Consider the following 56,292-nt stretch of genomic DNA (forward strand, 5'->3'; position numbering starts at 1 on the left):
TTCACCCTCCGCCGCCTTCTCCCCCGCACCGCCATGGAACGCATCATCGCCCGCGCCCACGGACTCTCACGCTGACAGGTTGCGGGCCGAGTAGCCCGCAACTCACCGCCGTTACAGCTACGTCATGTCGCGGTCGCCCACTGCCCGTGTCGTGCAGCCGGTAGCACCGATCACGAAGACACAGGGCTTGCCGATCTTGTCCATCTCGTGCAGATGGGTCGACATCAACGTCACCAAATCCGGCACCGACGAGCTAGGCACCTCCGCCTCTTGGGAACGCCGCGATAATTCGACTTACTCATTACCCAAGACGCCAGAGGTCATTTTGGTACCGCACAAGCGGGGTGATGCGATATCCGTGGTGGCGCTCACAGTTGGACGCCGAGCCACGAGGCAAACCCGGTGAGGTTGTTGGTCTGTCTGCGCTGCGCTGCCGCGATGCCATACACCGTTTCACGGACCGACGGGTGCAATCGGGTCTGTTGCGGAGCGACGCGGCGGGCACGGTTCAGGGCGTCGAGCGCCTGGTCCGGCTTGCCGATCATCAGCCACGCGCGGCTCACGTCCTGCCAGTGGTGCCCCGCTCGAGGCGGTGCAATTTTACCAGGAAGCAGAAGAGCTGAGCCTTCGTGCGCTGCTTTGCCGGGGTCACCCGCTTCGAGCGCGACGGCAACGGAGTGGATACCGACGTTCGCAGGGCCGAACAGGGTGCCGTACAGATCGGATTCACCGCGCATTGCCGGAGCAAGACGCCGCGCATGATCGATGTGCTCTGCGGCGATATCGGAACGGGCACTCCGCGCGGCCACGATCGCGCCGCACAGGTGCCCATAGCCGCGCACCGCATTGGATGCTTCGTCGTCACCTTCGATCTCGTCGAGCGCACTCTCTACCAACCGAAGGCCGGTGTCGTTGGAGTCGTGGTACATGAGAATTCGCGCGCGTTCGATTTTGGCTTGAGCCGCGTAGCGAGGATCGTCCGCCGATGCCGCAGCCCATTCGAGCCGATCGAGTGCGGTCGGTGCCAGATGTATGAATCCGAATCGCCTGCATAGCCGTTCAGTAGTCACGTAGGCGGCACACAACAGCGAGAACACCGCTCCACGCTCTCCGTGGGCAGCGTTATGCAGTGCTCCATACAGTCGTCGCAGCAAGTCCGGCATACGTGCAAGCGCGACCCGACCCTTGTCGTTCCGATACGCGAGGTCCACCGCGGCCATCTCTGCGGCGAGTGCCGCGAGCGAGGGCGGCTCGACAGGGCGCACGTACGCACCCTCGGCGAGCACGGCGCGTAATTCGGCCAGCCCCTCCAGCGGCCCGTCCTTCTCGATGAGGTCGCGGTACGGGATGCCGGTCAGCCGTTCGGGTTCCACGCGCAGTACCCGCGCGGCGGCGGCCAGAAGCGCCGGGCTTGCTGGTTCGCGTCCCTGCTCGACCGCCTTGACCATGGCCAGGCTGTAGTTGGCGCGGTCGGCCAGTTGGCGCTGGCTCAGGCCCGCGAGTTTCCGCTCGGCCGCGATCGCCTGTCCGGCATGTGTCGAAAGGCTCATACCTCCAGGGTAAAAGGCTATTCCAGACCTAGCCCTTGGAAGCATGAACATTTAAGAGGCTTTTCGTCAACACCCGGTATCGGGGTGATGGCGATCGACCCCTCGATACCGGGTGTAACCAAACGGAATCAGGAGGGGCTAGTGACGGACCAACAGGGGCCAAGGCAGGCTGTAGCTCTGCTCCACAGTGACCACGATCCAACCGAGTTCGAAGCGCTGGTGCAGCGGCACAGGCTGAGAATCGTCTACACCGTGCACACAGACGCGCAAGCCGCGTTGGCGGCGCTGATCGCAGTCCAGTACGCGCTGGAGCACATGGCCGACGCGGTGGTTGTCCCTCACCTCGGCGTACTGAGACCCGATACGCCTTGGTGGGCCGTCACCGAGATGGCCGACCTGATCACCGGCACGCGGGAATACCCGCTGGGTTCGGCGCTGCGCACAGTAGTGGGGTGGGCACCCTGATCGCGCTGGGTTTCATCGTCGCTATCGGTCTGCCGCTGGTCGTACTGGCACTCGTCATACTGTGGCCCGAGCACATTCCCCAGGACCGCACGGTGGACGCAATACGCCAGCGCATCGAAGGGGAGAACCACTCGCAGAACGAGCTCTGATCCGCCTGCGTGTCGAACGGGCTAGTGGCAACGTGCGTCCGGCCCGCCACACGACGCCGGGCAGGAGGCGCGGCTCGGGCACTAAGAGTCTGCGAATCAGTGGAACCGGTCGGCGTTGCGATGCGTCATATCCAGTGTCACCACATTTCTCCGCAGTGCACAGCGCGCAGCGGACGCCGAAAGTGGCGACGTCTCAACATATTTCTCGGGGTGGAAAACTATGAAGATTCATAAGTCTATTGTGGCGACACTCACCGTAGGCGCGTTTGCGGTGGCGGGAATGATCACGAACCCGGCCGCAGCGGCCGCTGGGTCGGGGGCGTGTGCCGGGAACTTCCATGTGATCAGGGCCGTGAACGGGTACATCGAATGGGGAGTGACGTCCCAGTGCACCGGCGATGACTGGCACCCTCACAAGGTCACCGTCCAGCTCGAGACGCAGGTCGGCGACTCGTGGGTGCAGGTGTTACGCAGGAGCAACCCCGCATTCGATGAAGGGAAGCAGGTGGTTGTCCTGCAGTATCACAACGATCGGTGCCGGACGAACACCACCAACAGATACCGGGCGAAGGGCTGGATCAGCGCCGGTAAGCACGCAACTTCCGGGACCTCAGAGGTGGCCTCGCTGCCCTGCGGCGATGTTGAGGGTGGGTGATAACGCGGCTAGTGCGACGCGACCGGGTGATCGCCGTTCGGTCAGCCGGTCGCCGCAATTGCCGGGGAAGCCGACGCACAGCAGAAGCAGCCTGCGCGGCACTGTTACGTTGATCTAGGGGCGATCGCAGGGCCCGAACAGATCGTTCCGCCTCCGCCAACGCGATCCAGAGGAGCACAGCCGACGATGTCACCGAGCGAGCGCACTACCGATCGTGTACTGGCCGTGTGGGCGCCCCCGGAATTCGTGTCCGACGGCAGCAACGGAATTCTGAGTTGGGTCGGACCAGCGTTGCGTACGCCCACCGGGTTGCGGCTGTCCCTCGCGGCGGAAGTGGTCGGCGATGCCGCGCCGTCGTTGCGGAGTTACCAGGTCGGGGTGTCGGCACTGGCCAACGGTGTGGCCACCGACGTGGGCTGGGGAAGCAGCTCGTCCGACACCCACGCCGGCACGACCTTCACATTGCCCGACCTCGGCCCGGATACGACACCGGTCGATATCGAGCTGACCATCGACGACGTCACCACCGACGGTCCCTGGGTAAGGCGACTGTCTCGGCCGAACGACATCGTCTACTCAGCGCCGCTGGGCGATCCACGGGGCCGATTGGCCATGCTGACGAATCCAGCTTTCGTAACCGACGAGGATGGTCCGATCGAGGCCTGGATCGGACCGATCACGCTCGATCCCAACGGCATCGAGTTCCTCTACACCGCAACCGCGCTCGACGAACGCGCACCATCCATCTGGGACTACGAGGTCGATGCCGTCCTGCGCGCCAACTTCGGAACCTCGGAGGTGGTGGCCGGCGAATCGACCTCGGCGACACGAACGATCAGAACCTTCCAGGCCCCGATCCCGGACGACATCGCAGACACGCCCTGGGACTTCGAGCTGACCCTTACCGACCACACGGCAGGACTCACCTGGTCGACCGAATTCTCGTGGAATGGACCGATGTCCTAGCGCTCGCACTGCCAGCTCCCTGGTACAGGTCGGCACAGTAGCTCGACCCGAGGACTGCAGACGGAGGGCGTCTGCATGGGTGCGAAGGGCAGCGAGGAAAGCGATCGACCTTCGGCTCAGTAAGTGCCCCCAGTCGGACTCGAACCGACACTTGGCGGATTTTAAGTCCGCTGCCTCTGCCAATTGGGCTATAGGGGCGTCCGGGACAGCGTACCGAGTCGTACGGCTGTACCGGAATTCCGACAATTTGTCGGGGTGGCGGGGCGTCGGCCGTGGCCGGGTGCCGGACGGCGCGGTCGGGTGACCGGTGCCGGTGGCGGTTGTTCGCAGCCCGGGTTGGCAGGCGTCCCAGAGAACTAGATCGGTGGCGGCGGGCTGGTGTTAGCGTCCGCGCGTCATCTCGGCGTGTCGGATGTTCGCGCCGGAGTGTCAGCGCCGGGGTGGCAGCGGGATCCTGGCGAGGTCGGTGGCTATGTGGATCTCGCCGGAGAAGTACTTCGCCGCTTCGGCCAAGTGCTCGTCGAGGTCGCGGTAGCGCTGGGAGAAGTGGGTGAGCACCAGGGTGCGAACGCCCGCGTCGGCGGCCACCCTGGCGGCTTGGCCCGCCGTGAGATGGCCGTATTCGAGGGCCAGGTGTTCGTCGGCGTCCAGGAACGTGGCTTCGATGACGAGCATGTCGACGTCGGCGGCCAGCTCCCCGATTCCGGGGCACAGCCGGGTGTCCATCACGAAGGCGAAGCTCTGACCGGAGCGCGGTTCGCTGATCTCCGCCAAAGTGATCGTGCGCCCCTCGAATTCGACACTGCCGCGCTGTTGCAGTTCGGAGATGATCGGGCCGCGCAATCCCAGGGCGCGCAAGCGGTCCGGCAGAATCCGCCGGCCGGGCGGCTCGCTGAGCCGATAGCCGAAGGTGTCCACCGGATGGGAGAGCCGCACCGCCGTCACCGTGAACGCCGCCTCGGGCAGGTCGACGGGACCTGGGGCGAGGATCGGGCGAGGCCGCAGCTCGGCGCGGTGATAGTACGACGTCGCGTTGACCAGGCGCTCGTAGTACGCCGCGCCGGACGCCGGGAAGCAGACGTCGACCGGATGCGGCACCCGGTCGAGGTTGATCCGCTGCACCACTCCGGCCAGCCCGAGACTGTGGTCGCCGTGGAAATGGGTGATCGCGATCCGGGTGAGCCCGGTGACGCTCACACCGGCATAGGTCATCTGCCGTTGCGTGCCCTCACCGGGATCGAACAGGATCGCCTCGTCGTCCCACCGGAGCAGGTACCCGTTGTGGTTTCGCTGTTTCGTCGGCACCTGACTAGCGGTCCCGAGAACAACCAACTCACGCTGCGACACGGCGTCAGGCTATCCGCCGCCACCCCACACCCGAACTCCGGCCGCGTCCTAGGTGACGGATGCCTTCCGGAGCACGGAGTTGTGCCGGGAGTAGGCGAAGTAGACGACGAACCCGATCACCATCCACACCAGGAACCGCAGCCAGGTCTCCACCGAGAGATTCAGCATCAGCCACACGCACGCCAGCACCGCCAGGACGGGGATCAGCGGCACCAGCGGAACCCGGAATCCACGCGGCAGGTCCGGACGCGTGCGCCGCAGGATGAGCACGCCGACCGACACCAGCACGAACGCGAACAGCGTCCCGATGTTGACCATCTCCTCCAGCGTGCCGAAATCCACGAACCCGGCCAGCAGCGCGCACGCCACGCCGACGATGACGGTGACCCGCACCGGCGTGCCGTTCTTACCGGTGTGCGAGAGCTTGCGCGGCATCAGCCCGTCGCGCGACATCGCGAACAGCACCCGGGTCTGCCCGAGATACATCACCATGACCACCGTGGTGAGCCCGGCGAGGGCGCCGATCGAGATGATGTTCTTCGCCCAGGTCACCCCGTGGATGCCGAACGCCGTGGCCAGTGTCGCGTCGCCATGGGACAACTCGGTGTAGGGCACCATGCCGGTGAGCACGAGCGATACCGCGACGTACAGGATCGTCACGATGAGCAGCGAGCCCAGGATGCCGCGGGGCACCGCCTTCTGCGGGTTGCGGGTCTCCTCCGCCGTCGTGGCGACGACGTCGAAGCCGATGAACGCGAAGAACACCAGGCTGGCCGCGGCGAGCAGGCCGTACCAGCCGAAGTTGCTGTGCCCGGCGCCGGTAAGGAAGGAGAACAGCGACTGCCGCAGCCCCTCGCCCCGCTCACCGGGCTGCGACGGCGGGATGTAGGGCGAGAGGTTCGAGGACTTGAAGTACGTGAGGCCGACGACCAGCACCAGCGCGATCACGCCCAGCTTGATGGCGACGGCGACCGCCGACACCCGCGAGGACACCTTGGTCCCGGTCGCGAGCAGCACGCCGAGCACCGTGATGAGCAGCACCGCGCCCCAGTCGAAGTTCACCGGGCCGAAGTGCGCGATCGGAGACGTGGTGCCGAGCACCTCGCCGAGGTATTGCGACCAACCCTTGGCCACCACCGCCACGGCGAGCGCGAACTCCAGGATCAGGTCCCAGCCGATGATCCAGGCGACGAGCTCGCCGAAGGTGGCGTAGGAGTAGGTGTAGGCACTGCCCGCCACCGGCACCGTGGAGGCGAACTCGGCGTAGCAGAGCGCGGTCAGTCCGCAGGCGATCGCGGCGAACACGAAGGCCAGCGAGACGGACGGACCCGCGACGGTGCCCGCGGTGCGCGCGGTGAGGGTGAAGATGCCCGCGCCGACCACGACGGCCACGCCGAAGACGGTGAGGTCCCAGGCGGTCAAATCCTTGCGTAGCTTCGAGTCGGGTTCGTCGGTGTCGCGGATCGACTGTTCGACGGACTTGGTGCGGAACAGACCGCCCCACCGAGACGAGACATCACCCGCCGAATCGGCTTGTGGCCCGGGTTTCGTCACGCGTTCTCCTTAATTCGTGCCAATTGCTTGTGTTCTGTACCCAGACGGCGAGTCAATGCACGCCTGCCATGAATTTGCTGATCCATGGTGCGATGGCGGCGACGATCAGCCCCGCACACACCATGACCGTCCCGGTGATACCGAAATAGGCGAACTCGTGACCTGGGTCATAGAACCGAGCCAAACTACCCGACACCGACGTGCCGAGACCAACCGAGAAAAAAATACAATGCCATTGTCCGAGCCCGGAAAGCCTCCGGGGCGAGTCGAGTGCACGGCCAGCGCGATGTGCCCGGCCATGACCACGAAGCCGCCGTAGAAGAGGGTGCGTGCCATCCCGGGCAAACGGTCGGCGATCCAGCCGCCCAGGACGGTGGACAGATAGACCAGGCCGCCGTAGGCGCCGACGATGCCCACGGCCGTGTCCTTGGCCGGGCCCAGACCGCCGTCGGTCGCCGAGTAGTACAGGTAGTACCCGAGGATGGTGACCATCCCGTAGAACGAGAAGCGCTCCCAGAGTTCGACGCCGAACAAGTTGGCCAGCCCGATCGGGTGGCCGAACCAAGTTCGTGTCCCCACTGGTTCCCGCGATGTTTTCGCTTCGACCATGCTCCGAAGATCGCATCTCGAAGCGCTCCGGGGAGGATTCGTTTGTTCTGTTCAGGCGGGCCGCGGAACCTGGACGCGGCCGGTGGTTTGCCCCCGCACCTATCGGGCACCCCGCAATCGACAGGCAAACCGGCCCGCACCCAGAAAGCGTTGAGCTGATGGTCCACGTGGAAATCACCGTGCCGACTACACCGGAGCAGGTTTTCTCCGTCCTGGCCGACGGATGGCTGTTCGCCGCCTGGGTCGTCGGCGCCACGCACATTCGCGACGTCGACGACGAATGGCCCGGCGTCGGCGCGGCGCTGCACTACAGCGCGGGCGTATGGCCGTTCACCGTGAGCGATACCACGGAGGTCGTGTCGGTGGATCCGCCGCACATGCTCGAGCTAGAGGCCAAGCTCTCGCCGTTCGGCGCCGCGTGGATCCGGCTGGAACTCGTCGAGACCGCGACCGACGAGACCCAGATCCGGATGTACGAGCACGCCGAACGCGGGTTGGGCCGGCTCATGCCCAACGCGCTGCAAGAACTCCTGCTGGTGCCGCGGAACATGGAATCGCTCTCCCGGCTCGCCGATATCGCCATCGGCAAGGCGCGCCGTGCGGGTCACGCCGGAATCGGAGTCCGCGCCGGAACCGAGACGCACGCCGAGGTGAAGCTGAACGGACACCTCCCACAGACCTGACCGCGGCCACGCGACCGAGCCGGATCAGGCGATCGACAGTGCGATGCCGTCGAGGATGTCGTGCTCACTGACGATCAGCTCGGAAATACCCGCGCGCCGGGACAACTCCTCCGCCAGTACTTCGGTGATGACCGCGCCGCCGCCGATCACGTCGACCCGGCCGGGGTGCATCGGCCCCAGCGCTGCGCGCTCATCGTGGTCCATGGCGATCAGCCGGTCGCAGACCTGATGCACCTGCTCCGAGGTCAAACGAGTGAGATGCACCCGCTCCGAGTCGTATTCGGGGAGATCGAGCGCGACCGCGGCGAGCGTGGTCATCGTGCCCGCCACGCCGACCCATGTGTGCGCCCCTTCCACCGGGACGTGCGTGAACGCTTCGGTCAACCGCTCGGTGGCGAAGGCGCGGGCGGCGGCGATCTCCTCGGCGGTCGGCGGGTTGCCCGCCAGACACCGTTCGGTGATCCGGACGCAGCCGATGTCGGCGGAGAACGCGGCGCGCACCCCCGCGCTGTCCCCGAACACCAGCTCGGTGGAACCGCCGCCCAGGTCGACGACGACGAACGGACCCGCCGCGCTGGACAATTCGCCGATGGCGCCGGCGAACGACAGGCGCGCCTCCTCGTCGCCGGTGATCACCTCGGCTTCCGCGCCCGCGACCACCGCGCCGAGTTCGGCACGCGCCATGGCGAAGAAATCCTCCCGGTTGGCGGCGTCCCGGGTGGCGGACGTCGCCACCATCCGCACCCGGCCGACGCCCGCCTCGCGCATCAGCGCGACGTAGTCGGCCAGGGCGGCGCGGGTGCGTTCGATCGCCTCCGGCGCCAGCGAGCCGGTCGCGTCGACGCCTTGACCGAGGCGGACGATGCGCATCTCGCGGTGCACGTCGGCCAAGCGCCCGTCGTCGAGCACGTCGGCGATCAGCAGTCGGATGGAGTTCGTGCCGCAATCCACGGCGGCTACCCGGTCACTCATCACTGTGCTCCAGTCTCTCGCGCGCTACTCGGCCGGGACGCGGGCCAGTCGGCCGGAATCGCGGTGCCGCGCAGGCCGTGTTCGGCGGCCAGCGCCACCGACTCGTCGCCGAGCGGATTCACGCCCGGCCCCTTGGCCAATGCGTGGGCGATCAGCACGTGCAGGCACTTGACCCGCTCGGGCATCCCGCCGCCGGTGAAATCCGTGCCGAGCGATTCGATTTCGTCGCGTTCGGCCAGATAGCTCTCGTGCGCGGCGCGGTAGGCGGCGGCCAGCTCCTCGTCCGCGGCGAGCCGCTCGGTCATCTCCCGCATCACGCCGGCCGATTCCTGCCTGCTCGCCTCCGCGGTGAGCCGGGGATCGGTGAGGTAGTAGAGGGTCGGGAAGGGGGTGCCGTCCGGCAACCGGGGCGCGGTCTTCACAACGGCCGGGATCCCGTCCGGGGTGCGGTAGGCGATGGCGAGCACGCCGCGCGGCGCACGGCCCAGCTGCTCGGCGATGATCGCGAGATCCTGGTCGGTGGGTGCGGTCACCTATGTCCTTCCGGTGCTCGAGGTGGTGGCGCGGCAGCCTAGGGCGTCGGCTGCGGCTCGGAGATGCTGCGCCACAAATCGGTGTACCAAGGCTGGGGGTCCCTGGCTCTGGTGGGCGCGGGCGGCGGCGCGGGCGCCTCGATGCCGGGCACCTGCACGATATACGGCGTCTCGCCGGGCATCACCAGACGCAGGCGGTCCCGCGCCTCGCTGCGGATGTAGGCCGGATCCTGTTGCTGCGCACGACGATCCCGCAACCGGGCCAGATCCGTCTCGAGTTCCTCGCGCTGCTGCGCCAGCTGCGCTGCCTCCGCGCGCTGGGTGAAATACGTGCGCATCGGCACGGCGAGGGTGAGCGCGAGCCCGCACACCACCATCGCGAGGATCACCGCCTTGCCGGTGGAGAGGCCCAGGAACGTGTGGTCGTGCCTGTCGCCGACCGAACCCGTCTTGCGCGGTTTCGGCTTCTCCGCGGGCTCCGATCGCCTGCGACCGCGCTTGGCGGCGGAGTCGGCCGGGCGCGATCCGGCGGCACGCGACGTGCGGCGGTCCCCGCGTCCGGCCGGACTGGTCCCACGCGCACGTCGCTCCGTCATCTCACGCCTCGGTCTCTACTTCGCGGTACTCCCGGGGTTCGTGCCCCAGCTCAGCCTTCGAACGCGAAGCGGGGGAACGCGACGTCACCCGCGTAGCGCGCCGAATCACCGAGCGCGTCCTCGATGCGCAGCAGCTGGTTGTACTTGGCGACCCGCTCACTGCGCGCCGGGGCGCCGGTTTTGATCTGGCCGCTGCCCACCGCGACGGCGAGGTCGGCGATGGTGGTGTCCTCGGTCTCGCCGGAACGGTGCGACATCATCGTCTTGTAGCCGTTGCGATGCGCCAGCTCCACCGCGTCCAGGGTCTCGGTGAGGGTGCCGATCTGGTTCACCTTGACCAGCAGCGCGTTGGCGGCGCCCTTGGCGATGCCCTCCTCCAGGCGCTCCGGGTTGGTGACGAACAGGTCGTCGCCGACGAGCTGGATCTTCTCGCCGATCTGGTCGGTCAGGGTCACCCAGCCGTTCCAGTCGTCCTCCGACAGCGGGTCCTCGATGGACACCAGCGGGTAGGCGGCGATCAACTCGGCGTAGAACTGCGCCATCTCCTCGGCCGAACGCACCACACCTTCGAACTTGTAGCCGCTGCCGGAAGTGAAGAACTCGGTGGCGGCCACGTCCAGCGCCAGCGCCACGTCGCTGCCCAGCTTCAGGCCGGTCTTGGCGATGGCCTCGCTGATCAGGTCGAGCGCCGCCTTGGTGCCCGCCACGTCGGGCGCGAAACCGCCTTCGTCACCGAGGCCGGTGGACAGGCCCTTGGCCTTCAGCACCGACTTCAGCGCGTGGTAGACCTCCGCGCCCCAGCGCAGCGACTCCTTGAAGGTGGGCGCGCCGATCGGGGCGACCATGAATTCCTGCACGTCGACGCCCGTGTCGGCGTGCGCGCCGCCGTTGAGGATGTTCATCATCGGGACGGGCAGCACGTGCGCGTTCGGGCCGCCGAGGTAGCGGAACAGTTCGAGGCCGGAGGACTCGGCGGCGGCGCGGGCCACCGCCAGCGAGACACCGAGCAGGGCGTTGGCGCCGAGCCGGGACTTGTCCTGGGTGCCGTCGAGGTCGAGCAGCACCTGGTCGACGGTGCGCTGCTCCACGGCGTCCAGGCCGATGACGGCGGGCGCGATCTCGTCGAGCACGCCCTCGACCGCCTTGCGCACGCCCTTGCCGCCGTAGCGCTCGCCGCCGTCGCGCAGTTCGACGGCCTCGTGCTCGCCGGTGGACGCGCCGGAGGGCACAGCCGCCCGGGTCAGGGTGCCGTCGTCGAGAGCGATCTCGACCTCGACGGTGGGGTTACCGCGCGAATCGAGGATCTCGCGAGCTCCGACCTGTTCGATGATGGCCACGAAAAAGACACTCCTTCGGCTGCTGACACGGTATGTCTCACGGGATGGGCCGTGCGCTGCGAGCCTATCGTCCCGGCGGCGAGGCGGGTAACCGGCACTCCGGCGACCGGGAGATCACACCCGGCGGCCGATGCTGTAGCTCGCGGCCCGGTCGCGCACGGTCAACAGGTAGCTGTGCGACTGGTTGTAGGTGAGCAACGCCCGCTGCCAGCCGTGCTCGGAGGTGAGGTCGCCGCCGCTGGCGCACAGATACCTGGCTGCGGTGAGCGCGGCGTCATCGATGTTCTGCGGATCCGCGACGCCGTCTCCGTTGGCGTCGACGCCCCAGCGCTTCCAGGTCTCCGGGATGAACTGCAGCGGGCCGACGGCGCGATCGTGCTCCGGATCGCCGTCGAGCACGCCGCCGTCGGTGTCCCGCACCAACGCGACGCCCGGCGAGCCGTCCAGCGGGACTCCGATGATCGGCGGGCGGACCGAGCCGTCCGCGCCGAGCTGCGCCCCGCGATGGGTGCCGTGCTTGCTCTCCACGCTCGCGATGCCCGCGAGCGTCGTCCACGCGATGCCGCAGTCGGGACGGGCCCTGGTCATCACGGCCGCCGCGTAGCCGTACGCCTCCAGCGCGATCGGCGGTATGCCGAGCCCATCGGCCTGCTCATCGGCCCAGCCGCGCAACTGGACGGCGGTGCGACCGGGAGCGTCCAGGTCGATCACGGGCAGCGGGGCGCCCGGGCCGGGCGGGATGCCCTCCGGGATCGGGGTGCGGTCGGTCCCGCAACCGGCGAGCCCGAGGAGCACCACGATGGCGGCCGAGACGCCGGTCTTTCGCAACACCCTTCCATCATCCAGATGACGGCGCGGGCCCGCGGCAAGCCGGTGACGGAGCGCACTGCGTGTCGAAAGCGCGTATGACCCGCACGGACGCCGTGTCAGACCAGCAGTTCGCTGGTCGCGCTGTGCGTCGGCGCGGTGAGCACCGTTCCGGTGTCCCCGGATTCGACGACGCATCCCTGGTCGAGGACGATCAGCCGGGGACAGTATCCGGCGACCAAGGCCATGTCGTGTGTGATGACCAGCAAGGCGGTGTCACGTTCGGACCGGATCCGATCCAGCAGCGCCATGATCGCCGCCGCGGTGGTGTGGTCCAGCGCCGAAGTGATCTCGTCGCACAGGAGCACGGCCGGTTCGGCGGCGAGGGCGCGGGCCAGCGCCACCCGTTGCCGCTGGCCGCCGGACAGTTCGTGCGGATAGCGGGCGGCCAGGTCGGCGGACAGCTCGACCGCGGCGAGCAGTTCGGCGATTCGGGGAGAAAGATCCCGGCGTGCGACCCGCCCGATCCGCCGCAAAGGGCGGCCGAGCGTTTGCGCCACGGTGCGGCGCGGGTTGAGCGCGGACCGGGGGTTTTGAGTGACCAATTGAATGCCGCCCGCGCCGGGGTGAATTCGCCGGTTCGCCCCAACGGTGATCGGGTCGCCACGCAGTTCGAGCGATCCGGTCGCCGAATGGTGCAGCCCCGCGAGCACGCGAGCCAAGGTGGTCTTGCCCGCGCCCGACGCGCCCACCACCGCGAGCGCCGAGCCCGCCTCCAGCGCGAGGTCGATGTCGGCGAGCACTCGGTGTCCGTCGATCGAGGCGCTGATGTTCTCGGCGCGCAGCACGACGTCGGGCGGTCGGTTGTCCGTCGAGACGGCCGAAGGCTTGTGACAGTTGCGCGCTCGCTCTCCGGTCGAGGCGACGTCCGGCGGAGGGAGAGCACTTCGCCGTTCACCGGCACACACCTGTGTACCGCCCGACGGAGACGCAGGCGGGGACGCCGGACGGACCGCGCCGAGTTCGATGATGTCGTCGGCGATCGAGTGCACAAGAGCGGTGTCATGGCCGGACAGCAAGATCGCCGCCGAACGCTCGCGGGCGAGTGCCGCCAGCTGCCCGGCGATATCGGTGCGCAGTGCGCCGTGCAGCCCGGCCAGCGGCTCGTCCAGCACAAGCACGCCGGTCCGGCGGATCAGCGCCCTGGCGAGGGCGACGCGACGCTGCTGACCGCCGGACAATTCACCGGGGCGGCGTCGAAGGTAGTCCGGCGACAGACCGACCAGCGCGAGCGTGTCGATCAGGGTGGACTCGGGCGCGCGGGGCGCGACCTCGCGTAACAGGGCGCGCACGCGCAGCAGCGGGTTCAGCGCCGACCCGGGATCCTGCCCGACGTAAGCGATATGCTGGCGTCGGAAGCGTTGCAGCGCAACGCGATCGAGCGCCAGCACATTCTGTCCGGCAACCGATGCCGAGCCCGTCGTGCGCGCCGCCGCGGACGGGAGTTGCCCGAGCAGTGCGCGCATCACCGTGGTCTTGCCCGACCCGGACGGGCCGGTGAGCGCCGTGACCGTGCCCGCCGGTATCCGGAAAGTCGCGGGTCCGGCCAATTCTCGACCGTCCGGACCCAGCACGGTCAGGCCGTCGACCGCGACGAGATCGGCCCGCACCTGCCCGGCGCCATTCGCCTCGGCCGTCCGACGCGCGCTCGTCGTGACGTTCACGTTCATTCCCGCTCCCCTCGCCCGAACGCCGACACCGCCAGGTTCACGCTCACCGCGACGATCGCGATCGCGAGGCTCGGAGCGAGCACGGCCCAGGGGTTGAGCAGCATGCCGGAGGCGTTCTCGCGCACCATGACCGCCCAGTTGCTCGCACCGAGCGTCGTGGGCAACTGGAGGAAGGACGCCGTGCTCACCAGATAGACCGCCGCCACGAAACGCAGCCCGAGCTGAGTCGTCGACACCGCGCGCAGGTTCGGGATCACTTCCCGGAATATCAGGTGCCCGAGCGACTCACCGGCGGCTCGCGCGCTCTCGACATATCCGGACGCCGCGACCCCAGCGGCTGCGGCCGTGAAGATCCGCGCGCAATAGGGAACGCCGAACAGCAGCGCCAGGACGATCAGTCCCAGGGTTCCCGCGTCGGGCCACGAGGTCAGCACGAGCAGAATCCCCAGCACCGCGGGTAGCAGGATGAACAAGTCGGTGCCGAGTTCGATCCACTGGCCGATCCGCGGGCGCAGCGCCGCGACCGCGCCGAGGACACACGACAGTCCGGTCACCGACACCGCGATCACCGCGGCCACCAGCAGCAATCCCCAACCGCCATAGAGCAACTGGCTGAGCACGTCGCGGCCGAGCCGGTCGGTGCCCAACGGCGCGCCGGCAGCGGGATCGCCGAACGGGATGCCGATCGCTTCCTCCGCCGGGTGCGGCGCCAGCGTCGGTCCCAGCGCCGCCGCCAGCGTGACCAGCAGAGCGGGCGCGACGGCCAGCCGCCCGAGCCGCCGCCGCGCCGGGCTCGCGATCTTCGCGGGAGCCGTCATCGCCGCCCCCGCAACGACCAGGCGCGGATGCCGTCGGCGGCGGCGAGCACGACCATGATGAGCACCCCGGACAACGCGACCACCGCGGCCACCACCGAAGTGTCCCGATCGGCCACCGAACCGGCCAGGACCGCCCCTAGACCGGGATAGTTGAACACGGTCTCCACCACCAGAGCACCGCCGAGCAGCATCCCGACCGTGGTGGCGAAGCTGGCGACGATCGTCGGCGACGCGAACGGCAGCACGTGCCGCGCCAGCACCGCACGGCCCGAAATACCGTCCAGCACAGCGCTTTCCACGTGCGGAGCCAGCGCGGCGTCGGACAAGGCGGCGCGCACCACCCTGGTGTTCCATCCGATCTGGGGCAACGCGAGCGCGAGCACCGGCAACACCAGCATCTCCGGTCCGGCCGGCATCCCCGACCGGCCGGTGATGGTCACGGCGGGCAGCCAGCCCAGCGCCAGCGCGAACACCAGGATCAGCACCGTGGCGATCACGAATTCGGGAACGGCCACCGCGGTGGTCGTCGTCGGCTGCAAGACACGCGCGGCCACGCTGCCCGGACGCGTCGCCCACCACGCGCCGAGCGCGAGCGACGCGAGCACGGTCACCGCGAGGGCGATACCGCCGAGCAGCAGCGTCGGCGGGAACTTGTCGACGAGCAGGTCGTCGACCGGCCGTCCGCGCGCGGTACGTCCGAAATCGCCGGTCACGACGCCCGCGATCCAGTTCCAGAACCGCACCGCCAGGGGACGGTCCAGCCCGAGTTCGTGTTCTTTGGCGGCGATCTGCTCGGGCGTGGCCTCCCGGCCGAGGACGGCGCGGGCGGCGTCGCCCGGCAGCAGGTCCACGGCGACGAAGACGCAGGCCAGCAGCGTCACCAGCAGGATGACGCGCCGGAGCAGCAGTCGCGCGAACAGCATCACCCGGCCAGCCAGGCCTTCTCCAGCTGGACCCTGGCGAACCCGCCGAGCGTGGGCAGGTCGCGCACCCGGGAGGCGGCGATGTCGATGCCGTCGGCCATGCCCCAGACCAGGTAGCCGCCGCGCTCGTACTGGATGCGCTGCAACTCCTGATTCGCCTGCCGGTACTCCGCGTCGGTGCGCGCGGCGAGCGCTTTCGCGGTCGCGGCGTCGAATTCGGCGTCCTTGAAACCGGTTTCGTTGCGGTTCGATCCGCTCGAAAGCAATTTGCTCGCGAAGAAGAGGGTGGAGTCGTTGGTACCCCAGGAGATCGTGTACAGCGGCGCCTTCAACCAGGTCTGGTCGTAGAAGGCGTTCGGCTCCTGGGTGACCACGTCCAGCCGGACGCCGATCTCGGCGAGCTGGGTGGCGATCACCTTCGCCGATTCCACCTCACCGGGCGCCTCGGCCTTGGTGACGAAGGGGTAGCCGCGCCCGGTGTCGAATTTCGCCTCGCGCAACAGCGCTTTCGCGCGATCGAGGTCGCGGGTGCGCTGGGCGAGGGAGGTGTCGTAGAGCGGATCGGCCGTGCCGAGAATGTCGTTGGCCACCGTTCCGTATCCGGAATGCACCTGGTTGACCAAGGCTTTGCGGTCGACGCCGAGCCGTAGGGCGGTGCGCACCCGTGCGTCGGCGAACGGGCCGTCGGAGCTGCGCATGGCGACACCGACCACCGTGTCGTTCGGTCGGCGCACGACGGCCAGATCGCCGCGTCCCTCGGCGGTGCGGCCCGCGATGGCGCCGACGTTGGAGGCCAGGTCGATCTGCCCGCCGAGCACCGCGTTGCCCAGCGCGGTCACGCTTTCGAACATGGTTACCTCGATGGCGTCCAGCGGCGGCGGCCCGCCGTGCCACCGCTCGTTGCGCACCAGCCGGGCGTTGCCGCCCTGATAGGACTCCAACCGGAACGGTCCGCTGCCCACGGCCTTGGTGAAATCGGTGGTGTCCTTCTTGACCGTGAACGTCATCAGCCGCACCAGCAGCGGCAGTTGGGTATTCGGTTCGGGCACGGCCAGCACCACCCGGTTCGGCCCGTCGGCGGAGATGTCCTCCACGGCCACCGGCATCTTCGACGCGCCACCGACCGTGCGCAGCCTGCGCAGCGACCACACGACATCTTCGGACGTCACCGGTGTCCCGTCGTGGAAGGTCGCGTTCTCGGCCAGGGTGAAGCTCCAGCGCCGCCGGTCGGCGTCCGGCTCCCACCGATTCGCCAGACGGGGAACGACGTTCGGGTTGCCGCCCGGCACAGTGAGGGCGTCGTAGACCAGGGAGGTGACGAGGAAGTCGCTGTCGTTGCTGAGGTTGGCGTGCGGATCGCGTTCGATGCGCGCCGCGGTGCCGAGCGCGCCGACTCGCAGCGTGCCGCCAGGCCGAGCGGGCCCGGACACGTCGGCGTCATCGGAACAAGCGGCCACCAGCAGCACAGCCCCCACGCCGAGACTCGACCGCAGCAGGTCCCTTCGATTCAAAACCATTGTGCTGCCCCTCTTCCTGAACCGAACCCACGGCGGTACCGCACACAGTGCCTCGATCAGGACAGGCTAGCCTAATGCACGGCGCGACTCGCCGATACCGGCATCAAAACGGCAGTGCAAGGGCGCATCTCCCGCAAACCCCCGACCGAGCCCCGACACGTCCACAGGGCCGACTTCACCCGAGCCGAAGTTATGCGATTCGGCTATTTTTTGCCGACTCGCTTAGGTAAGCCTTGCTTCACTTCCTACAAAGGGCTACCTTCCCATACTAATCGTGAACCCTGCTTTTCCCACTGCTGCGAAGAAGGGATACCCGGTGAAAAGCGTTCTCTCCGAACGTAAGCCGCTTCACCCCCTAGACCTCGAACGACGCGAGCTTTCCCCGGAAGCGGGCCGCGCGGTGCGCGCTCTCGCCAGAGAGATATCGGTCACGCTCGATCTCGCACTCGCCGATCCGGCGGCCGCGGCGCGCACCCTCTCGGACCCCGCGCTCATCGAACGGATCGATGCGGGCGCCGCACGGCTCCCCGCCGAAGTGCGCCACGCCATGCGCCCGCCCGCCACCCCGGCGGGTGCCACGGTCGTCGGTCGTCTTCCGCTGGTGGACAACGAATTCGGACCGACTCCGCCGAGCTGGCGGGAGGCGGCGCGCTGGAGCGGAGATCCGGAGCGGCGCGCGCGTTCGTTCGAACTCGACTTGGTGATGCTGCTGCTGGCGCGGAGCGCGGGCGAGCCGTTCGGCTGGCAGGGCCAGCAGGACGGCCGATTGGTCAACAATATCGTTCCCGCGGCCGGTCACGAACACGAACAGTCCGGCGCCAGCAGCAAAGCGCTGCTCAGCCCGCACACCGAGGACGCCTTCCATCCGGAGCGCGCCCACCTGCTGATGCTCGGTTGCCTACGTAACCCGGATCTGGTCGGCACCACCGTGTCGTCGGTGCGCCGGATCGAACTGTCCACCGCGCAACGCGAACTGCTCAGCACGCCCGCACTGCCGATCCTGCCGGACGTCTCCTACGGCGACGGTCACGAAACCTACCCGGCCGCACCGATTCCGACGCTGTGGAGCGTCGCGGGCGCCGACCGGCAGACGCTGCGCTACGACCCGGCGTACACGCCGCTCGACGACGCCGACCCGGAATTCCGCGCGGCCTATGAACAACTCGCCGCCGAGCTCGAACGCGTCCGCGTCACCGCGTCGCTCGCCCCCGGCGAGCTGTTGCTCGTGGACAACGACGTCGCCGTGCACGGCCGAGTGCCGTTCACCGCGCGGTACGACGGCACCGACCGGTGGCTCAAGCGAGTGAACATCCGGCTTCCGGAACGGCGGCGGCGGGCCGAGGAAGCCGACGAGAATGGCTACGGGCAACAAACCGTAGCCCCGTTCCGGACGGCGGCCACCCCGCCGGTTCAGAGCGGCACTCATGAGCGGGATGCAGTACGACATGATCGAGGACCCCTTGAGCACGCGTGACCGAAGCACACCCCTGCGGGTGTTGAGCCGAAGCGACCTCGCCGACGTGCCGATCACACCGGCCGCGGTGGTACGCGCCGTGGAGGAGGCGTATCTCGCCCTGGCGGCGGGTGATTCGGACAATCCGCGCAAGCTCAGCGTCGCCAACCCCGACGGCTGGTCGGTCGCCTACGCCATGCTCGGCCGGGACGGCCGCAGGCGCGTGGTGGCGATGAAGACCTCCTACAAGTTCGACCCCGGCCACGATCGCAGCACGAAGCGGTACTACACGACCATCACGCTCTACGACGACAGCACCGGCGCGCCGATCGCGATGATGGACTGCGCGCGGGTCGGCGCGTTGCGCACGCCCGCGGTGTCGGCTCTGCTGGTGCGCGAGACGATCCGGCGGGGCGCGGAGAGCGTGCTGCTGATCGGCACCGGAACCCAGGGCCGCAACGCCCTTCCGCATCTGCTCGCCGCGAACCCGCAGCTGCGCAAGCTGATGGTCTACGGCACGCACCCCGAGGGCCTGGCAGCCGTGCATCGCGTGCTCGCCGAGCACCATCCGCACGCGCTGCTCGAGACCGTCACCGATCCCCGCGCCGCGGCGGCCACGGCCGATGTCGTGCTGGCCACGGCGGGCCCGGCCACCGAAGTGGCGCTCGAATCCGACGATCTGGCGCCCGGTTCGGTGGCGGTGCTGGTCGGTTACGGGCTCGCGCCGTCCGCGCTGACCGATGCCGACCGCGTGATCGCGACCAGCGCCGAGCAGATGGCGCTGACCGGCACCGACATGGCCGGACCCGACGGCACGCTGCGCACGGTGGACGCCGAGCTGCCGCAGATCCTCGATCGCCGTGCGGTCGCGCGCCGCTCCGACGACGAGCGCCTCTTCGTCTACAACAGCGGGCTGGTGCTGACCGACATCGCGGTGGCCCACGCGCTGGCGGAGCGGGCGATCGCGGAAGGCCGTGGCACGGAGGTACCGCTGTGGGACTAGCGCACGGAGGTGCACGGTGGGACTAGAACACGCGAGTGTCACCGTGGAGCCCGCGGACGAGGCGGCCACGCGCGATTCGATCAGCGCGTCACCGATGCCCGCGCATCTCGATCCGTGGGAGCGCCGCCTGTTCGCCGATCCGGATCTGCTCGGTGACCTCGCTTTCACGATGGGCGGGCCGTTCCACGTGATGTACCCGGCGCGGGTCGGCCACAACATCCGGGCGTTCCGCGCCGCTTTCGAGAGCGCCGGCGTGCAAGGTGCCATTTACTTCGGCAAGAAGGCGAACAAGGCCGCGTGCGTCGCGCGGGCCTGCGCGGAACACGGTGCGGGCGTCGACGTCGCCAGCGTCGGCGAGCTGACCGCCGCGCTGGCACAAGGCGTGCGCGGTGCCGAGCTCATGGTGACCGGACCGGCGAAAGCGGACGCCCTGCTGTGGCTGGCCGCCCGGCACGGTGCCCTGATCGCCGTGGACGATCTCGGCGAGCTCGAACGGCTCGCCGCGCTGGCGCCCGCCGACGGGCCCGCGCGAGTGCTGATCCGCGTGCTGCCCGCGGCCTCGGCCAGCCGGTTCGGCATGACCTCCGGCGAAATCGAGGAAGCCCTCGCGTTGTGCGGCGTACGCGATTCGATTCGCTTGGAGGGCTTCAGTTTCCATCTGTCGGGCTACGACGCGGTGGCGCGCGCGGAACTGGCGGGCGAGCTGATCGCCCGCTGTCTGCACGCGCGCACGCTGGGGCATCCGGCCACCACCGTGTCGATCGGCGGCGGGTTCGGCGTCGACTACGTTCCGGCGGACGCGGCGATGGAGTTCACGGCGCGGGCGGGCAGGCAGTGGTTCCACTCCGGCAAGGCCTTCGATTCGTACTATCCGTACCACTTTCCGGTGCCCGGCGCGGCCATGCTCGCGCAGATCCTCGACCACGCGGATCTCGCCGGACGACTGCGCGACAACGCCGTACGGCTGGCCGTCGAACCGGGGCGCGCGCTGCTCGCGCACGCGGGCTGCACCGTCTTTCGCGTCCAAGGCAGCAAGACCAGGCACGCGCACGGCCAGCCCTACCGGTTGCTCACCGTGGACGGCACCAGCCTCAGTCTCTCGGAGCAATGGTTCGACAGCGAGTACCTGCCCGATCCGGTGCTGTGGCCCGCACGACCCGGCACCGCGACGCCGACCAGCGTCGGGGCCGCCACCTGTCTGGATTCCGACATGCTGAGCTGGCGGCGGGTGCCGCTGCCCCGCTCCGCCGAGGTCGGCGATCTGCTGATCTACCCGAATACCGCCGGTTATCAGATGGATTCGAACGAGTCCGCGTTTCACGAATTGCCCATCCCACCGAAAGTCGTACTGCACGACGCACCCGGCGATCGCTTCCGCTGGACCCGCGACGGCAGCTGACCCGACTTCCCGACCAGAACCAGGAGACCTCGATGCCGCTCGTCACGCGCGTGACGGATCTGATCGGCCGCACGCCGCTGTTCGAGCTCGCGGCCACCGCGTCCGGCACCCGCCTGCTGCTCAAACTGGAGCAGTTCAACCCGACCGGTGCGGCCAAGATCAGGATGGCGCGCGAAATGGTGCTCGACGCCGAGCGTCGCGGTTTGCTACGCAGTGGCGGACATATCATCGAGTCCACATCCGGCAACACCGGGCTCGGCCTCGCGGTAGTTGCCGCGGAACGTGGGTATCGCTTCACCGCAGTGGTCGACCATCACGCATGTAAGGACAAACTGCGCGCGATGCGGGCAATGGGTGCGGAACTGGTGTTCGTCGCCGACGAGGGCGACGACAACCTGGCCACCTCGGCACGGGAGGACCTGGCCGAGGCGATGGCGGCCGAGCGGGAGGACGCGTACTTCACCGAGCAGCACAACAACGACGCCAACGCGGTGGGCTACTACCCGGTGGCCGAGGAATTGCTCGAGGACGTCGACCGGGTCGACATCCTGCTGTCCGCCGTGGGAACCGGAGGTTCGCTGTTCGGCACCGCGACCCGGCTGCGCCAGCTCGGCTGCACGCCGCACGTCATCGGGGTCGAACCGGTCGGCTCGATCGCCTTCGGCGGGCCGGGCGGTCCGTACTGGCAGTCGGGCACCGGCACCCCGCCGGGCGCCACCATCGGCACCGCCGTTGACTATTCGCTGCTGGACGAGGGCGTGAAGGTCACCGACGTGGCGGCCTTCGCGACCGCCCGCGCGGTCGCCGCCGAACTGGGGCTGATGATCGGCGGGTCGGCGGGCGGCTCGGTGTACGCCGCGCTCACCCGGCTGGAGGAGTTCCCGCCGGGCTCCACCGTGGTCACCATCGTGTGCGACGGCGGGGAGAAGTACTTGGACACGGTGTTCGACGACGAGTGGATGAACGAGCGCGACCTGCTCGACCCCGGCACCGAACGCGAGATCGCGCTGCTGCTGCGGCGCTACACGCCCGCCGCCAGGAACACGTTGGTGGAAGCGCGGTGAGGTCCGGTCGTTGGTACGGTGCGACGCTGCGCCCGCGCGGGACGACGCTCCCGCCCTCTGTGAAGGAGAACCGGTGATCGTGACGAGTTTCCGCGGCGACGGCGGGCGGCTCACCGCGCTCGCGACGCCGATCGCGCTGACCCAGCTCGCCCAGATCGCGGTATCCACCACGAACATCGCGCTGATGGGCACGCTCGGCGTGCGGCAGGTGGCCGCGGGCGGCCTGGCGATCGTGCTGTTCAACCAGATCCGCACCATGTGCGTCGGTTTGATCACCGGCAGCGGCAACCAGATCGCCACCGCCGTGAGCGCGGCGGGCAAACGCGGCGAATCACCGGATCCGGAGATCCGCGACCTGCTGCGCTCGAGCTTCGCGATCGCCACGATCGCCGGGTTGCTCGGCGGTGCGGTGCTGATCGGGCTCGGCTGGGCGCTGCCCTGGCTCGGACAGGACCCGGGAGTGCTCGCCGACGCCCGCCCGCTGATGATGGCACTCGCGCCGGGCCTGCTGCCGTGCCTGTGGTTCCAGGTGCTGCGCCAGTACACGGTCGGCATGCAGCGCCCGCAGGCGCTGCTGCTGGTGACGCTCGGCTCGGTGGTGCTGAATCTGCTGTTGGCGCTGGGCTTCATCCACGGCAAGGGCGGCCTGCCCGAACTCGGGCTCACCGGTATCGGTGTCGCGACCTCGCTGGTCTTCCTGATCACCTTCGGCGTGTTCTGGGTGATGGTGTGGCGCGACGAGGAACTCGGCCGCACCCTGCCCGGCACGCCGCTGCCGGTGCGGCTCACCACCGTGCGCGCCGAGCTGCGACTGGGCACGCCGATCGCGCTGACCTACGGCTCCGAGGCCGGCATGTTCTCGGTGCTCGCGCTGGTCATGGGCAGCATCGGCCCGGCGGCGCTGGCCGCGCACAACGTCGTCTACCAGATCATCTACATCGTGTTCCAGGTGGCGATCGGTCTCTCGCACGGCGCCTCGATCCTGGTCAGCCACGCGGTCGCGCGCGACGAGCACGCGCACGCCCGTGCACTGGCCTGGCTGGCGCTGCGGCACGCCGCGGTGATCGCCGCGGTGACGGGCGCTGTGTACGTGATGGCCCCCGATCTGGTGCTGCGCCCCTTCCTGGACTCCTCGGACGCCGACACCGTCCAGGTCGCGCACACCCTGCTGCTGATCGGCATCGTGCTGCAATTCTTCGACGCCGCTCAGAACATCGGCACCGGCCTGCTGCGCGGGCTGAAGGCGACCGACGCGGGCTTCCGGCTCTCCCTGATCGGCTACTGGGGCGTCGGCCTGCCCGTCGCCCTGCTGCTGGCCTATCCGGCCGGGCTCGGCGCGGCGGGCGTCTGGTGGGGACTCACCGCGGGCCTGGCCACCACCGCGATCCTCATGCTGCGCCGCTACTTCGCGTTGCTGGACGAGAAGGACCGCGACCGGCCGCACCTGCTCCCGGAGACCCTCACGACCCAGAGCTGATCGGTCCCGACCGCGCTCCGGGCACCTCCGTGTCGTCGGACGGCTCTCGCGATCGCCGAAGCCGCATCGGCGGGGCAACCGGCCGAACGACAAGTTGGGCTCCACCGGTCCGACGTGGTCCACGACGGACGCCTACCCCGCTCCGGGGCTGCCCCGGCACGCCATTCGCGGTGCCGAAGGGCGGCCTCGGAGCAGCTAGTCCAGCCCGGGACGGGAATGCCTCGAAACCCGCCGTGTACCCGCCCGACGGCCCGTCGCGGGGCAGCGCCCGCAGCGGCTTCGACCGGAGCTTCGGCGCTCGGGACCCGTGCTCGGACCGTGCGATCGCGAAGGTCCGGCGGACTCCCGGCCTGCCGGTGCCGGAACGTGCGATCGCGACCGTGGGCACCGACGACGGCAACTGGACTCGCGCCGACCCGGTTCGGCCATCACCGTCGGCGCTCCACGTGTGCGGGTTCTCTCGACAACGACCGTGGCGGAGGGTGTGTCGCGTAGCGTTGAAAACGTCGTCGGCCGGGCCGGGATGACGTGCGCGGCCCGGGATCGGGAGGTGCCGGATGCTGAGCGTGTTCTCCTCGCCGGGGCACTACGTGCAGGGCCGGGACGCCACCGCCGCGCTCGGGGCGGAGATGACCCGCCTCGGCATCGGCGGGCCGGTGCTCATCGTGGCGGGCTCCAGCGCTTTCCGGCTGCTGGCAAACACCTGGGAGCGCTCGCTGACGGACGCGAAGATCGCCTATTCGATCCATCTGTCCGGTGGCGAATGCAGCCGGGCCGAGATCGCCCGGATCGCCCACGCCGTCGAGGAATCAGGCAGCACGGTCGTCCTCGGGGCAGGCGGCGGCAAGGTGCTCGACGCGGCCCGCGCGGTCGCCGACGACCTCGATCTGCCGATGATCAGTTGCCCGAGCACCGCCTCCAGCGACGCACCGTGCAGCGCGTTGTCGGTGATCTACACCGACGCGGGCGAGTTCGAGGCGTATCAGCTCGTGCGGCGGAATCCGGCGCTGGTGCTGGTGGACACCTCGGTCGTCGCGCAGGCCCCGGCCCGGCTGCTCGCCGCGGGCATGGGCGACGCCCTGGCGACCTGGTTCGAGGCGCGCACGTGCAGCGCCGCCCAGGTGCGCAACATGCGCGGCGGCGCCTCCACGCGCAGCGCCACCGCCTTGGCCGAACTCTGCTATCGCACCTTGCTCGCCGACGGCGCGCAGGCGCTGACCGCAGTCCGCACCCGCGGCGTCACACCGGCGCTGGAGCGCGTCGTCGAGGCCAACACCTTGCTCTCCGGACTCGGCTTCGAATCGTCCGGGCTGGCCGCCGCGCACGCCGTGCACAACGGTCTGACCGCCGCCGCGCGAACGCGCCCGTTCCTGCACGGCGAGAAGGTCGCGTTCGGCACCCTCACCCAATTGGTGCTCGAGGGCGCGCCCGCGTCCGAGATCGGCACGGTGCTGGATTTCTGCGCCGAGGTCGGTTTGCCGACCACGCTGGCCGCCCTCGGGCTGCCCGATGCCGACGACGAGACACTGGCGGCCATCGCACAGCGTGCGACCGCTCCGGGCGAGACGATCCACAACGAACCCTTCACGGTGGATGCCGCGATGGTTGTGGACGCCCTGCGCACCGCCGACGCCCTCGGTCGGTGACCAATCCCACATCCACCCGCGTTCACCCAGCGTCCGACACCGAAACCTCACCTTCCCGCAAGCGAGTCTTCATCAACCGCCGGGAAACCTGTCCGTAACCGGCGCTATCGTGGCGACGGAGCCAAGCCAATGGCGGGCAAACCGCCAGGAGGGATTCGGTCCGGTGTCCATCACCAGAGTCGCGGAGTATCCGCGTCCGGATCATGTGTTGTTCCACTTCAGCGATACACATCTCATCGCGGGCCACGACCCCCTGTACGGCGATGTCGACGCCGACCTACGGTTACGGCAACTGCTGGACCAGGCCGCGGCGAGCGGGATCCGGCCGACCGCGATCGTGTTCACCGGCGACCTCACCGACCGGGGCGAGCCCGCCGCGTACGCCAAGCTGAAGTCGATCGTCGAACCATTCGCAAGAAGTTTGCAGGCGCCCATCGTGTGGGTCACCGGCAACCACGACGACCGCGCCGCCCTCCGCGCCCGCCTGCTCCACGAGTACCCCACCACTTCCCCGCTGGACCGGGTGCATCTGATCGACGGATTGCGCATCGTCGCCTTGGACACCTCGGTGCCCGGCCACCACTACGGGGAGATCTCCGACGACCAGCTGGAGTGGCTGCGCTCGGTCCTGGCCGAGCCCGCGCCCTTCGGCACCATCCTGGCTATGCACCACCCTCCGGTGCCGTGCGTGATCGACCTCGCCGTCACCGTGGAACTACGGGATCAGCGCCGACTGGCCGACGTGCTGGACGGCACCGACGTGCGCGCCATCCTCGCCGGGCACCTGCACTTCTCCACCAGCGCCACGTTCGCGGGCATCCCCGTCTCGGTGGCGTCGGCCACCTGCTACAGCCAGGATCTCGGTGTGGCGCAGGGTGGCCTGCGCGGCCGGGATGGCGCGCAGGCCTTCAACTACGTGCACATCTATCCGGACACCGTCGTGCACTCGGTGGTGCCCATCGAGCGCGGTCGCACGGTGGGCGCTCCCGCCACGCCGGAGGAGGCGCGGCAACGGCTGACGGAGGAGGGCATCGTGATCCCGCCCGCCGCGCGCATCCCGCACGTCATGCGGCGCCCTGCGTCGACTCCGGAAGCGGATGACGAGGCGGTGTACTGAGCCGTTCCCACGGCGCGGGCTCGGGGTAGTAGCGGGCCAGGAACTCCGAGACGATCCGCACCCGGTCGGACTCGGCGACCTCGGGGAAACTGCCGTCGTTGAGGCAGAAGAAGTCGACGTCGCGATGACGCGCCAGCCCGTCCAGCAAAGCCAAACCGTGGTAGCTGGTCGTGTCGACGTACCGCATCTTCGCCGACTCCTGGGGCACCGCGCGCCCGGTGAGCATGGCGTAGTAGTGATACAGCGAATTGGTGACCGAGATGTCGGTGGCCGCGCGGAACCGGCTCGCGCTCGTGCGCGCGAAGTCCGCGGCGAACTCCTCCTCCATCTCCATGAGCACGCTGCGTCGCAATGGCGCGGGCGTGTGCTCCAGGTGGCGCGTGATGACATACCCGAAGCGCTCCGCCAGCAGCGCCCGGTTCACCCGGGCGGCGTTCTCGAAACCGCTGCGCCGCTCGTTGTTGCGTCCGGGCCCGATCCTGGTGTCCGCTTCGATGAATCGGCTCACGCCGCCCGGCGTGAAGAACATCGACGGACGCACCGGACGTGCGAAGAACATGTCGTCGTTGGAGTACAGGAAGTGCTCGCTGAGCCCGTCGATGTGCTGCAACTGGCATTCCACCGCGTGCGAATTGAACACCGGCAAGCCGCTGACGTCCCGGAAGTGGTCCGCCGCAGGCACCACGGTCACCTTCGGATGCGCGGTCAGCCACTCCGGCGGCGTGGAGTCGGTCGCGATGAAGATCCTGCGGATCCACGGCGCGTTCTTGTGCACCGACCGCAGGGCGTACTTCAACTCGTCGATCTGGCGGATCCTGGCGTCCGCGTCGTCGCCCTCGCCGACCACGACCTGAGCGAGCATCCCGGCGCGGCGGGCGCGGAATTCCGGATCGGAGCCGTCCACCCAGGAGAACACCAGGTCGATATCGAACCCGACGTCACCGGTCTGCGGCGCGAACATGTCCGCCAGGGTGGGCCAGGTCCGGTCGAACAGCCGCACCTGCGTGCGCTGGACGTCGGCGAGGTCGAAGACCGGGCGGGTCAGCGCGTTCGGGCGCGGGCAGGTCACCGTGTCGCCGTGGTATTCCCACAGTTCCAGCTCGACATGGTGCGCCGGGTCGTGGTCGCGCCCGAGCCGGAAGACGTTGTGCCGCAATTCGACACAGGAGAACCCCGCCGACATCGCCGCGGCGGTCACCCGGCGCACCATCAGGCGCTGCGCCGCGTCGGCCGCGAGCACGAGCCGGTGCCCGCTGTCGCGCACCAGCAGGAACGGCACCTCCGCGGCGGCCAGTTCCGCGCGCAGGTAGCCGAGATCCTCGATCATCGCCGCGGACACGGCGAGATTGCTCGCCATGGCCCGCGTGACCATTTCCACCGCCCCCGAATCCACTGCTCCCCTGTCCGTCATGACTGCCTCCACTTCCGTCGAACCACCGGTCTGAAGATTGCGTCCGGGGCACCGCGCCGAGCGCCGATCCGTCGATGCCGGGGCATCGACGTGCGAGGACCGCGCGCCTGGCGCGGTGACATTCAGAAGTGGGGAAGGGTGCCGAAGCGCGGGTACGAATTGATCACCCGGTATGTAGACGACTGGTAGACCATTTCGTTTCACCTCACTCACGGCCGGACGCGCATGGCGTCATGGATGGAAGCGCTGCACTCGTGCGGGAACGATCGAAGGGCACGGGTGGCAGCCGCACGCCGGACAGTCATCGGCCGGCTGGAAGAGTGGTCTGCCCAGGAAACTCCGGGCACCTCTACGAATGATGCAACGCGCTCGACATTCCGTCAATCGGTGCGGCTGAACCGCCCCTGCCCGTGCGCTGCCCACGGCCGTGGCACACACTGGGCAATATAGTTAGGATAGGCTCACCATATCATCAGAGGAAGGGTTGTGCCGGTGCGCGTCGTCATTCTGTTCGGATCCGAGATGGGCACCGCGGAGTCCGCGGCGGACACCATCGCCGCGGAGCTGCGCGGGGCGCACGACGTCTCGGTGCACGACATGACGGACTTCGACCTCGCGGATCTGGACGTCCGCGACTTCCACGTCGTCGTGTGCTCGACCTACGGCGACGGCGAGCTGCCGACCGGCGCCGAACCCTTCGCCGCCGCGCTCGACCGCGACACGCCGGATCTGCGCGGGCTGCGCTTCGCCGTCTTCGGGCTCGGCGACATCGTGTACGGCGACACGTTCAACCGCGGCGGCGAGATCATCGCCGAGAAACTCGCCGCGCGCGGCGCCGTGCAGATGGGCGAGCACGCGCGACACGACGCGTCGGCAGCGGTCCGCGTGCGCGACATGGCCAGGGACTGGGCCGCCGCGCTCGACATTCCCGCGCTGATCTCGGCTTGACCGGCGCCGGGCACGCGCCGCTGGTCACCGAAGCGCGGTCCGGACAAAGCGCCCAGCGCCAGCGCGCAAGGCGCACAGCGCCTTAGACTGCTATCAAGCGCGGCACAGCCCGCCGCGCTCGACGATCCATGAGGTGACGAAGATGGCAGCCGGAGCGAGCCCCGCCCAACGTCAGCACAACTCGACAGATCATCCCGAGCTGGACGCGCTCCCGGAATGGCCACTGGAGACGATCGGTGTACTGGTGACCACCGACCCTGCACCGCATGCGATTCCGGTGTCCTGGCCGGTGCGGGCCGGTGACCGGCGCATCCTGATCAGCCTCAAGTACGATCGCGGTTCGCTGGCGCGGTTGCGCGAACATCCCGAGGTCGCCCTGCTGATCCTCGGTGGAGGCAACGTGGCGATGTGCGCAAGGGGCACCGCACACGTGGTCGCCGAGCAGATGCCCGACGCCGCCGACTACGCCGCCGTCCGCATCGACGTCGACGTGATCGACGACCATCGCCAGTCGGCCTTCGCGGTCGTGCAAGGCATCCAGCGCACGGTGCTCGACGACGAGAGCGAGTTGCGCGCGCTGAAGGGCCGGGTCGACACCCTGAGATCCTGGGCAGAACACCAGAACTAGATCGGCCCGGCGTTCCCGGGAGCAGAGAAAGAGGCGGCACCGGCCGTGCCGCGCGGAAGGGGATCATGAGCGTCACTCTGGCCAAAGGCGGCAATGTCTCGCTGTCGAAGCAGGCCGCGAATCTCACCAAGGTGTCGGTGGGGCTCGGCTGGGACGTGCGCACCACCACCGGCGCCGACTACGACCTCGACGCCAGTGCGCTCGCCTGCGGACCGAATCTGAAAGTGCTGTCCGATCAGCATTTCGTCTTCTACAACAACCTGCGCTCGCCCGATGGATCCATCGAGCACACCGGCGACAACCTCACCGGCGCGGGCGAGGGCGACGACGAGGTGATCAACATCGACCTCACCGCCACGCCGCCGAACATCACCAACATCTTCTTCCCGGTGTCCATCCACGACGCGGACGCACGCGGCCAGTCGTTCGGCCAGATCCGCAACGCCTTCATCCGCGTCGTCGACGCCGCCACCGGCGTCGAACTGGCCCGCTACGACCTCACCGAAGACGCCTCCACCGAAACGGCCATGATCTTCGGCGAGCTCTACCGCCACAACAACGAGTGGAAGTTCCGCGCCATCGGCCAGGGCTACGCCTCCGGGCTCGCGGGCATCGCCCGGGACTACGGGGTCAACGTCTGACGGTTCGATTCCGTTCGCCGCGCGAGTCTTTCGGGCCGGTGCCCTGTCGGCATCGATAACCGGAAGACTCGCGCGCAATGTCGAGCACCTCCAACCGAGCCGGTCCAGCGGCAAAGACCGCCGTTATCGACTGGAACCGGGAAGCTCACCCTCAGTAACTCCGGCGGTGAACGCATCCCATTCGGCCGGAGAAAAGACCAACGCCGGACCGGCGGGATTCTTCGAGTCGCGGACACCGACGCCGCCGTCGAGGAACGCGACTTCGACGCATTCCGAGCCACCGGCACTGCGCGTGCTCTTGAACCACTCAGCCGTGGATAGATCGACCTTCATACCGCCAACTCCCTCGCTACCTGCCGGAGCAGGTGCCTGCTCTGCACCGGGTCCAACGCCGCGCTCTCGGTGGCAGCGAACGCCTTCCGGTACATCCGCTCATCCTGCGCTCGTTCAAGGTACATGTCGCCCGCGTAGCCTTCGAGGAAGACAACCGACGGCGCTACCTTCTCCCCTTTCGAGTCGAAGCCGAAGTCCAGGATCACGTACGGCCCGACGTACAGACCGACGGGGAATCCCGCTGCGAAGGGAAGTATCCGCACCTCCACGTTGTCGCGAGTACTGATGTCCGCGATGTGCCGGTGCTGCGCTGCCATCGTCTTCCGGCTTCCCACCAACGTCCTCAAGGCAGCTTCCTGCAGAATCACTTTCAGCGTTATCGGACGCACACGTCGGGTGATGACTGCCTGTCGTTTTATCCGCAGCTGCACTCGCCGGTCCAGTTCCTGGTCCGTATCGTCGGGGAAGTAGATGCGATCGAGAGCTCTGGAGTAGTCAGGGGTCTGGAGGATTCCCGGAACCAGATTCGGGCGGAACATCGTCAATGACGTCGCGGCGAATTCGAGCCGACGTACATGTTGAAGCTTTTTCGGATCACATCGTCGAAGGTGTGCCACCAGCACTTCGCATCCGTCTGCCGAGCCAAGCCGACCACCGCCGTTGTCTTGTCGTCATCGAACCCGTAGATGCGCGACAGCTCCCGGATATCCAGCTCACGCAGGACACCGCCGCTCTCGCCCTTCTCGATGCGCGAGAGTTTGCTCTTACTCCACTGCATCATGGCAGCGACTTCCTCCAGCGTCGCACCGAGTTCACTGCGCCCGTCACGCAGGTACCTGCCGAGTTGGCGCTTGGTGAGGGTCGAGCCGCCCTCATCGGTCATGTCTCACACTCCTGCCGTGGGGATTACCAAGGGAAGCAAACAGACTCAGCGTGGCATCGCGTCTGCGGCTTCGGAGTAGATTCGGTGAGATCCCATCACAGGATGCTGTATGGTCGGGCCTGCGGTGTGCTGGTTCAGCAATCGGCTCGATCAACCGCAGCAGAACGGGTCGTCGCAAGGGTCGCCTACTTCGCTGCCGTAGGCGACGAAGTGCTGGATGGGGCGCAGAATCCGTTCGGCGGTTTCGGGGTCGAGGGGTGGTGCGGATCGGATGCTCGGCCGGCCCCAATCGGGCGGGGTGTCATCGATGTCGAAACGAGGCGCGCCGTCGATGAACAGGGTCCACAGCGGGTGGTCGGGGAAGCCGTTGATGCGCAGGACCCACCAGTGGCCGTCGACGTGGGCAGCGACGGGGAATCTGCCGTTCCCGGTCGACTGCCATCGCGGTCGTGCGTTCAGTTCGGGGTACCGCATTCTTTCAGTCTCCCTGAATCGGACGGCCGCGCGGGATCCCTACCCGGTTCCCTCCGGCCAGAAGGCGTGCCAATCCTCGGCGGTGAGCGGAAGACGTTCGCCGCGTTCCTTTTCCGCGCTATCCTCCGCCGCGCGGATGGCGGCGGCGAAGGTGAGCGTCGCTTTGCGGAGGCGTTCTTCGGCGCTTTCCGGGCCACCGAGGTGCACGACGCGCAGGGCTTCCGGAACAAGGGCCGGTGGCAGGCCCGCTTTGGTGCCGCGGGAGACGATCTTCTCGGCGAGGGCCAACGCGGGCTGGGCCATGGCTATGCCGTCCAGGCAGGAGCGGCGGGACTTCTCGGCGGATTTGCGTTCTTCCCACGCGCGTTCCTGGGCGGCGATCTTCTCGGCCACCGAGGCGTCGGGATCGATCGCGGAATCCACCAGGTGCGGGCTGCGGTTGACCAGTTTGGCGACCAGCGCGGCGGCGACGTCGTCGACGGTGAATTCGCCTGCGGCTTCGGCGATCCGGGAGTGGAAGAGCACTTGCAGCAGCAGGTCGCCGAGTTCTTCCTTGATCGTCTCGGCATCCTCGTGCTGGATGGCGTCGAGCAGTTCGTAGGTCTCCTCGAGCAGATAGGGGCGCAGCGAGTCGTGGGTCTGGGTGACCTCCCACCCACCGAAATGCCAGAGGCGGTCCATGACCTCGACCGCCCCGGCCAGCCCCGCCGCGACCACCGCGGTGTCCGTGCGCGGTGTCACCTCCCCGTCGCGCTCCACGCCGTGAACCGCGCGATGGCGGGCGGCCCGCAGAACGGACTCGTCGCGTGTCGAGCTCATCGCGGCGCCATCTCGGCGGCTACGGTGAGGTCGACCGCTCCCTGCGCCTTCCCGTCCAACGCCAGCAACAGATCGGCGGCGAATTGCAGCAGCACGACATCGCGGACGCGCTCGGCCCCGACACTGTCCTGCACGCGCGGCAGCGGAAGCTGCACCACCCCGGACGCGGCGCGGTACCCCGCGCTCGGGTAGAGCCGCTTGAGGCGCATCTGCTTGGAATCGGGCAGGTGCAGCGGCGAGATCTTCAAGGTCGTCCCGGTGACCGCGATCTCGGTGACCTCGTACTCGCGGGCGAGCAGGCGCAGTTTGGCCACCGACACCAGACGCCCGACTTCCACCGGCAACGGGCCGTACCGGTCGACGAGTTCCTCCACGACCTGCGCGAGCGCCGAATCATCCTGCGCGGCGGCGAGTTTGCGGTATGCCTCCAGGCGCAGCCGGTCACTGGCGATGTAGTCCGGCGGGATGTGCGCGTCGACGGGCAGGTCGATGCGCACCTCCTTGACCTCCTCGGTGGTGATCGGCTTGCCGTCCGCGGCGGCGCGATACGCCTCGACGGCCTCCCCGACCAGCCGCACGTAGAGATCGAAGCCCACGCCTGCGACGTGGCCGGACTGCTCGGCGCCGAGCACGTTGCCCGCGCCACGGATCTCCAGGTCCTTCATCGCGACCGCCATGCCCGCGCCGAGATCGGAGTTCTGCGAGATGGTGGCCAGTCGGTCGTAGGCCGTCTCGGTGAGCGGCTTCTCCGGCGGGTAGAGGAAGTAGGCGTAGCCGCGTTCCCGGCTGCGCCCGACCCGGCCGCGCAGCTGATGCAACTGCGAAAGGCCCAGCGCGTCGGCGCGTTCCACGATCAGGGTGTTGGCGTTGGAGATGTCCAGACCGGTCTCGATGATCGTGGTGCACACCAGCACGTCGTATTCGCGCTGCCAGAAGCCCTGCACGGTGGACTCCAGCGCGTCCTCGTTCATCTGGCCGTGCGCGACCGCCACTCGCGCTTCGGGCACCAGATCGCGAATCCGCTTGGCCGCCTTGTCGATCGACGACACCCGGTTGTGCACGTAGAACACCTGGCCGTCGCGCAGCAACTCGCGCCGGATCGCGGCGGTGACCTGCTTGTCGTTGTAGGCGCCCACGTAGGTGAGCACCGGGTGGCGTTCCTCCGGCGGGGTGAGGATGGTCGACATCTCGCGAATCCCCGCCAGGCTCATCTCCAGGGTGCGCGGAATCGGGGTGGCCGACATGGTGAGCACGTCGACGTGCGTGCGCAGCGCCTTGATGTGCTCTTTGTGCTCGACACCGAATCGCTGTTCCTCGTCGACCACCACGAGGCCGAGGTCCTTCCAGCGCACGCCGGTCTGCAACAGCCGGTGCGTGCCCACCACGATGTCGACGCCGCCGTCGGCCATTCCCTCCAGCACCGCGCGGGCCTCGGCCGGATCGGTGAAGCGGGACAGGCCTTTCACGGTGATCGGGAAACCCGCGACACGCTCGGTGAAGGTCTGCAGGTGCTGCTGCGCGAGCAGCGTGGTCGGCACCAGCACGACGACCTGTTTGCCGTCCTGCACCGCCTTGAACGCCGCGCGCACCGCGATCTCGGTCTTGCCGTAGCCGACGTCGCCGCAGACCACGCGGTCCATCGGGACGGCTTTCTCCATGTCCGACTTCACCTCGGCGATGGCGGTCATCTGGTCGACGGTCTCGGTGAACGCGAACGCGTCCTCCATCTCCTTCTGCCACGGCGTGTCCGGTCCGAACGCGTGACCGGGCGCTGCCTGGCGGGCGGCGTACAGCTGCACCAGCTCGCCGGCGATCTCACGAACCGCTTTGCGCGCCTTGCGTTTGGTGTTGGCCCAGTCCGAGCCGCCGAGCTTGGACAGGCTGGGCATCTCGCCGCCGACGTAGCGGGAGAGCTGGTCGAGCGACTCCATCGGCACGAACAGCCGGTCACCGGGCTGGCCGCGTTTGCTCGGCGCGTACTCGATCACCAGATACTCGCGGCGCGCGCCGCCGACGGTGCGCTCGATCATCTCGACGAACTTGCCGATGCCGTGCTGGTCGTGCACCACCATGTCGCCCGCGCTCAACGCGAGCGGGTCGACCTGGTTGCGCCGTTTGGCGGGCATCCGCTTGCCCTCGGTCGGCGCGGTGACCCGGTTGCCGGTGAGGTCGGATTCGGCGACGACCACCAGTCCGGCGCCCTCGAAGACCAAGCCGTCGTGCAGCGAGCCGCACAGCACGCCCACCACGCCCTCGTTCGGCTCCGCGCCCGCCGCCAGCGCCGCGGCGGGGACCTCCGCGTCGGCCAGCCGTTCCAGGATGCGCTGCGCCGTGCCGTGGCCCGCGACGACCACCACGGCCCTGCCGCCGGTGAGCACGTGGGCGCGCAACGAGGCGAACATGGTCGCCACCAGTTCGTCGGACCCGCGCGCGGCCGGGCCGGGCAGCACCGGCAGCACGACCTCGGAGGAATCACCGGAAGCGAGCGGGCTCAGCGTCCACCAGGGCAGGCCCTGCCGCTCGGCGCTGGCCTGGATCTCGGGCAGCGGACGGTAGGCGGAGGCGGCCAGGTCGAGTCCGTGTCCGCCGAGCGGCGCCGCGCCGCCGAACGAGGCCGCGGTCCAGGATGCCTCCAGGAATTCCTCGCCGGTGCGTACCAGGTCGGCCGCGCGGGTGCGGATCTTCTCCGGATCGCACAGCAGTACGTGGGTTCCCTCCGGCAGCACCTCGGTGAGCAGGCACAACTGCCCCGGTTGCAGCACCGGCAACAGCGCTTCCATGCCCTCGACCGGGATGCCCTGCGCGAGTTTCTCCAGCATCTCCACCAGCGCCGCGTCGGCCGCGTTGGCGGCGGCGACCTCGGCCGCCCGCTCGCGCACCTCGGGGGTGAGCAGCAGTTCCCGGCACGGCGGCGCGACCACGACGTCCACCGCGACGTCCGGCAGCGAGCGCTGGTCGGCGACGGAGAACGGCCGCAGTTCGGTGACCTCGTCACCCCAGAATTCCACCCGCACCGGATGGTCGGCGGTGGGCGGGAAGACGTCCAGGATGCCGCCGCGCACCGCGAACTCACCGCGCTTGCCCACCATGTCGACCCGGGTGTAAGCGAATTCCACCAGCCGCGTGAGCAACTCGTCGAAGTCCAGCTCGGCGCCGACGCGCAGCACGATCGGCTCGATCTCGCCGAGCCCACCCGCCATCGGCTGCATCAGCGACCGCACCGTGGTCACCACCACGCGCAGCGGCGCGGGGAAATGCGGGTCGCCGGGGTGGGCGATCCGGCGCAGCACCTCCAGCCTGCGCCCCACCGTGTCGGCGCCCGGCGAGAGCCGCTCGTGCGGCAGCGTCTCCCAGGACGGGAACTGCGCGACCGCGGGACCGAGCATCTCCACGAGTTCGACACTCAGGTCGTCTGCCTCCCGCCCCGTGGCCGTGACCACCACCAACGGCCGCTCGGCGGCCAAACGCGACGCGACGAACGGCCGCACCGCCGACGGCGCGACCAGCTCGACCGACGATGTGCCGATCAGCTCCGCGACGGTCCGTAGCGAGGAATCGGCACCGGCCGCGGCGGCCAGTCCCGCCAACGGGGGGCGGTGGGTGGACATCGACAACTCCTGAGCGCAGGCGACACGTTTCGAGCGGCCAACCGAGTCTAGTTAAGCGGGCATCTTGTTTTTGCAGCGCCCGCGCCGCCGCGAGGTGACTGCCGCCCCTGCCCGATACCAGAGCGCCCATCCGCGATCTATTTCGTCGCCGACACGGCCGCCCACCCGAACACGCTCCGGCTCCTCCCGGCAAGAAGCGAGCCACAGCGAGAAGGGCCCGGCGGAGCCGTCAGCACGATTCGCGGCTACATCATCCGACGGAACAAGCACACCACCGACGAGCACCTACCATAGCCAGGGCGAATGTCGCCCGACGCACACTGCGGGGCCCTTCACCAGAGGTGCAGGAAACTCCGGACGTCATCGAAACCGTCGAGTGCCCGCCCGTCCACATCCGACGGATCCGCCTCGGCACGCGCCGACAAGGAGCGCGCCGACGCAACGGACTCATCGCTGAGCCGCCCGAATCGCCGAGCGGTATGTCCCAGGCACAGCCCGGCCAGCCCGAGCAGCGGGCTGCCGGACACAACCCGCGTTCCGACCTGCACACACCAGTGCTCGACGAACTCCCGATCGTCGTCGTTCAAGGCGCTGCCAACCAGAGCATCCGCCGCCTCGGACTCGTACGCGCGGTCTCCGAGTGCCCGCTCCAACACCGCGACTACCACCTCATGCGGCAGGGCAGGAGGATTGTGGAAGCTCCGATGCGTATGCATGCCGCGAGATTATCGATCCCCCGCAGGCCCCCGAGCCATGACTCGACAGGGCGAACGTTGGCCGACGCGGGCACCAGCGCAACCACACCGGCCGAACGCCGTCGTTCAAGCGAAATGAACCGAGCCTCGAGCAGCCCGAGCCGACAGCCAGCCAGCCACCACACGCGTGCGCCGCGCAGCGAGCTTCGATACCGACGCACCCAGCGCACCGTAACCACGTCTTTCGAGCGAAGCGAGACCGAGCATGCGCCGCAGGCGCTGCCAAAAGTTACGGCACGTAGCGCCGCAACCGTCTTGCCGCGAATTCCCTGAAGTACGAGAGCTTCTCGGCCGGGACGATGGCCGGGAGCAGGAAGTACCAGGCGCGCTCCATCCGGACCGCCATCTGGTCGATGGATTCGGTGCCGACGGCGATGATGTGCACGCCCGCGGCCATCTCCTGCCACAGCAGGCCGATGACCTCGGCGTCCAGGTCGGCGATCAGGTCACCCTGGGCGATGGCCCGTTCGGCGAGCAGCCGGTAGGTGTCGCCCCAGTTCTTGGCGATGTTGTCGCCTTGAGCGCCGCGGTAGTCGCCGATCTGGTGGGTCAGCTTCAGCATGGCGCCGACCATCGGGTCGTTCATCGATAGATCGGCGACGACGTAGGTGATGCCGATGCACGCCTCCAGCGCGGGCACTCGCGGATCGAAGAAGCCCTGACACGAGCTCGTCAACCGCTCGTTGCCCTGGTCGACCACCGCGCGCGCCAGCTCCTCCTTGGAGCCGAAGTGAAAATACAAGGCGCCCTTGGTCACATTGGACTGCGCGATGATCTCGCTCAGGCTCGCATTCGCATATCCCAAGCGCAGAAAGACATCGGCAGCGCCTGCCAGGACGGAGTCGCGGGTGATCTCCGCGCGCGCTTGCCTAGCCATCAGATCCGCCTGTCATCCCAAAACCAGCCATCCTGAAGTAGACCGACATCCCGAAGTTGACCGACTTACCGCCCGAACAGCACCCAAAGGATGGGTGAACCGTACCACCAGGCGCGCGTCCAGCAGCCAATTCGAGCATTCGGCGAGACCCGTCGCGCAATTTGCTGGTTAACAATTCGGGTCACTCACCGGCGCCCGCGCGCCATTCCGAACTCAGCTGCGGATCGGCTTCCAGATGGCTCAGCCCGTTCCAGCACAGGTTCACCAGGTGGGCCGCCACAACCTCTTTCGAGGGTTTGCGCTCGTCCAACCACCAGGTGGCGGCGGTGGCGACCTGACCGACGAGCGCCTGCGCGTAGAGGGTGGACAGACTGGTGTCGAACCCGCGCCGCTCGAAATCTCCGGCCAGAATGTGCGCCACCTGATTCGTCGCTTCGTTGAGCAAACTGGAGTACCTGCCCTCGGCCGCGGCGGCGGGCTGATCTCGCACCAGAATTCGAAACCCGTCGGTCCGTTCTTCGATATAGGTCAGCAGCGCCAGCGCGACCTGTTCGAGCCGGATGCGCGACCGGTTCTGGGTGAGCGAGGAGGTGATCATGTCCAGCAGCATCGACATCTCCCGGTCCACGACGACCGCGTACAACCCCTCTTTGCCGCCGAAGTGTTCGTACACCACGGGTTTGGAGACCTGGGCGCGTTGCGCGATCTCCTCGATGGAGGTCGCGTCGTAACCGCGTTCGGCGAACAGCGCGCGCCCGATCTCGATCAGCTGCTGGCGCCGCTGGGTGCCGGTCATCCGTGGCCGGGACACTCGATGCGACTCACCCGAAGACACCCCTGCTCCTCCGCCCTTCCCGCGTTGTTGCCGGTCGTGAGTGCCTCGACGGTTCTCTTCGAGCCGACGGTCGCATGCCAGGACGGGACCGCGGGCGAGCCCGGCGATCTGCCCTTGTGCGTGCCTGGTCAGCCGTCACATCGGGGCTCCGACGCACGACATCGACATTCGGATACCACTGTCCCAGACCGGTCGGCAGTCCGCTTCTCCGGGGCGAGGGGACGCGGGGCTCCGTTGTGGTCGGTGGCCTATAGCGGTAGCCCGCCCGGGCGCTGCCCGGCCGAGGACAGGAGAGCTCCCGCGCTGGTCCGGCCCGAATACCAGATGCCGCGCGGGGAACAATTCGCGGGGAGGCGGGCGAGTATGCGAGGATTCATCCCGTGCCATGGCACAGCGGCGGGGGTTTCGCCAACCGCCGGTGTGGCAATCCGCCGTGGTGTAATGGCAGCACATCTGATTTTGGTTCAGAGAGTTCAGGTTCGAGTCCTGGCGGCGGAGCTCGAGAGCACGATGACTTATCGTTGGCCCGCACATCGCTGACCAAGCACGACGACGCCCAGCACGAGGACAGGCAGCCGAGGGAGATCCATGCCACAGCAGACCGCCGTCGTCGTTCTCGCAGCCGGTGCCGGGACACGAATGCGGTCGAAGACCCCCAAGGTCCTGCATTCGCTGGCCGGTCGGAGCATGCTCGCGCACGCGCTGCATGCGGCGAACGAGATCGACCCCGCGTACCTCATCACCGTGGTGGGGCACGATCGCGAACAAGTCGGCGCCGCGGTGGCCGCGGTGGCCGACGATCTCGGCCGGGAGATCACCCCGGCGATCCAGGAAGAGCAACTCGGCACGGGCCACGCGGTGCAGTGCGCGCTTGCCGCCCTGCCGGTCGGCTTCACCGGCGACGTGCTGGTCACCTCCGCCGACGTGCCGCTGCTGGACGGGCACACCCTGGCCGCGCTGCTCGATGAGCACCGCAGCTACGCCGAACGCCCCGCGGTCACCGTGCTGACCTTCGTGCCGCCGGACCCGAATGGTTACGGCCGCATCGTCCGCGACGCCGAAGGCCAGCTCGCCGAGATCGTCGAACACGCCGACGCCACCCCGGAACAGGCCGCGATCACCGAGGTCAATTCCGGCGTGTACGCGTTCGACGCCGCGGTGCTGCGCACCATGATCAGCCGCCTGTCCACCGCCAACGCCCAGCACGAGCTGTACCTGACCGACGTGCTGCGCCTGGCCAGGGAGGCCGGACACCCGGTGCACGGCGCACGCCTGGTCGACGCGGCCAAGGTCACCGGCGTCAACGACCGCGTGCAGCTGGCCTCGGCGGCGCGCACGCTCAACCGCTACATCCTGGAACGCCACATGCGCGCGGGCGTCACCATCATGGATCCCGCCTCGACCTGGGTGGACGCCAGCGTGCGCATCAGCAGGGACGCCGTGATCCTGCCCGGTGTGCAACTGCTCGGCAACACCGTCGTCGGCGAGGACGCCGAGGTCGGCCCGGACAGCACGCTCACCGACGTGGTCGTCGGCGACGGGGCGAAGGTGATCCGCACCCACGGCGAGGGGGCCACCATCGGCCCGAAGGCGACCATCGGCCCGTTCGCCTACCTGCGGCCGGGCACCATCGTGGGCGACACGGGCAAGCTCGGCGCGTTCGTCGAGACCAAGAACGCCTCGATCGGCGCGCATTCGAAGGTCCCGCACCTGACCTACGTCGGCGACGCCACCATCGGCGAGCACAGCAACATCGGTGCGTCGAGCGTCTTCGTCAACTACGACGGCGTGACCAAGCACCACACCGTCGTCGGCTCGCACGTGCGCACCGGCAGCGACACCATGTTCGTCGCGCCGGTGACGGTGGGTGACGGAGCCTATACGGCGGCGGGTACTGTACTGCGCAGAAACGTTCCGCCCGGAGCTCTCGCGGTGTCCGGTGGACCGCAGAAGAACATCGAGGGCTGGGTGCAGCGACACCGTCCAGGGACGGACGCGGCGCGCGCGGCGGCGGAAGCCATCGCGGCCAAGGAGATGTCGGGTCAGGCAATAGAGCAAAAGGATGGCAAACAGCAGTGACCGCGTCATGGATGGACAACCAGAAGAACCTGATGCTCTTCTCGGGACGCGCTCATCCTGAGCTGGCCGAGCAGGTCGCCAAGGAGCTCGACGTCCACGTCACGCCGCAGGTGGCACGGGACTTCGCCAACGGCGAGATCTTCGTCCGGTTCGAGGAGTCGGTGCGCGGCTCCGACGCCTTCGTCCTGCAGAGCTTCCCCGCGCCGCTGAACCAGTGGCTGATGGAGCAGCTCATCATGATCGACGCGCTCAAGCGCGGCTCGGCCAAGCGGATCACCGCGGTGCTGCCCTTCTACCCGTACGCCCGCCAGGACAAGAAGCACCGCGGCCGTGAGCCCATCTCGGCCCGTCTGGTCGCCGACCTGCTGAAGACCGCGGGCGCGAACCGGATCATCACCGTCGACCTGCACACCGACCAGATCCAGGGCTTCTTCGACGGCCCGGTCGACCACATGCACGCGCAGGTGCAGCTGGCGGAGTACGTCCGCACCAACTACAGCCTCGAGCACATCACCGTCGTCTCCCCCGACTCCGGCCGCGTGCGCGTCGCCGAGAAGTGGGCCGACTCGCTGGGCGGCTCGCCGCTGGCGTTCATCCACAAGACCCGCGACCCGCTGGTGCCCAACCAGGTCAAGTCCAACCGCGTGGTCGGCGAGGTCGAGGGCCGCACCTGCATCCTGATCGACGACATGATCGACACCGGCGGCACCATCGCGGGCGCGGTCAAGGTGCTGAAGGACGCGGGCGCCGGTGACGTGGTCATCGCCGCGACCCACGGCGTACTGAGCGAGCCCGCCGCCGAGCGCCTCGCCAACTGCGGCGCCAAGGAGGTCGTGGTGACCAACACCCTGCCGCTGTCCGAGGAGAAGAAGTTCCCGCAGCTGACCGTGCTGTCCATCGCGCCGCTGCTGGCCCGCACGATCCGCGAGGTCTTCGAAAACGGCTCCGTGACCGGCCTTTTCAACGGAAACGCATAGAGCTCGTACCGTGAGAACGGCGGCTCGGACTACGGTCCGGGCCGCCGTTCTCGTGTCCGCGTTAGCCGCGGCGATCAATGGGGATACTGAGGGTATGGACCGTGATCCGTTGGAGACCGAGATGGGGGACGACGACCAAGAGGACGAGATCCGCGAGTATCAGCGCAACATCGAGGATCCGCCCGACGAACTGCGCATCCGTTACCACGAGGACGAGGACGACGGCAGGCTCGGCATCGGCGACGAGCTGGACCAGGAGTGGACAGCCCGCGACTCGCGCGCCCAGGACGAGGCGGACGACCGGTCCGCGGAGGTGGCCGCGATCGAGATCGTCGACGACGAGGATCTCTGAACCCGCTCCGTCCCCGACGCGCCTGTAGCAATCGGCTATGACGACGCGCTCACCGTGGTAGGCATAGGTTGCGTGACCGGGACGACACGAGGAGGGTGCGATGAGCACGCCGAAGGATCCGGACCACACCGACGACGAGCAGCGGCCGCCGGAGTCACCGTCATCGAAGCCGACCGGGGAAACTCCCGGTGCCGAGCCTGTCCAGCCATCGACCGGCTCCACCCCTGCGCAGACACCCGGCGAGCGACCCACCGAGCACGATCCGGCCGCCGCGCGACCACCGGAGCATGAGCCGGGCTCGGCCGACCAGTGGTGGCAGTCGGGCGGCCAGCCGCCCGCCGAACCGCTCGGCGGTCAATGGGGGGCCGAGCCCAGCGGTCAGCCCGCCGAACCCCGGCCTTGGGGCGCCAACGGCGGGGGTGAGCAGCAGTCCTGGGGCGCCGAACCCGCCGCGCCGGGGGCTCCCTCGCCGGGTTCCGGGCCACAGCCTCCCGACGAAACGACGCAGCGGTTCACGCCGGACGAGCACACGCAGTACGGGTCGGGCGGGCAACCGCCTTATCCGCCGAGCGGGCAGCCCGGGGACTTTCAGCAGCCGTATCCGCCTCAGCAGCCGTATCCGCCGACCGGGCAGCCGCAGTACCCGCCCGGCGGTGGATATGGCTATCCACCCTCCGGATCGCAGCAGCCGCAGTACGGCTACCCGTCCTATCCGCAGCAGGGGTACGAGCCCTATGCCACCCCGCCGAAGCAGCCGACCAGCCAGGTGTACTCGATCATCGGCTTCGTCTGCGCGATAACCGCGGTGCTGTTCTGCCCGATCTTGTTCGGCCCGGCCGGGATAATCCTGGGCATCATCGGGCGCAACAAGGGCGAATCGCTCGGCAAATGGGCAGCGATCGCTGCGGCCGTCGGGATGGTGATCGGCCTCATCGTGGGGTTCGTCGTGTTCGGCGGAGACATCACGACGTAGATTTTCGGTATGCGTCTATCGGGTGACATCAGCGCGGCGGGTGTGCGGGCATGACCGGATTCGCGGGTTTCCCGCTCGCCGGGCTGGACTTCTACGAAGACCTGGAGGCCGACAACTCCAAGGCGTTCTGGACCGCGCACAAGAAGATCTACGACGAGTCGGTGCTCGCGCCCATGAAGGCCCTGGTGGCCGATCTGGAGCCGGATTTCGGGACCGCCAAGATCTTCCGGCCCTACCGCGACGTCCGGTTCGCCAAGGACAAGTCGCCGTACAAGACCGCGCAGGGCGCCGTGGTGCGCGCCGCGGCGGGGGTCGGCTGGTACGTCCAGATCAACGCCGGGGGTCTGTTCGTCGGTGGCGGTTTCTACCAGGGCTCGTCCGAGCAACTCGCGCAGTTGCGCGCCACCATCGATGACGAGGTGCGCGGACCGGAACTGGTGGCGATCCTCGCGAAACTCACCGACGCGGGCTTCACCATCGGCGGCGAGAAGCTGAAGACCCGACCCAAGGGCTACGACGCCGACCACCCGCGCATCGACCTGCTGCGGCACAAGTCGATCACGTGCGGCCGGGAATTCGGCGCGCCCGCCTGGCTGGACACGCCGCGCACGGCGAAGGAAGTCCGCGCCGCATGGGAGACGATGCGGCCGCTGGTCGAGTGGCTCGGGGCGGTGGTCGGCGGCGCCCCGTCGTGGTGAGCGCCGCCGATCGACACGTGGTCAGCGCCGCCCGGCGAGCAGCAGCGCGAAGCGATCGTCCGGATCGGTCCACACGTGTCCGGTGGCGAAGCCCGCGGCGGCGAGTTCGCCTTCGAGGCCCTCGACGCGGAACTTGGCGGAGATCTCGGTGCGCATCTGTTCGCCGCGGCCGAAGCGCACGGTGAGGTCGAGATCGCCGACCGCGACGGTCATGTCCTCGCTCGCCTCCAGCCGCATCTCGATCCACTCCCGTTCGGCGTCCCAGACCGCGACGTGCCGGAATTTCTCCGGCGCGAAATCGGCGCGCAGGCGAGAGTTCAGCACGTGTAGGACATTCCGGTTGAACTCGGCGGTGACGCCCGCCGCGTCGTCGTAGGCGGGAACGAGTACCGCCGGGTCGGTGACCAGCCCGGCCCCGAGCAGCAGTTGCTCCCCCGGCTCGAGCAAGTCGTGGATCCTGGCGAGGAACTCCGCCCGTTCCGCGGGGACGAGGTTGCCGATGGTGCCGCCGAGGAATGCGATCATCCGGCGTCCGCCGCGGGGGAGGTTGGCCAGCGTGTCGGTGAAGTCGCTGACCACGCCGTGCACGGCGAGCCCAGGGAACTCGACCGCGACCTCGTCGGCGGCCGCCCGCAGCGCTGCCGACGAAACATCTTGCGGTACATACTTCTTCAACGGCCCGCGCGCGCTCAGAGCGGTGAGCAACAGGCGCGTCTTCGCCGCCGATCCGGCGCCGAGTTCGACCAGTACCTCCGCTTGGGCGGCGTCGGCGATCTCGTCGACCACCCGTTCGAGCAGCGCGCGCTCGGTGCGTGTCGGGTAGTACTCGGGCAGCTCGGTGATCCGCTCGAACAGCTCGCTGCCCTTGGCGTCGTAGAACCATTTGGGCGGCAACCATTTCGGGTTCGCGGTCAGGCCCAGCCCGGCGTCCGAGCGGAGCGCGGTGTTCAGGTCGTCTTCGGTCAGGTGGATGTCCAGCGTGACTGCGGTCATGGCACCGGCCTTTCGGGTCAGAGGAGGGGGTCGACGGACAGCGCGCCGGGCCTGGCGCTCACCAGGCTGCGGTCCGGGATCGACTGCCAGCGGGGGTCGTCGTCGAACGGTTCGGAGGACACGAGTGCGAAATCGTCGGTGACCAGCACCGACAACGAGTGGTGGCAGGTGGTCGCCCACAGTTGCGCACCGTCGGAGAGCAGGAGGTTCAGGCGTGCTTCCGGCGCCCGGTCGAGGATCGCGGAGACGAGCAGCCGCAGTGCCGCCGGAGCCGCCGACCACTCGCCGTCCGGTGCGCCGGTCGACAGCAGATCGCACAGCAGCACCCACAGCGTCGCGGCGTCGGTGGCGGATTCGGCCTCCAGCAGCCGCGCCGGAGAGAACAGGTCCTCGGCGCCGAGCCCGGCCGCGACGACCGCGAATTCGGCCGCCACGCCGGTCAGGGTCCGGCGCCAGTCCGGCACCACGCCGTTGTGGCTGAACGCCCAGCGGTCGCGGGTGAACGGCGCGCACGCGGACCGTTCGACCGGCATGCCGACCGTCGCCGAGCGCACCGCCCCGAGCACCGCGGCGGACTCCAGTTGCGGCAGCACCTCGTCCACGGCCGGGTCGGTCCAGATCGGCTCGGCGTTGCGGTAACGGCTGGCGGTGACCGTGTCGTCCGGCGCGACGTTCCACCAGGCGACGCCGAAACCGTCTGCGTTGATGGTGCCGCCGTGACGCATGTCGCGCGGCGCCCACGCCTGGGTGCGCAGCGAATGGGAGCCGAGGGTCAACATGTCGCCCACCCGCACCGGCGGGCCGACGTAACCCAAGTGTCTACACATCCGCACCCGCCGGGGCCGACGTCGCGGGGCGCGGGCCGCTCGCCGCGGGACCGCGGCCGCACCATCGCCCGGCACGACGGGCGGCGCTCACTCCCCTTCTCCGGGCCGCAGATCCCGCGCCAGGCGGAACCCGGCGAAGATCTGGCGACGGATGGGATGGTCCCAGTTGCGGAAGGTGCCGCGGCAGGCCACCGGATCGGTGCCGAAGGAACCGCCGCGCAGCACACGGTAATCACCGCCGAAGAACACCTCGGAGTACTCCCGGTACGGGAACGCCCGGAACCCCGGGTACGCCTCGAAACCCGAAGCGGTCCATTCCCAGACGTCCCCGATCAACTGGTGCACGCCCGCGGGGGACGCGCCGGCCGGATACGCGCCCACCTCGGCGGGTTCCAGATGCCGCTGCCCGAGGTTCGCGGTGGCGACGTCGGGATCGGCTTCGCCCCAGGGGAATCGGCGCGAGGCGCCGGTGGCCGGATCGAACCGGGCCGCCTTCTCCCATTCCGCTTCGGTGGGCAGGCGCTTGCCCGCCCAGTTCGCGTATGCCTCGGCCTCGAACCAGCACACGTGCACGACCGGCTGCCGCGGCCGCAGCGGGGTCATCACGCCGAACACCCGCCGCCACCAATGCCCGGACGGATCACGCTCCCAGAACTGCGGCGCGACCAGGCCCGCCTCGACGCGATGCGCCCAGCCGCGCTCGGACCAGAGTTCGGGGCGTTCGTAGCCGCCGTCGTCGACGAAGGCCAGGTACTGCTCATTGGTGACCGGCGCGGCGTCGATCGCGAAACCGGCCACTCGCACCGGATGGGCGGGGCGCTCGTTGTCCAGCGCCCACGGGTCGGTGGAGGTGCCCATGAGGAATTCCCCGGCGGGGATCACGACTTCCGCGCCGACCGCCGCCGTCGCGGCCGGGGCGTCCGCCGCCGAGAGCACGGCGGCGCCGGTGCGCAACTGGTGGGTGGCCAGCATGGTCTCGTCGTGCTGCTGCTCGTGCTGGGCGATCATGCCGAAGGCGAATCCGTCGTCGATCAGCGGACGGCCGCGCAGATCGCTGCGCTCCAGCACGTCCAACACCTTGTCGCGTACGGTGCCGACATAGTCGCGCGCCTGGGCGGGATCGAGCAACGGCAGCGTGGGCCGGTTCGCGCGGGCGTGTTTGAAGGCGTCGTAGAGTTCGTCGATGTCGGCGCGCACCGGGTCGCGTCCGCCGACATCGCGCACGAGCCAGAGTTCTTCCTGATTGCCGATGTGCGCCAGATCCCAGACCAGCGGGCTCATCAGCCGGGAATGCTGGGCCACGAGTTCGGCTTCGTCGACGCAGTCGGTGAGCGTGTGGGTGCGCAGGCGGGCGCGCGTGAGAACGTCGGCGATCCGGTCCCTGAGCTGTTCGGTGCCGAAGTTGTCGGTCGGGGCGGGTTGGAAAGTGGTCACGAAAAACATCTCCGGGATTCATGGGGGTCGGTGGCGGCGATTCGGCTGGCGGCGGCCCGGTGGGCCTGCGTGGCGCCAGGGCAGCGCGGCTGGTTCACGTGGCGACTCCCGGAAGCCGCGGGCTCGGGGCGTGCTCGATGTCGTCCTCGGTCGGGGTGCGACCGCGGTGACATCGTTCGGCGGCGGACTCGACGGCGCGGGCCGCCTCGTCGGTCGCGGTGTGCTCGGCCGCGAGACGCAGCAGGGCGACCGCGCCCGCCCGGATGTCCGGATCAGCCAATCCGTAGCGGGCGGCATCGACCCAGCGGCCCGCCAGCGGCGCCGCGATCGAGCTCGCCTCAGCGACCACCGACGGGCTGGACATGAGCGCGTCGAACACGTGCACGGGAATGGTCCACGCGTCACCGGGCTGCGCGTCGATGTAGCGGACCTCCAAGTGGCCGGACGCGCGTACCGGCGGGAACAGCGTGGTGAGGTGATAGTCGAGATCGCCGGTGTCGGGGCGGCGGCCCACCTCGTCGTCCAGCGCGCCGGACAGCCAGTCGGCGAAGGTGGCCCCGGGCGGCGCGGACCATCCGTCGGCGTCGCCGCATTCCGCCGCGCCGTCGGGTCGGCGCACGCACAGCAGCGGCACGTCCAGCGCCCATCTGCCGTAGGCGGCCACCGGGTCGGTCCAGTCCAGCACCGGCGGACGGGTGCGCGTGTTGTCCAGCCGCAGCCAGGCCCGCATGCGCTGGGAGGCCCACGCTCCGGGCGGCGCGCCACGCAGGACGGGTGAACAGGCGAAGGCGGCAAGCAAGGCCGGGCCGACGGCATACAGGGCAGTCCACCGCGCGGTGACGTCCGCACGGTCGGCGCCCGCGTCGACGCTGACCTGGGCGGCCGCGGTGTTGCACATCATCAGCTTGCCGAACGGCCCGATGCCGCCGAAGGAGCGCTCCATCGCGCGATAGCGCGGCAGCTGAAGCAAGCGTTTGGGACGGCGGTCCGCGTCGGCGGCGACGGAAACGGGGCGGATGGACCGGGATTCGAGAAGTTCCCGCAACAGGCGGGCATCATCGCGCAGTCGATCACACAGCTGCGCGGCAGCTTCGTAGGGAGCGCTGGAGAGTTCGATCTGACCACCGGGTTCGAGAGTGACCCGGCTGCCCCCCGGCAGCGCGAGCGCCGGCGAATCAGGGGCGATGGACCGTGGTGCGTACGGTCCGAGAGCGTCCGCCAAGGCGGACAGTTGGGGGCGCGGAGCGGCCGAAGGTCCGGACGCCGAACACTCACCCTGCACCGTGAGCCATTCGAGTTCGGCGCCGATCAGTGTGGGTGGTCCGAGCTTGAAGCACACCCCGCCGATATAGGCCTCCGCCGCCGCGCGGGAGGACAGTTCTCCCTGCTCGGTGGCACAACCGGCCGACTCAGGACTCTCGAGCGTGACCGCCATGGCCAACCTCCAGTGGGCGTCGGGACGTTGTCCGCTGTTCTTCGGTTATCGCCATTCGGCCCGGTGGTATTCCACTCACGGGCCGAAATTCGCGTGCGGCGATCCATCCAGCGTAGCCATGCGGACCGACAAGAAACCGACATGAAGCCGAACAATCGACCCGATAAGGTCGGCTCCATGCTGGATGACGCTCGCGTACGAGCCGACACTCCCGGATGCGTGTCCGGGCCGGAACCCGGACCCGTTTTCCTCGACAGCGCCGGCTCGTCGCTACCGCCGCGGGTCGTCACCGACACCGTTGTCGCGCATCTGCTGCGGGAAGCGGAGATCGGAGGTTATCGCGCCGCGAACGAGCGGCTCGACGATCTCGCCGACGTCAAGACCGCGATCGGGGCGTTGATCAACGCCGAACCCGAGAGCATCGCGCTCAGCGACAGCGCCACCCGATCCTGGGCGGACTTCTTCTACTCGGTCCCGCTCGCGGCGGGCGACCGCATCCTGATCTCCGAGGCGGACTACGCCAGCAATGCCATCGCCGCCTTGCAGCGCGCCCGCGCCACGGGCGCCACGGTGGAGCGGATCCCGAGCGACGGCAGCGGGCAGATCGACCTCGACGCGCTCACTGCGCTGGTCGACGAACGGGTCAAGCTGGTTTCGATCCTGCACGCGCCGACCAACGGCGGGTTGGTGAACCCGGCCGCGGAGGCGACCAGGATCGCGCACTCGGTCGGCGCGCTGGTGCTGCTGGACGCCTGTCAGTCCGCCGGGCAGCTGCCCTTGGACGTGGCCGAGCTCGGCGTCGACGCCTTGTCGGCCACCGGACGCAAGTGGCTGCGCGGCCCGCGCGGCACCGGATTCCTGTATCTGCGGCCGGAGTTGGCGCGCTCCATGGAACCAGGACGGCTCGACCTGCACAGCGCGGAATGGACCGGCCCGCACGACTACCGGCTCGCGCCCGACGCAGGCCGTTTCGAGTTCTGGGAGTGCGACGTCGCGGGCCGCCTCGGCCTGGGCGCCGCCGTGCGATATCTGCTCGAACTGGGCCCGGAGAACGTCTACGCCGCGATCGCGGCCCGCGCCGAGCACCTGCGTAAGGCGCTGCCGGAGATTCCCGGCGTCACCGTGCGCGATCTCGGCATCCGGCACAGCGGCATCGTGTCGTTCACCGTCGACGGCGTCGAGTCCGTCGAGGTGCGCGACCGGCTGCTGGCGCAGGACATCACCGTCACGGTCAGCCACGCGGGCTCGACCCTGCTGGACATGACCGGCCGCGGCCTGGCCTCCGTCGTGCGCGCTTCGCCGCACTGCTTCGTCGGTTTCGACGAGCTCGATCGCTTCGTCGCCGCGGTGGCGCAGCTGCGCGCCTGAGCCGCGAGCGCCACGGAACGGTCAGGTCAGGTGCACGGCCAGTGCCCTGGCCACCAGAGCCGCCGCGTCCGCTCCCGGGTCGACCAGGCGCAAGCTTCGATTGGCCTGTGCGGTGGCGATGCCGTGCACATTGGTCCACAGGGCGGTCGCACGGTGGCGCGGGTCGATCGCGCCCGATTCCGCCGCCGCGCCGACCAGCTCGGCGAACCGCGCGAACAGCGGCAGGCTGACCGACCGCAGATTCTCGCCGGAGCCTTCGAGCAGGTCGTGCCGGAACATCAGGGTGAACATCTCCGGCCGCCGCGCGGCGAATTCGATGTACTCGGCGCTCATCCGGGTGAGACGATCGCGCGCGGCCCCGGCGTCCACCGCGGCGAACCGGTCCGCGAGATCGGCGAAACCGCGCGCCGCGATGGCGGCGAGCAGTGCGCGGTGGGTCGGGAAATACCGCCGCGGCGCACCGTGCGAGACGCCCGCGGCCCGGGTGATGACCCGCAATCCCAGTCCCGCGGCGCCGACCTCTTCGAGCAGGTCGACACCGGCGTCGACCAGTCGATCTCGTAGCGACTCGCTCTCGGCCATGCGGACATTGTCTACGCCTGTCGCCGTGTGACCGCACACCGGGTGTAGACAGTGTCTACGCGATCGGGTAGACAATGTCTACGCTCAATATCCCGGGAGGTTTACGTGTGGTACCCGCTGTTCAAGTACGTCCTGCTCGGTCCGCTGCTGCGGCTGCTGGGCAGGCCGACGGTCGAAGGACTGGACAACATTCCGCGAACCGGACCGGTGATCATCGCGGCCAATCATCTCGCGATGATCGACTCCCTCTACCTCGCACTGGTCGTGCCACGGCGCGTGACGTTCCTGGCGAAGCAGGAGTACTTCACCGGAAAAGGCGTGCGCGGCCGGATCAACCGCTGGTTCTACTCGGTCTCCGGACAGGTGCCGGTCGATCGGACCGGCGGTGACGCGGCCGCCGCGGCGCTGGCCGCCGCCACCCGCATCCTGACGGACGGCGGGGTCTGGGCGATCCATCCCGAAGGCACCCGTTCCCCCGACGGCCGGATCTATCGCGGACGCACCGGCACCTTGCGGGTCGCCATGGCCACCGGCGCGCCGGTCGTTCCCGTGACCCTCTCCGGCACCGATCGGGTGAACCCGCGCGGCAGCCGTCTGCTGCGTTTCGGCAAGGTGCGTATCGCGTTCGGCGCGCCGCGTCGCTATCCGCCCGCCGAGCAGCGCCGGACGGTGCGCGCCGCGACCGACGAGTTGATGCGCGAACTGGCCGCCCGCTCCGGCCGGTGCTACGTCGATCGTTACGCCGCAACCTTTCCGGCCGCTGTTTCGCGCCCCTGACCTGCGCCCCTGGAAATGGGGTTAACGCTGGGCCACTATGGCGTGATAGTCGGGGGAGGCCGGTTCCCGGCAACGGTTGGTGATGGAGGAGTTGGGACTTTGAGCAGATTCACCGACGAGATGTATGCGACCGCACAGACCTCCGAGCGCGGCCTGGTGACCGGCGAGCCCGGCGCCCCGCTGCGGCGCACGTGGTCGGAGATCCACCGGCTCGCCCGGCGCATGGCGGGCGGGCTGGCCGAAGCCGGTATCGGGCACGGTGACGCGGTCGGCGTGCTCGCGGGCATGCCGGTCGACATCGCCCCGGCTTGCCAGGCCATCTGGATGCGCGGCGCGTCGATCACCATGCTGCACCAGCCGACTCCGCGCACCGATCTGGTGGTCTGGGCGCGCGACACCGAAACCGTGCTGACCATGATCCGGGCGCGCGCGGTCGTGCTCGGCGCGCCGTTCGAGGCGGCCGAGCCGCTGTTGCGCGAACGCGGCATCACCGTCGTGCGCATCGACCAGCTGCCCGGCGGCCCCGACATCGATCCGGTGCCCACCGCCGAGGGCGATATCGCGTTGCAGCAGTTGACTTCCGGCTCGACCGGCTCGCCCAAGGCGGTGCGGATCACGCACGAGAATTTCTTCGTCAACGCCTACGCCATGTTCGACCGGGTGAAATTCCAGCTCGCCGACGATGTGATGGTCAGCTGGCTGCCACTGTTCCACGACATGGGCATGGTCGGATTCCTCAGTGTCCCTATGCAATTCGGTGCCGAAGTGGTGTGCGTGACGCCGCTGGACTTCCTCACCAAGCCGCTGCTGTGGGCCGAGCTGATCAGCAAGTACCGTGGAACTGTCACCGCCGCACCGAATTTCGCGTATTCGCTGCTCGCCCGGCGGCTGCGGCAGGCCGACGAAGGCGCGTTCGACCTCAGCAGCGTGCGGTACATGTGGAACGGGGCCGAACCGGTGGACCCGGACACCATGGAGGCGCTGGCCGCGGCCGGAAAACGCTTCGGCCTCAACCCGATGGCGCTCACCCCGGTCTACGGCATGGCCGAGACCACGCTCGCCGTGTCGATCCCCGACCCCGGGCACGGACAGGTGCTCGACGTGATCGACGCCGACCTGCTCGAGGCGATCGGCAAGGCGGTGCCCGTGCCGGTGGAGCACGGCCAACCGGCCAACATCCGGCGATTGCCCACCCTCGGCTATCTGGTCGACAACCTGGAGGGCCGGATCGTCGACAGCGAACGTCAACCGTTGCCCGCCCGCTCGGTGGGCGTGATCGAATTGCGCGGTCCCGCGGTCACTTCCGGCTATGTGACGGTGGACGGATTCCAATCGGCCCGGGACGACGAGGGCTGGCTGGACACCGGCGACATCGGCTACTTCACCGACGAGGGACTGATCGTGGTGTGCGGCCGGATCAAAGACGTCATCATCATGGGCGGCCGCAACATCTACCCCACCGACATCGAGCGCGCGGCGGCCAGGGTGGCAGGCGTCCGGCCGGGCAACGCGGTGGCGGTGCGCCTGGACGCGGGCCAGAAGCGGGAGAGTTTCGCCGTGGTGGTGGAGAGCGGCAGCCACCAGGATCCCGACGAGGTCAAGCGCATCGAGCGCGAGATCGTGCACTCGGTGTTCGCGGAGGTCGGCGCGCGGCCACGCACCGTCACCGTGCTCGGTCCCGGCGCACTACCGAAGACCTCTTCCGGCAAACTGCGCAGGGCCGCGACCGCCATGCATCTGCCGCGCGGCTGAATACGTCCGGAGGGACGGTCACATCGAACGGCTTTTCAGCGGTTGCCCCGCCGATCGGCACGACGTCCGACGGCTTGGACCGCCGGGAAACGCTCGGCGAAACCGCGCAGTAGCTCGAGTGCGCCGGTCATGGGTTTCCCGACCGTGAGCTCGTCTATTGTTCGGTACAACCGCTCTTCGACCTCGGCGACACGGGAGGAGAGCCGCTCTCCGGCAGGCGTCAGCGAGAGCGTGACTCGCCGACGATCGTCCGTCGCGGATTCTCGCTCGATGAGGTCCATGGCGACGAGGCGATCGACCAGCCTGCTGGGACTTCCACCGGTCTCGCAGACCAGAAGTTCCCCGAGTCCGGCCAGAGTCAGGGGTTGATGGTCGGCCAGCACCCGCAGAACCTCGGCCTGAGAGGGAGTCAGCCCCAACGGCCGGAGTTCGGCCGCGAGCATTCGATTACCTTCCCGCTGGACAGCCAATACGAGGTAGCGCAACTCTTCGGCCTGCCGCATCGAAAGGCCTCCTCACCACGTGACTCGATGTATTGATGCCGTGTAATCGGATCACACGGCACTCACCGCCTGAGACCGGCCCCTCGCGACGGCGGACAGCGGCCGAGCCACGAACACCCTCCCTCAGCGACAGTCCGGGTAGTACCGCGGCTGCGGCACTACCCGGCGCCGGATCCTTCCGACTCATGCGGGTGTGAAACTCGGCCGGGTCAGGCCGACCTCCTGGAGGAACTTCTCGACTGTCTGCGCGTAGGTTCGCGGATGAGAGAAGCGGAACATGTGTCCGGTGCGGTCCAAGACGACCTCGCGGGCGTCCGGGATTCCTTCGCGCAGAACTGTCGCGGCTTCCGGACCGATCAGCACGTCGTGCGAAGGAGTCAAAATCAGCGTCGGCACCTGGACCCGACCGAGACCAGCGGTGTAGTCGGCGTTCAGTGCGGCGACCGCGCGGGCGCCGAACGAGGCCGCGGGCGTGTTCTCCAGGAAGAACTGGCGACTATCGCTTTTACTCCAGGGGATCTGGCCTTCGTTGTCATGCGGCGAGGCCAGATTGTGAGCGTGGGCGCGAAGCGCCACCTCCCGATAGAGAGGGCCGCGCATCTTCCCCATCACACGCATGGCCGCCTTGAGCACCGGCGAGGAAATGGGATTGGCCGCGAATCCACCGGACAGGACCAGACCCCGCAGGCCCCGGGGTCGGCGCACCGCGAGCGCCAAGGCGACATTCGCCCCGAATGAGTCGCCGACCAGCACGTACTCATCCAGATCCGCCACTTCGGCGGCGACCGCGTCGGCATAGGTTTCCATGTCCGCCACGGCCTCGGGCAGTCGCATCGTGCGCATGGGCCGGTCGGCCAGCGGGACGAGCTGTTCGAGCTCCCACGGTGCGCCGGAGAAGCAAGGAACGAAAACAAGCGTTGGGTTACTCATGCCATTAGATTACACGACATACATGTCGTGTAATCTACTATGTGCGCAGCGTCACACCCCATGCGTCCAATGCGATTTAATGTCGCATAATTTAATGACATGACATGCATTAGCGGATACATGTCTCCCGATCGAATGCGGTGGACGCCATGGGTGCGATCGACGCGTTCGCGATCCCTGGTAGAGCCGGAAGGTCCGCGCAGCCGCACTCGCGGTCACCGAAGCCGCCGTCATATCGGCGTCCCGAACAGTGGATTTATCGCGAAGTATTAGCGGCCTTCGTCGCCGAGGTCGGCAAGGAAGCCCGCGAGCCGGGGACGTCGGAGGACGACCGCGCCCCTGCCGTGATGATGCGGCCGAGTTCTGGCGAAGACCGACCCGTTCTGGGCGGACAGCGCTTGCGGCTCAGTGCAATTGGTTCTGCGCGGTCTCCAGCCCGACGCGCAGCAGCAGTTCCACCGCGTCGGCGGCCTGCTCGATGATCACCGGGACCTCTTTGCGCTCCGGCGTGGAGAACGGCTTCAACACGTAATCGGCCGGGTCCTGGCGGCCCGGCGGACGGCCGATGCCGATGCGGGTGCGCAAGTAGTCCTTGGTGGTCAGGGCGCTGGAGACGGAACGAAGACCGTTGTGCCCGCCCTCACCGCCGCCGCGCTTGAGCCGGATGGAGCCGAACGGCAGGTCGAGTTCGTCGTGCACGACGATCACCTCGGTCGGCGGCACGGAGAAGAATTTCGCCAGCGCGGCCACCGGCCTGCCGGACAGGTTCATGAACGAACGCGGCTTGGCGATCAGCACCTGGCGCCCGTCCAGCCGCGCCTGCAGCAGGTCGGCGCCGGATTTCTTGTGCACACCGAAACGGCCGCCGACGCGCTCGGCGAGCACGTCGGCGACCAGGAAACCGACATTGTGCCGGGTGCGCTCGTATTCGGGACCTGGGTTGCCCAGTCCGACGACGAGCGCGGGCCCGGCGGACGATTCGGTACTACTCAGCGCTCTCGCCCTCGGCCTCGCCCGCACCCTCGCCCTCGACGGGCTCGGCGGCCGGGGCGGCGATGACGTTGACGATCAGGGTCTCGGCATCGGCGGCCAGGTCGACGCCCTCGGGCAGCTGCAGCTCGCCCGCGGTGATCTGGGTGCCGGCCTCGACGCCCTCGACGGAGACCTCGATGGCCTCGGGCAGCTTCAGCGCGTCGGCCTCGACGGAGACGGTGGTGGCTTCCTGGGTGACCAGGGTGCCGGGGGCGGCGTCGCCGGTGACGGTGACGTTCACGTCGGCGGTGACCTTCTCGCCGCGCTTGATGATCAGCAGGTCCGCGTGCTCGATGTAGCGGCGGATCGGGTGCACCACGACGGACTTGGTCAGCGCGAGCTGCTTCTTGCCGTCGATGACGAGGTTCAGCACCGCGTTGGTGCCGTGCTCACGCAGGATGGCGGCGAAGGCCTGGGCGTTCACCGACAGATGCTGCGGGTCGGCCTGGTGGCCGTACAGTACGGCCGGGACGTTGCCCGCACGACGGGTGCGGCGCGCTGCGCCCTTACCGAACTCGGTGCGTACGGATGCTTCGAGAAGGTTGACGTCGGACATGACTGGATCTACTCCTACGGCTCTTCCGGGCTGTCAGTTACACGTCAGGGGTGCTGCACACCTGACGGATGGTCTATTCGTCGGGGCGAAGACCGAACAGGGACGGCCGGAAGCCGCGCCGCGTCGATCACGGTGTCGCAAAACTGGTCTGCGGTCACCCTCGCCGAGACAACCCGAACACCATACCCCAGTGCAGAGGCGCTCTTTGAATCGGGTGGTCACCGGCGGTTCGGCCCGCGCTCGAGCGAGTCGCGTACGCTGGCGGGGTTGCCGATCGGTCGTCTGCGAAAGGTTGTCTTGCGTTGAGCGCCTCCCCTGAGGGCGTTGTCGCGCCCGCACCCCGTGGGTTATCCGCCGAGGTAGCCCGCCGGCGCACGTTCGCGGTGATCTCCCATCCCGACGCGGGCAAGTCCACGCTCACCGAGGCGCTGGCCCTGCACGC

General features: G+C 68.7%; 57 protein-coding genes, 2 tRNA genes and 1 pseudogene (2 of these 60 only partly in view). 26 read left to right on the forward strand and 34 right to left on the reverse strand.

Annotated elements, in window-relative coordinates:
• Positions 1-75, forward strand: the 3' portion of a protein-coding gene (locus ACFV2O_RS32195; RefSeq protein ID WP_379255338.1) for an SDR family oxidoreductase. It extends 729 nt beyond the left edge of the window; only the last 75 of its 804 coding nucleotides appear in the window; its start codon lies beyond the left edge, outside the window; it ends in the stop codon at positions 73-75.
• A 42-nt stretch (positions 76-117) separates the two neighbouring features.
• On the opposite strand, the gene ACFV2O_RS32200 is transcribed toward ACFV2O_RS32195, so the two are convergent.
• Entirely contained in the window at positions 118-261 is a 144-nt protein-coding gene (locus ACFV2O_RS32200; protein WP_379255339.1) for a hypothetical protein, read from the reverse strand.
• 107 nt (positions 262-368) lie between these two features.
• Positions 369-1,550: a multiprotein-bridging factor 1 family protein gene (locus tag ACFV2O_RS32205; RefSeq protein WP_379255341.1), complete on the reverse strand. Its 1,182-nt coding sequence runs from the start codon at positions 1,548-1,550 to the stop codon at positions 369-371.
• A gap of 252 nt (positions 1,551-1,802) precedes the next feature.
• Between ACFV2O_RS32205 and ACFV2O_RS32210 the strand changes: the two genes are divergently transcribed.
• From ACFV2O_RS32210 to ACFV2O_RS32225, 4 genes are all read left to right on the forward strand, one after another.
• Positions 1,803-2,015 carry a hypothetical protein gene (locus ACFV2O_RS32210; RefSeq protein WP_379255342.1) on the forward strand — a complete coding sequence of 71 codons (213 nt, stop codon included), beginning with the start codon at positions 1,803-1,805 and terminating at the stop codon, positions 2,013-2,015.
• Positions 2,003-2,164, forward strand: coding sequence for a hypothetical protein (locus ACFV2O_RS32215; RefSeq protein ID WP_379255343.1), 162 nt, complete (start codon positions 2,003-2,005; stop codon positions 2,162-2,164). Before ACFV2O_RS32210 ends, ACFV2O_RS32215 begins: the two co-directional genes overlap by 13 nt.
• A 220-nt stretch (positions 2,165-2,384) precedes the next feature.
• Complete coding sequence (locus ACFV2O_RS32220; protein WP_379255345.1) at positions 2,385-2,819, forward strand: hypothetical protein; 435 nt, start codon at positions 2,385-2,387, stop codon at positions 2,817-2,819.
• Between the two features lie 186 nt (positions 2,820-3,005).
• The gene (locus tag ACFV2O_RS32225; protein WP_379255347.1) at positions 3,006-3,785 is read left to right on the forward strand and encodes a hypothetical protein; all 780 of its coding nucleotides are present in this window, start codon (positions 3,006-3,008) and stop codon (positions 3,783-3,785) included.
• Positions 3,786-3,909: 124 nt separating this feature from the next.
• On the opposite strand, the gene ACFV2O_RS32230 is transcribed toward ACFV2O_RS32225, so the two are convergent.
• The 4 genes and pseudogenes from ACFV2O_RS32230 to ACFV2O_RS32245 all read right to left on the reverse strand — a co-directional run.
• Positions 3,910-3,983 (reverse strand) — tRNA-Leu (locus ACFV2O_RS32230).
• A 231-nt stretch (positions 3,984-4,214) separates the two neighbouring features.
• Positions 4,215-5,132: a ribonuclease Z gene (locus ACFV2O_RS32235; RefSeq protein ID WP_379255348.1), complete on the reverse strand. Its 918-nt coding sequence runs from the start codon at positions 5,130-5,132 to the stop codon at positions 4,215-4,217.
• Positions 5,133-5,180: 48 nt separating this feature from the next.
• A complete protein-coding gene (locus ACFV2O_RS32240; protein WP_356966811.1) occupies positions 5,181-6,686 on the reverse strand; it encodes an amino acid permease in 1,506 nt (501 codons plus the stop codon).
• Positions 6,687-6,959: 273 nt separating this feature from the next.
• Positions 6,960-7,295: pseudogene (locus ACFV2O_RS32245) on the reverse strand (MFS transporter); the annotation flags it as partial.
• 158 nt (positions 7,296-7,453) lie between these two features.
• Between ACFV2O_RS32245 and ACFV2O_RS32250 the strand changes: the two are divergent.
• On the forward strand, positions 7,454-7,978 hold the full coding sequence (locus ACFV2O_RS32250) for an SRPBCC family protein (RefSeq protein ID WP_379255350.1): 525 nt from the start codon (positions 7,454-7,456) through the stop codon (positions 7,976-7,978).
• Positions 7,979-8,002: 24 nt separating this feature from the next.
• Here the strand turns inward: ACFV2O_RS32250 and ACFV2O_RS32255 are convergent, their stop codons facing one another.
• The 9 genes from ACFV2O_RS32255 to ACFV2O_RS32295 form a co-directional block, all read right to left on the reverse strand.
• The gene (locus tag ACFV2O_RS32255; RefSeq protein ID WP_355074467.1) at positions 8,003-8,950 is read right to left on the reverse strand and encodes a Ppx/GppA phosphatase family protein; all 948 of its coding nucleotides are present in this window, start codon (positions 8,948-8,950) and stop codon (positions 8,003-8,005) included.
• Positions 8,950-9,483: a DUF501 domain-containing protein gene (locus tag ACFV2O_RS32260; RefSeq protein WP_355074468.1), complete on the reverse strand. Its 534-nt coding sequence runs from the start codon at positions 9,481-9,483 to the stop codon at positions 8,950-8,952. Before ACFV2O_RS32260 ends, ACFV2O_RS32255 begins: the two co-directional genes overlap by 1 nt.
• 38 nt (positions 9,484-9,521) lie before the next feature.
• Positions 9,522-10,079, reverse strand: coding sequence for a septum formation initiator family protein (locus tag ACFV2O_RS32265; RefSeq protein WP_379255352.1), 558 nt, complete (start codon positions 10,077-10,079; stop codon positions 9,522-9,524).
• Positions 10,080-10,129: 50 nt separating this feature from the next.
• Complete coding sequence (gene eno / locus ACFV2O_RS32270; RefSeq protein WP_355074472.1) at positions 10,130-11,416, reverse strand: phosphopyruvate hydratase; 1,287 nt, start codon at positions 11,414-11,416, stop codon at positions 10,130-10,132.
• A gap of 114 nt (positions 11,417-11,530) precedes the next feature.
• On the reverse strand, positions 11,531-12,247 hold the full coding sequence (locus ACFV2O_RS32275; RefSeq protein ID WP_364428982.1) for a lytic murein transglycosylase: 717 nt from the start codon (positions 12,245-12,247) through the stop codon (positions 11,531-11,533).
• Positions 12,248-12,342: 95 nt separating this feature from the next.
• Positions 12,343-13,953 carry an ABC transporter ATP-binding protein gene (locus ACFV2O_RS32280; protein WP_379255355.1) on the reverse strand — a complete coding sequence of 537 codons (1,611 nt, stop codon included), beginning with the start codon at positions 13,951-13,953 and terminating at the stop codon, positions 12,343-12,345.
• Positions 13,950-14,771, reverse strand: a complete 822-nt coding sequence (locus tag ACFV2O_RS32285) for an ABC transporter permease (RefSeq protein WP_379255357.1) — start codon at positions 14,769-14,771, stop codon at positions 13,950-13,952. Before ACFV2O_RS32285 ends, ACFV2O_RS32280 begins: the two co-directional genes overlap by 4 nt.
• Entirely contained in the window at positions 14,768-15,694 is a 927-nt protein-coding gene (locus ACFV2O_RS32290; RefSeq protein ID WP_379255415.1) for an ABC transporter permease, read from the reverse strand. Before ACFV2O_RS32290 ends, ACFV2O_RS32285 begins: the two co-directional genes overlap by 4 nt.
• Complete coding sequence (locus ACFV2O_RS32295) at positions 15,694-17,211, reverse strand: ABC transporter substrate-binding protein (RefSeq protein WP_379255359.1); 1,518 nt, start codon at positions 17,209-17,211, stop codon at positions 15,694-15,696. Before ACFV2O_RS32295 ends, ACFV2O_RS32290 begins: the two co-directional genes overlap by 1 nt.
• 316 nt (positions 17,212-17,527) lie before the next feature.
• Here ACFV2O_RS32295 and ACFV2O_RS32300 point away from each other — a divergent pair, with 316 nt between their 5' ends.
• The 7 genes from ACFV2O_RS32300 to ACFV2O_RS32330 all read left to right on the forward strand — a co-directional run bounded on the left by ACFV2O_RS32300 (position 17,528) and on the right by ACFV2O_RS32330 (position 26,370).
• A complete protein-coding gene (locus tag ACFV2O_RS32300) occupies positions 17,528-18,685 on the forward strand; it encodes a TauD/TfdA family dioxygenase (protein WP_379255360.1) in 1,158 nt (385 codons plus the stop codon).
• Complete coding sequence (locus tag ACFV2O_RS32305; protein ID WP_379255416.1) at positions 18,657-19,667, forward strand: ornithine cyclodeaminase family protein; 1,011 nt, start codon at positions 18,657-18,659, stop codon at positions 19,665-19,667. The genes ACFV2O_RS32300 and ACFV2O_RS32305 overlap by 29 nt, the downstream gene beginning before the upstream one ends.
• 94 nt (positions 19,668-19,761) lie before the next feature.
• Positions 19,762-21,066 carry an alanine racemase gene (locus ACFV2O_RS32310; protein ID WP_379255418.1) on the forward strand — a complete coding sequence of 435 codons (1,305 nt, stop codon included), beginning with the start codon at positions 19,762-19,764 and terminating at the stop codon, positions 21,064-21,066.
• Positions 21,067-21,098: 32 nt separating this feature from the next.
• Positions 21,099-22,130: a PLP-dependent cysteine synthase family protein gene (locus tag ACFV2O_RS32315; protein ID WP_379255361.1), complete on the forward strand. Its 1,032-nt coding sequence runs from the start codon at positions 21,099-21,101 to the stop codon at positions 22,128-22,130.
• A 73-nt stretch (positions 22,131-22,203) separates the two neighbouring features.
• Complete coding sequence (locus ACFV2O_RS32320; protein WP_379255363.1) at positions 22,204-23,607, forward strand: MATE family efflux transporter; 1,404 nt, start codon at positions 22,204-22,206, stop codon at positions 23,605-23,607.
• Between the two features lie 557 nt (positions 23,608-24,164).
• Complete coding sequence (locus tag ACFV2O_RS32325; protein ID WP_356966828.1) at positions 24,165-25,253, forward strand: glycerol dehydrogenase; 1,089 nt, start codon at positions 24,165-24,167, stop codon at positions 25,251-25,253.
• A 163-nt stretch (positions 25,254-25,416) separates the two neighbouring features.
• Positions 25,417-26,370 (forward strand): phosphodiesterase, encoded by a 954-nt coding sequence (locus ACFV2O_RS32330; protein ID WP_379255364.1) that lies wholly within the window; start codon positions 25,417-25,419, stop codon positions 26,368-26,370.
• On the opposite strand, the gene ACFV2O_RS32335 is transcribed toward ACFV2O_RS32330, so the two are convergent.
• The gene (locus ACFV2O_RS32335) at positions 26,318-27,781 is read right to left on the reverse strand and encodes a stealth family protein (RefSeq protein ID WP_379255366.1); all 1,464 of its coding nucleotides are present in this window, start codon (positions 27,779-27,781) and stop codon (positions 26,318-26,320) included. The two genes, ACFV2O_RS32330 and ACFV2O_RS32335, sit on opposite strands and share 53 nt — an antisense overlap.
• A 492-nt stretch (positions 27,782-28,273) precedes the next feature.
• On the opposite strand from ACFV2O_RS32335, the gene ACFV2O_RS32340 reads away from it, so the two are divergent.
• The 3 genes from ACFV2O_RS32340 to ACFV2O_RS32350 all read left to right on the forward strand — a co-directional run bounded on the left by ACFV2O_RS32340 (position 28,274) and on the right by ACFV2O_RS32350 (position 29,998).
• On the forward strand, positions 28,274-28,729 hold the full coding sequence (locus ACFV2O_RS32340) for a flavodoxin domain-containing protein (protein ID WP_379255368.1): 456 nt from the start codon (positions 28,274-28,276) through the stop codon (positions 28,727-28,729).
• Between the two features lie 142 nt (positions 28,730-28,871).
• Positions 28,872-29,357: a pyridoxamine 5'-phosphate oxidase family protein gene (locus tag ACFV2O_RS32345; RefSeq protein ID WP_379255370.1), complete on the forward strand. Its 486-nt coding sequence runs from the start codon at positions 28,872-28,874 to the stop codon at positions 29,355-29,357.
• A gap of 65 nt (positions 29,358-29,422) precedes the next feature.
• Positions 29,423-29,998, forward strand: a complete 576-nt coding sequence (locus tag ACFV2O_RS32350) for a TerD family protein (RefSeq protein WP_355074495.1) — start codon at positions 29,423-29,425, stop codon at positions 29,996-29,998.
• Between the two features lie 123 nt (positions 29,999-30,121).
• On the opposite strand, the gene ACFV2O_RS32355 is transcribed toward ACFV2O_RS32350, so the two are convergent.
• The 9 genes from ACFV2O_RS32355 to ACFV2O_RS32395 form a co-directional block, all read right to left on the reverse strand.
• The gene (locus ACFV2O_RS32355; RefSeq protein ID WP_379255372.1) at positions 30,122-30,331 is read right to left on the reverse strand and encodes a DUF397 domain-containing protein; all 210 of its coding nucleotides are present in this window, start codon (positions 30,329-30,331) and stop codon (positions 30,122-30,124) included.
• Positions 30,328-30,870: a DUF5753 domain-containing protein gene (locus ACFV2O_RS32360; RefSeq protein WP_379255374.1), complete on the reverse strand. Its 543-nt coding sequence runs from the start codon at positions 30,868-30,870 to the stop codon at positions 30,328-30,330. The genes ACFV2O_RS32355 and ACFV2O_RS32360 overlap by 4 nt, the downstream gene beginning before the upstream one ends.
• Positions 30,871-30,872: 2 nt before the next feature.
• Positions 30,873-31,214 carry a helix-turn-helix domain-containing protein gene (locus ACFV2O_RS32365; RefSeq protein ID WP_379255376.1) on the reverse strand — a complete coding sequence of 114 codons (342 nt, stop codon included), beginning with the start codon at positions 31,212-31,214 and terminating at the stop codon, positions 30,873-30,875.
• Between the two features lie 150 nt (positions 31,215-31,364).
• Positions 31,365-31,688, reverse strand: a complete 324-nt coding sequence (locus tag ACFV2O_RS32370) for a hypothetical protein (RefSeq protein WP_379255377.1) — start codon at positions 31,686-31,688, stop codon at positions 31,365-31,367.
• A 39-nt stretch (positions 31,689-31,727) separates the two neighbouring features.
• Positions 31,728-32,369: a MazG family protein gene (locus ACFV2O_RS32375; protein WP_379255420.1), complete on the reverse strand. Its 642-nt coding sequence runs from the start codon at positions 32,367-32,369 to the stop codon at positions 31,728-31,730.
• A 134-nt stretch (positions 32,370-32,503) separates the two neighbouring features.
• A complete protein-coding gene (mfd, locus tag ACFV2O_RS32380; protein ID WP_356966838.1) occupies positions 32,504-36,115 on the reverse strand; it encodes a transcription-repair coupling factor in 3,612 nt (1,203 codons plus the stop codon).
• A 332-nt stretch (positions 36,116-36,447) separates the two neighbouring features.
• Positions 36,448-36,831, reverse strand: a complete 384-nt coding sequence (locus ACFV2O_RS32385) for a hypothetical protein (RefSeq protein ID WP_379255379.1) — start codon at positions 36,829-36,831, stop codon at positions 36,448-36,450.
• Between the two features lie 268 nt (positions 36,832-37,099).
• Positions 37,100-37,747 carry a TetR/AcrR family transcriptional regulator gene (locus ACFV2O_RS32390; protein WP_159843027.1) on the reverse strand — a complete coding sequence of 216 codons (648 nt, stop codon included), beginning with the start codon at positions 37,745-37,747 and terminating at the stop codon, positions 37,100-37,102.
• Between the two features lie 181 nt (positions 37,748-37,928).
• Complete coding sequence (locus ACFV2O_RS32395) at positions 37,929-38,543, reverse strand: TetR/AcrR family transcriptional regulator (protein WP_043731867.1); 615 nt, start codon at positions 38,541-38,543, stop codon at positions 37,929-37,931.
• Positions 38,544-39,009: 466 nt separating this feature from the next.
• On the opposite strand from ACFV2O_RS32395, the gene ACFV2O_RS32400 reads away from it, so the two are divergent.
• The 6 genes from ACFV2O_RS32400 (at position 39,010) to ACFV2O_RS32425 (ending at position 43,661) form a co-directional block, all read left to right on the forward strand.
• A tRNA-Gln gene (locus ACFV2O_RS32400) sits at positions 39,010-39,080 on the forward strand.
• Between the two features lie 90 nt (positions 39,081-39,170).
• Positions 39,171-40,661 (forward strand): bifunctional UDP-N-acetylglucosamine diphosphorylase/glucosamine-1-phosphate N-acetyltransferase GlmU, encoded by a 1,491-nt coding sequence (glmU, locus tag ACFV2O_RS32405; RefSeq protein ID WP_355074505.1) that lies wholly within the window; start codon positions 39,171-39,173, stop codon positions 40,659-40,661.
• Positions 40,662-40,672: 11 nt separating this feature from the next.
• Complete coding sequence (locus ACFV2O_RS32410) at positions 40,673-41,638, forward strand: ribose-phosphate diphosphokinase (protein ID WP_379255422.1); 966 nt, start codon at positions 40,673-40,675, stop codon at positions 41,636-41,638.
• Between the two features lie 94 nt (positions 41,639-41,732).
• Entirely contained in the window at positions 41,733-41,990 is a 258-nt protein-coding gene (locus ACFV2O_RS32415; RefSeq protein WP_379255380.1) for a hypothetical protein, read from the forward strand.
• Positions 41,991-42,090: 100 nt separating this feature from the next.
• The gene (locus tag ACFV2O_RS32420; protein ID WP_379255381.1) at positions 42,091-42,963 is read left to right on the forward strand and encodes a hypothetical protein; all 873 of its coding nucleotides are present in this window, start codon (positions 42,091-42,093) and stop codon (positions 42,961-42,963) included.
• Between the two features lie 50 nt (positions 42,964-43,013).
• Positions 43,014-43,661 carry a DUF2461 domain-containing protein gene (locus tag ACFV2O_RS32425; protein WP_364428929.1) on the forward strand — a complete coding sequence of 216 codons (648 nt, stop codon included), beginning with the start codon at positions 43,014-43,016 and terminating at the stop codon, positions 43,659-43,661.
• A gap of 21 nt (positions 43,662-43,682) precedes the next feature.
• Here the strand turns inward: ACFV2O_RS32425 and egtD are convergent, their stop codons facing one another.
• The 4 genes from egtD to egtA all read right to left on the reverse strand — a co-directional run bounded on the left by egtD (position 43,683) and on the right by egtA (position 48,350).
• Positions 43,683-44,654, reverse strand: coding sequence for an L-histidine N(alpha)-methyltransferase (gene egtD, locus ACFV2O_RS32430; protein ID WP_379255382.1), 972 nt, complete (start codon positions 44,652-44,654; stop codon positions 43,683-43,685).
• 17 nt (positions 44,655-44,671) lie between these two features.
• Positions 44,672-45,481, reverse strand: coding sequence for an ergothioneine biosynthesis protein EgtC (egtC, locus tag ACFV2O_RS32435; protein ID WP_379255383.1), 810 nt, complete (start codon positions 45,479-45,481; stop codon positions 44,672-44,674).
• A gap of 87 nt (positions 45,482-45,568) precedes the next feature.
• Positions 45,569-46,915 (reverse strand): ergothioneine biosynthesis protein EgtB, encoded by a 1,347-nt coding sequence (gene egtB / locus ACFV2O_RS32440; RefSeq protein ID WP_379255385.1) that lies wholly within the window; start codon positions 46,913-46,915, stop codon positions 45,569-45,571.
• Between the two features lie 94 nt (positions 46,916-47,009).
• Complete coding sequence (egtA, locus tag ACFV2O_RS32445; RefSeq protein ID WP_379255387.1) at positions 47,010-48,350, reverse strand: ergothioneine biosynthesis glutamate--cysteine ligase EgtA; 1,341 nt, start codon at positions 48,348-48,350, stop codon at positions 47,010-47,012.
• A 177-nt stretch (positions 48,351-48,527) separates the two neighbouring features.
• Here egtA and ACFV2O_RS32450 point away from each other — a divergent pair, with 177 nt between their 5' ends.
• Positions 48,528-49,718 carry an aminotransferase class V-fold PLP-dependent enzyme gene (locus ACFV2O_RS32450; protein WP_356963870.1) on the forward strand — a complete coding sequence of 397 codons (1,191 nt, stop codon included), beginning with the start codon at positions 48,528-48,530 and terminating at the stop codon, positions 49,716-49,718.
• 21 nt (positions 49,719-49,739) lie between these two features.
• On the opposite strand, the gene ACFV2O_RS32455 is transcribed toward ACFV2O_RS32450, so the two are convergent.
• Positions 49,740-50,300, reverse strand: coding sequence for a TetR/AcrR family transcriptional regulator (locus ACFV2O_RS32455; protein WP_379255389.1), 561 nt, complete (start codon positions 50,298-50,300; stop codon positions 49,740-49,742).
• A gap of 105 nt (positions 50,301-50,405) precedes the next feature.
• On the opposite strand from ACFV2O_RS32455, the gene ACFV2O_RS32460 reads away from it, so the two are divergent.
• A complete protein-coding gene (locus tag ACFV2O_RS32460; RefSeq protein ID WP_379255391.1) occupies positions 50,406-51,077 on the forward strand; it encodes a lysophospholipid acyltransferase family protein in 672 nt (223 codons plus the stop codon).
• Between the two features lie 99 nt (positions 51,078-51,176).
• Entirely contained in the window at positions 51,177-52,829 is a 1,653-nt protein-coding gene (locus tag ACFV2O_RS32465; RefSeq protein WP_355074525.1) for a fatty acyl-AMP ligase, read from the forward strand.
• 35 nt (positions 52,830-52,864) lie between these two features.
• On the opposite strand, the gene ACFV2O_RS32470 is transcribed toward ACFV2O_RS32465, so the two are convergent.
• The 4 genes from ACFV2O_RS32470 to ACFV2O_RS32485 all read right to left on the reverse strand — a co-directional run bounded on the left by ACFV2O_RS32470 (position 52,865) and on the right by ACFV2O_RS32485 (position 55,850).
• A complete protein-coding gene (locus tag ACFV2O_RS32470; RefSeq protein ID WP_379255393.1) occupies positions 52,865-53,332 on the reverse strand; it encodes a MarR family winged helix-turn-helix transcriptional regulator in 468 nt (155 codons plus the stop codon).
• 183 nt (positions 53,333-53,515) lie between these two features.
• On the reverse strand, positions 53,516-54,262 hold the full coding sequence (locus ACFV2O_RS32475; protein ID WP_379255395.1) for an alpha/beta fold hydrolase: 747 nt from the start codon (positions 54,260-54,262) through the stop codon (positions 53,516-53,518).
• A gap of 405 nt (positions 54,263-54,667) precedes the next feature.
• Positions 54,668-55,282, reverse strand: coding sequence for an aminoacyl-tRNA hydrolase (gene pth, locus ACFV2O_RS32480; protein WP_355074526.1), 615 nt, complete (start codon positions 55,280-55,282; stop codon positions 54,668-54,670).
• Positions 55,248-55,850, reverse strand: a complete 603-nt coding sequence (locus ACFV2O_RS32485) for a 50S ribosomal protein L25/general stress protein Ctc (RefSeq protein ID WP_355074528.1) — start codon at positions 55,848-55,850, stop codon at positions 55,248-55,250. The genes pth and ACFV2O_RS32485 overlap by 35 nt, the downstream gene beginning before the upstream one ends.
• Before the next feature lie 302 nt (positions 55,851-56,152).
• Between ACFV2O_RS32485 and ACFV2O_RS32490 the strand changes: the two genes are divergently transcribed.
• Positions 56,153-56,292 carry the start of a peptide chain release factor 3 gene (locus ACFV2O_RS32490; RefSeq protein WP_379255396.1) on the forward strand. 1,504 nt of this gene lie beyond the right edge of the window, so 140 of the gene's 1,644 nt are visible here — the first part of the coding sequence; it begins with the start codon at positions 56,153-56,155; its stop codon lies beyond the right edge, outside the window.

The sequence above is a fragment of the Nocardia sp. NPDC059691 genome, from assembly GCF_042733915.1.
Lineage (GTDB): Bacteria > Actinomycetota > Actinomycetes > Mycobacteriales > Mycobacteriaceae > Nocardia > Nocardia sichangensis.

Coding starts and splice junctions, on each gene's coding strand:
- ACFV2O_RS32365 (WP_379255376.1), bottom strand. CDS start 31,214: ATGACCGATGAGGGCGGCTCGACCCTCACCAAGCGCCAACTCGGCAGG.
- ACFV2O_RS32325 (WP_356966828.1), top strand. CDS start 24,165: ATGCTGAGCGTGTTCTCCTCGCCGGGGCACTACGTGCAGGGCCGGGAC.
- egtA (WP_379255387.1), bottom strand. CDS start 48,350: ATGGCGGTCACGCTCGAGAGTCCTGAGTCGGCCGGTTGTGCCACCGAG.
- egtD (WP_379255382.1), bottom strand. CDS start 44,654: ATGACCGCAGTCACGCTGGACATCCACCTGACCGAAGACGACCTGAAC.
- ACFV2O_RS32310 (WP_379255418.1), top strand. CDS start 19,762: ATGCCCGCGCATCTCGATCCGTGGGAGCGCCGCCTGTTCGCCGATCCG.
- ACFV2O_RS32485 (WP_355074528.1), bottom strand. CDS start 55,850: ATGTCCGACGTCAACCTTCTCGAAGCATCCGTACGCACCGAGTTCGGT.
- ACFV2O_RS32395 (WP_043731867.1), bottom strand. CDS start 38,543: ATGACCGGCACCCAGCGGCGCCAGCAGCTGATCGAGATCGGGCGCGCG.
- ACFV2O_RS32425 (WP_364428929.1), top strand. CDS start 43,014: ATGACCGGATTCGCGGGTTTCCCGCTCGCCGGGCTGGACTTCTACGAA.
- ACFV2O_RS32285 (WP_379255357.1), bottom strand. CDS start 14,771: ATGACGGCTCCCGCGAAGATCGCGAGCCCGGCGCGGCGGCGGCTCGGG.
- ACFV2O_RS32470 (WP_379255393.1), bottom strand. CDS start 53,332: ATGCGGCAGGCCGAAGAGTTGCGCTACCTCGTATTGGCTGTCCAGCGG.
- ACFV2O_RS32370 (WP_379255377.1), bottom strand. CDS start 31,688: ATGCGGTACCCCGAACTGAACGCACGACCGCGATGGCAGTCGACCGGG.
- ACFV2O_RS32360 (WP_379255374.1), bottom strand. CDS start 30,870: ATGTTCCGCCCGAATCTGGTTCCGGGAATCCTCCAGACCCCTGACTAC.
- ACFV2O_RS32290 (WP_379255415.1), bottom strand. CDS start 15,694: ATGCTGTTCGCGCGACTGCTGCTCCGGCGCGTCATCCTGCTGGTGACG.
- ACFV2O_RS32450 (WP_356963870.1), top strand. CDS start 48,528: ATGCTGGATGACGCTCGCGTACGAGCCGACACTCCCGGATGCGTGTCC.
- ACFV2O_RS32335 (WP_379255366.1), bottom strand. CDS start 27,781: ATGACGGACAGGGGAGCAGTGGATTCGGGGGCGGTGGAAATGGTCACG.
- ACFV2O_RS32455 (WP_379255389.1), bottom strand. CDS start 50,300: ATGGCCGAGAGCGAGTCGCTACGAGATCGACTGGTCGACGCCGGTGTC.
- ACFV2O_RS32295 (WP_379255359.1), bottom strand. CDS start 17,211: ATGGTTTTGAATCGAAGGGACCTGCTGCGGTCGAGTCTCGGCGTGGGG.
- ACFV2O_RS32475 (WP_379255395.1), bottom strand. CDS start 54,262: ATGAGTAACCCAACGCTTGTTTTCGTTCCTTGCTTCTCCGGCGCACCG.
- ACFV2O_RS32410 (WP_379255422.1), top strand. CDS start 40,673: ATGGACAACCAGAAGAACCTGATGCTCTTCTCGGGACGCGCTCATCCT.
- ACFV2O_RS32305 (WP_379255416.1), top strand. CDS start 18,657: ATGATCGAGGACCCCTTGAGCACGCGTGACCGAAGCACACCCCTGCGG.
- ACFV2O_RS32390 (WP_159843027.1), bottom strand. CDS start 37,747: ATGGCTAGGCAAGCGCGCGCGGAGATCACCCGCGACTCCGTCCTGGCA.
- ACFV2O_RS32205 (WP_379255341.1), bottom strand. CDS start 1,550: ATGAGCCTTTCGACACATGCCGGACAGGCGATCGCGGCCGAGCGGAAA.
- egtC (WP_379255383.1), bottom strand. CDS start 45,481: ATGTGTAGACACTTGGGTTACGTCGGCCCGCCGGTGCGGGTGGGCGAC.
- glmU (WP_355074505.1), top strand. CDS start 39,171: ATGCCACAGCAGACCGCCGTCGTCGTTCTCGCAGCCGGTGCCGGGACA.
- ACFV2O_RS32350 (WP_355074495.1), top strand. CDS start 29,423: ATGAGCGTCACTCTGGCCAAAGGCGGCAATGTCTCGCTGTCGAAGCAG.
- ACFV2O_RS32265 (WP_379255352.1), bottom strand. CDS start 10,079: ATGACGGAGCGACGTGCGCGTGGGACCAGTCCGGCCGGACGCGGGGAC.
- ACFV2O_RS32420 (WP_379255381.1), top strand. CDS start 42,091: ATGAGCACGCCGAAGGATCCGGACCACACCGACGACGAGCAGCGGCCG.
- ACFV2O_RS32280 (WP_379255355.1), bottom strand. CDS start 13,953: ATGAACGTGAACGTCACGACGAGCGCGCGTCGGACGGCCGAGGCGAAT.
- ACFV2O_RS32375 (WP_379255420.1), bottom strand. CDS start 32,369: ATGGACCGCCTCTGGCATTTCGGTGGGTGGGAGGTCACCCAGACCCAC.
- ACFV2O_RS32220 (WP_379255345.1), top strand. CDS start 2,385: ATGAAGATTCATAAGTCTATTGTGGCGACACTCACCGTAGGCGCGTTT.
- ACFV2O_RS32255 (WP_355074467.1), bottom strand. CDS start 8,950: ATGAGTGACCGGGTAGCCGCCGTGGATTGCGGCACGAACTCCATCCGA.
- ACFV2O_RS32355 (WP_379255372.1), bottom strand. CDS start 30,331: ATGAAGGTCGATCTATCCACGGCTGAGTGGTTCAAGAGCACGCGCAGT.
- ACFV2O_RS32385 (WP_379255379.1), bottom strand. CDS start 36,831: ATGCATACGCATCGGAGCTTCCACAATCCTCCTGCCCTGCCGCATGAG.
- ACFV2O_RS32250 (WP_379255350.1), top strand. CDS start 7,454: ATGGTCCACGTGGAAATCACCGTGCCGACTACACCGGAGCAGGTTTTC.
- ACFV2O_RS32225 (WP_379255347.1), top strand. CDS start 3,006: ATGTCACCGAGCGAGCGCACTACCGATCGTGTACTGGCCGTGTGGGCG.
- ACFV2O_RS32345 (WP_379255370.1), top strand. CDS start 28,872: ATGGCAGCCGGAGCGAGCCCCGCCCAACGTCAGCACAACTCGACAGAT.
- ACFV2O_RS32315 (WP_379255361.1), top strand. CDS start 21,099: ATGCCGCTCGTCACGCGCGTGACGGATCTGATCGGCCGCACGCCGCTG.
- mfd (WP_356966838.1), bottom strand. CDS start 36,115: ATGTCCACCCACCGCCCCCCGTTGGCGGGACTGGCCGCCGCGGCCGGT.
- ACFV2O_RS32415 (WP_379255380.1), top strand. CDS start 41,733: ATGGACCGTGATCCGTTGGAGACCGAGATGGGGGACGACGACCAAGAG.